A 56,725-nucleotide genomic window follows, 5' to 3' on the forward strand; every position below is an offset into this window, starting at 1 on the left:
TCTGCGCGTATTCCGGTTCCACGCGCCGCAACCTCGGAGCCGGATGGGATCTGACCACGAGGGTGAGCATGTCCAGGTCGTGTCCCGCACCCATCGTGCGGCCACCCGTCACGGCGTACGGGCGAACCAGGGGGCCCGCCTGATCGTCGAACCAGGGTTGACCGAAGCGACTCATGACAATCGGTGCTCCACCTGCGCTGCCAGACCGCGCCGCGGATCGGTGGACAGATAGCTGCCCACCCGCTGCACGGTCAGGTTCATCTCGTAGGCAACCATACCGAGGTTCGCGCTTTCGCTGGCCTGCAACGCGATACACGCGTTGTCGCCCGCCGCGGTCACGAACAGCACCGCGCGATCGAGTTCGATCACCGCCTGGCGCACGCCGCCACCGTCGAAGCGGCTGCCCGCGCTGCGGGCCAACCCGTACAGGGTCGCCGACATCGCGCCGAAATGCTCGGCGTCCTCCCGGCTCATCGTGGTGGACCGGCCCAGCAGCAGCCCGTCGGTCGAGTGCACCACCGCGTAGCGCACGCCCGCGAGGCGATCGACCAGATCGTCGAGTAGCCAGTTGAGATCACCTGCGTTGGAAGAGGTCACCTTCGCCTTCCTGTTCTTCCGAAGTGGCGGCGTTACGGGGGTCGGACTGCGCCCGTCGCCCCTGCCGGGTGCCATTCTCGATGGCGGACATCAGGTCTCGCGCCTGTTCGGCCGAACGGGGCCGCTGCGGCGCCGATTCGGGGATCTGCTGGGCGTTGTCGTGGGCCAGCTCCGGGGCCAGGCTCGCCTGACGCCGACGCCGGGGCAGCGGCGGGCGAGTGTCGCCGCCGGTGTAGGTTGGCCGCTGATCGGCGGCGCGGTGCCGCGGCTCGGGGGTCCGGGACTGAGGATCGCGGAGGTCGGGGGAACGGTATTCGGAATCCCGGCGGTCGGCGGAACGGTTTTCGAGATCCCGAAAATCGGGTGAACGGTATTCAGGATCCCGGGGATTGGGGGAACGCGACTCGGTATCGCGGAGATCGGGAGCGCGGAACTCGGTGTCCCGGGGATCGGCAGCGCGGAACTCGGTGTCGCGGGGATCGGGAGAACGGAACTCGGGACTCCTGAGATCGGGAGCCCGGAACTCGGGATCCCTGAGATCGGGAGCCCGAAGCTCGGAAGTATGGGGTTCGGAGGCACGGGACTCGGGGAAGCGAGGCTCGGGTGTGCGCACCTCCGGAATGTAGCGCGGCGCTTCGGGTTCCGGCGGCAGCGGCTCCGGATCGGGCTCGCGCGGCGGCAGCGTCGCCAATGCCGTTGGCGCCGAGAGCGATTCGTAGGCCGGGGTCGCGGGGATCTGCCCGGTGGCGGGCGGCTCCGGGCGGCGGCCCGGGGTGCGCTCGGGCAGATGGTCGGCCACCGGCGCGTCATTGGTGATGAGCGAACTCGGCACCAGCACGATGGCGCGGATCCCGCCGTAGTCGGATTCGGCCAGCCGCACCGAGATGCCGTGGCGGGTGCTCAGCCGCGCGACCACGAACAGGCCCAGGCGCGAATCGGCCGACAGCGTCGCGACACCGAAATCCGGTGGGTTGCGCAGCATTTCGTTGGCGCGCTCCAGTTCGGCGGTGGGCATGCCCATGCCCTGGTCGCTGATCTCCACGACCACGCCCTTGCCGACGATGTTGCCGGTCACCTCCACCCGCGACTGCGGCGGGGAGAACGCGGTGGCGTTGTCGACCAGTTCGGCGAGCAGGTGGATGAGGTCGGCCACGACCCCGCCCGCCACGTACACCTGCGGCATCCGGGCGGTGCGCACCCGCGCGTAGTCGAGGGTCTCCGCGACCGCGCTGCGGACCAGCTCGACCAGCGGGACCGGCCGCCGCCACTGCCGACCAGGCTGACCGCCGCCGAGGATGATCAGGTTCTCGGCGTTGCGGCGTTCGCGGGTGGCCAGGTGGTCGAGCTTGAAGAAGGTCTCGAGCAGCTTGGGGTCCTCCTGCCGCTGCTCGGCCTCGTCGAGGATCTCGAGCTGGCGGTGCACCACCATCTGGCTGCGGTGGGCGATGTTGAGGAACACCGCGCGCACGCCCTCGCGGGTGCGGGCCTCGGTGACCGCCGCGCCGACGGCCGCGGTGTGGGCCTGGTTGAACGCCTTGGCGACCGAACCGATCTCGTCGTGCCCGAAGTCCAGGTGGGCGGCCTCGGCCTCGGGATCGACGTCCTCGCCCGCCTCGAGCTTGCGCATGGTCTCGGGCAGCCGGACCTCCGCCAGGGCCAGGGTCTCGGTGCGCAGCCGCTTGAGGCGGCCGATGAGCCGGTTGGCCAGCCACAGCGAGGCGGCGAAGGCGAGCACCGCGAGCGCGAGGATGCCCGCGCCCGCCCACAGCGCGTTGGTGGCCTGGCGCTGGCCGTCGACGACGGCGACGTGGTTGGCGTGGTCGTTCTGGAACTGCCACACCGCGAGCAACTGGTTGTTGACGTCGTCGGCCGCGGCCCGCCATTCGGCCGTCCCGATCGGCGGGGCCGCGGGACCGGAGCGACCCGGCGCGGGCGGATGGATGATGAAGTCCTCCATCTGCCCGAGCTGTTCCCAGGCCGAGGAGTCGATCACGGTCTTGACCCGCTCGCCCTGCTGACCGCCGAGATCGGCTGCCAGCAAAGGCAATTCGGTGCGGTAGTAGCCGACCTTGTCGCGGTACTCCTGCTGCAGCGGGGCGGGCAGCCCGGCGGGGCTGAGCGCGGCGGCGGTCAGCGCGGCCACCCGCGCGTTGGCGTCCATCGCGCGCAGCAGGCGCAGCGAATGCGCGAGCTGGTTGGCCACCCCGGCGTTGGGCGCGGTCGCGGCGGTGATGTCGGTGCCGATCTCGACGCCCTCGAGGATCTTCGAGTACGCGCTGTAGGTGTCGGGGATCGGGATGAGTCCGGCGTCGACGGCGCCGCGCAGCTGCGGCAGCTGCTGTTGCAGGGTCTGGAACCCGCCGATGTCGCCGGACATGGTGTTGGACCGCGAGGAGGTCATCGCGTCCTGGACGCTCTGCATATCCTTCATCGCCTTGTCGAACCGCTGGCGGGCGGCGGCCAGGCCGACGGGATCCGGGGCGCCGGACAGCGCCTGCAACGACTGGAGGCGTTCCTGCTCGACCGAGGCGATCAGTTCCCGGGTGTGCTTGTTGGCGCCCTCGAGGACCGACGCGAAGTGTTTGGCGTCGCCTCCCTCTCGAACCACGTAACCCGCCGCGCCCACACCGATCACGAGCAGCGCCAGGCTCGGAACGAGTGCGATTGCGAGAATTCGGGCCCTGATACCCAGCCGCGCTCTCAGCATCGGCACAAAATAACCTTTTCGGGTGTGACTCGCCACTCGGTCTCATTGGGCGGGACCGGATTTGACAACGCTCGCCCGAATATGCGCCGGCGCAGATTCTCATCGCCGACTTCTGGACTGGGGCGATGCGCGAATTCACGGTGAGTACCCCGGTCGCGCCCGGCGCAATCGTGCCACGGCCCGATTCGGACCGAAAGGAATCCTTCGCGGGGGTAGATTGTCTGTATCCCACGGTTACTCACAAGTAGGAGGCGACATGCCGGTGCCCGAAGCCACGGTGTTCGAGCGTCTGCGGGGCTACGCGACGGTCGACGGCGCCCGCGAGCACGCGAGCCGCACGATCAACGAGGTCTTCACCGGGCGGGCGCTCGGCGAGGTGCCGGTCGGCACGGCCGAGGACGTGACGGCCGCGTTCACCAAGGCCCGTGCGGCACAGGCGGATTGGGCCGCCCGCGCGCCCAAGGAGCGGGCCGCGGTGCTGGAGCGCTACCGGGCGCTGGTCGTCGCCGAGCGCGAGTACCTCATGGACGTCATCCAGGCCGAGACCGGTAAGGCGCGGTGGGCGGCCCAGGAAGAGGTCATGGGCCTGATCTTCGCCGCCCGCTACTTCGCCCGGGTGACGCCGAAACTGCTCGCTCCGCAGCACGTGGCGGGCGCGTTCCCGGTGCTCAACCGGACCGCGGTGTATCACCAGCCCAAGGGTGTGGTCGGCGTCATCGCGCCGTGGAATTATCCGATGCTGCTCTCGATCGGCGATTCGCTGCCCGCGCTCGCGGCGGGCAACGCGGTGATCGTGAAGCCGGACAGCCAGACCCCCTACTCGTCGCTGGCCAATGTCGACCTGCTGCGCCGAGCCGGGCTGCCGGAGGGGCTGTTGCAGGTGGTGCCCGGGCCCGGCGGGGTGGTCGGCACGGCCATCGTCGAGGCGTGCGACTACCTGATGTTCACCGGCTCCTCGGCGACCGGCCGCACGCTGGCCGAGCAGTGCGGGCGGCGGCTGATCGGCTTCTCCGCCGAACTGGGCGGTAAGAACCCGATGATCGTGACCCGCGGCGCGAATCTGGACAAGGCCGCCAAAGCCGCTGTGCGGGCGTGTTTCTCGAACGCCGGGCAGCTGTGCATCTCGATCGAGCGGCTGTACGTGGAACGCGAGGTGGCCGCCGCGTTCACCGACAAGTTCGTGGCCGCGGTGCGGGCGGCGAAACTCGGTGCGGCCTACGACTATTCGGCCGATATCGGCAGCCTGATCTCCGAGGCCCAGCTCGAGACCGTCGCCAAACACGTCGCCGACGCCACCTCCAAGGGCGCCAAGGTGCTCGCGGGCGGCAACGCCCGGCCCGATCTCGGCCCGCTGTTCTTCGAGCCGACCGTGCTGTCGGAGGTGACCGACGAGATGGAGTGCGGCCGCGAGGAGACTTTCGGCCCGCTGGTGTCGATCTACCCCGTCGCCGACGTCGAGGAGGCGATCACCCGCGCCAACGACACCGCCTACGGCCTCAACGCCAGCGTGTGGGCGGGGTCCAAGGCCGAGGGCGAGCGCATCGCCGAACGCCTGCACGCCGGAACCGTCTGCGTCGACGAGGGCTACGCCCCCGCCTGGGGCAGCACCGGCGCCCCGATGGGCGGCATGGGCATCTCCGGCGTCGGCCGCCGCCACGGCCCCGACGGCCTGCTGAAGTTCACCGAACCCCAGTCCATCGTCGTCACCCGCTTCCTGAATCTCGATGCGCCCTACGGCATCCCGCAGAGCCGCTGGCAGCCGTTCCTGATGACGGTGGCCCGGGCGATCCGGTTCCTGCCGGGGCGGTGAGCCGGGTCAGCGGGCGTAGGTCGCCGTGATGCGGCCCTGCGCGGTCGCGGTCTGCTCGACGGCGATCCGGGCCTGATCCGAATTCGTCTGCGGCGCAAGCGACAACGGGTGGGGCAGGGCGTAGACGGTGAAGCGATAGTGGTGTGGGCCGGTGCCCGGGGGTGGGCAGGGGGCGGCGTAGTCGGGGCGGTCGGTGCTGTTGGGCAGGACCGTGCCGGTGGTCAGCGGGTGGTCCGGGCCCACGGCGGTGGTCGTGATCGGCAGGTCGGTCACGACCCAGTGGGTGAACACGCCGTCGGGGGCATCGGGATCGTCGACGATGAGGGCGAATGTCGCGGTGTCGGGCGGGACCGTCCAATCCAGCGGCGGCACTTCGGATTTCCCGGCGCAGGTGTACTCGTCGGGCAGCCGCGCGCCCTCGGTGAACGCCGTGCTGGTCACCGAGATCCGGCGGCCCGGGGGGATGGTCGCCTCCACCCGGGCCGCCGTGCTCGTGGTCTCCGATCCGCGCGAGTGCGAGTCGGCGCACGACACCGCGAAAAGCGTTGCCGCACCGACGGCGAGGACCAGAGGGATCGTTGTACCGCTCATGGACCGACCGTAGAACCCCCGACCTGGTCACCGGTAGGGGGTGGATCGGCGGCCAGCCGCTCGACCTCCGCGTCGGTGAGCAGCCGCGACCGGATCAGGAACCGCATCCCCTCGGGCGCCTCGAGGGAGAACCCGCTGCCGCGTCCGCGCACCACGTCCACGGTCAGATGCGTGTGCCGCCAGTACTCGAACTGATCGGCGCTCATCCAGAACGGCGTATCCCCGGGGAGATTCCCGAGCAGCACATCCGCCGCGCCCACCCGGAATTCGCCGCGCGGATAGCACATCGGCGCACTGCCGTCGCAGCAGCCGCCCGATTGATGGAACATGACCGGGCCGTGCCGGGCGATGAGGTCCGCCAGGAGGTGAGCCGCCTCCCGCGTGATATCGATGCGGTGGGTGGGAGCGGACGTCATCAGAAGAACCCGAGCTTGGTCGGTGAATAACTGACCAGCAGATTCTTGGTCTGCTGGTAATGGTCGAGCATCATGGCGTGGTTCTCGCGGCCGATGCCGGACTTCTTGTAGCCGCCGAAGGCCGCGTGCGCGGGGTAGGCGTGGTAGCAGTTGGTCCACACCCGGCCCGCCTTGATCGCGCGGCCGAGCCGGTAGGCGGTGTTCATATCGCGGGTCCACACGCCCGCGCCGAGTCCGTAGAGGGTGTCGTTGGCGATCTTCACCGCCTCGTCCACGCTGTCGAACCGCGTCACCGAGACCACCGGCCCGAAGATCTCCTCCTGGAAGATGCGCATGTCGTTGCGGCCCTCGAAGATCGTCGGCTCGATGTAGTAGCCGTTCGGGAACGCGTCGACCTTGCGCGTTTCGCCGCCGGTGAGGATCTTCGCCCCCTCCTTGCGGCCGATATCGATGTAGGACAGGATCTTCTCGTACTGGTCGTTGGACGCCTGCGCGCCGATCATCGTCGCGTCGTCGAGCGGATTGCCGCCGGTGATGGCGCGGGTGCGGGCGATGCAGCGGGCGAGGAACTCGTCGTAGATCGACGAATGCACCAGCGCGCGTGAGGGACACGTGCACACCTCGCCCTGATTCAGCGCGAACATCACGAAACCCTCGACGGCCTTGTCCAGGAATTCGTCGTCGGCGGCCGCCACGTCGGGCAGGAAGATGTTGGGGCTCTTGCCGCCCAGTTCGAGGGTGACGGGCACGATGTTCTCGCTGGCGTACTGCATGATCAACCGGCCCGTGGTGGTCTCCCCGGTGAAGGCGACCTTCGCCACCCGCGGGCTCGACGCCAGCGGCTTCCCGGCCTCCACGCCGAAACCGTTGACCACGTTGAGAACTCCCGGCGGCAGCAGATCCGCGATCAGCTCGACAACCAGCAGCAGCGAGGCCGGGGTCTGCTCGGCGGGCTTGATGACCACGCAGTTGCCCGCCGCCAACGCGGGCGCGAGCTTCCAGGTGGCCATGAGGATCGGGAAGTTCCACGGGATGATCTGCCCGACCACGCCGAGCGGTTCGTGGAAGTGGTAGGCGACGGTGTCGGCGTCGATCTGGGAGATCGCGCCCTCCTGCGCCCGCAGCGCGCCCGCGAAATAGCGGAAGTGGTCCACCGCCAACGGAATATCCGCGGCCAGGGTCTCCCGGACCGGCTTGCCGTTCTCCCAGGTCTCGGCGACCGCGAGCCGTTCCAGATTCGCCTCGATCCGGTCGGCGATCTTGTTGAGCAGATTGGCGCGTTCGGCGGGCGCGGTGGCGCCCCAGGAGTCGGCGGCGGCGTGCGCGGCGTCGAGGGCGACATCGATGTCGGCTCCGGTGGAACGCGCGACCTCGCAGAAGGTTTCGCCGTCGACGGGGGAGGGGTTCTCGAAGTAGCGGCCCTCGACGGGCGCCTTCCAGTCGCCGCCGATGAAATTGTCGTAGCGCCGGGCGAATTCGACGATGCTGCCGTCGGTGCCGGGTTTGGCGTAGATCATGTGCGGGCTCCCGTTCGTTCCGTGGTGACGGGCGTCACTGTGGACCGGCGGGGTTGGCGAACGGTTGGCGGCTCAGCGCAGCGCGGTATGCAGCCGCGCGGCCACCAGCGCCCGGCGCGGATCCCCCGCGGGCAGCAGGCGCAGCGCGCGCTGATGGATCTCCGCGTCGTCGGGGCAGCGAGCGCCGAATTCGACCAGCTGCGCGGCGGATCCGCCGGTGAGCACCGCGGTGCGCAGCGCGACCAGCAGGTACTCGCGCCATTCGACGATGCCGGGCGTATCCGATTGCGGCAGCAGCGGTCCCGCGTACAACCGCAGCGCGGTCGCGAGGTCCCCGACGTCGAGGGCGGCGATCATCTCGACCGCGTCGCAGGCGAGGGGGCGGGTCAGTAGGTAGCGGCGGCTGGTGATGTCACCGCCGGTGGCGCGGCGCAGATGGGAGACGTCGGCCTTGAGGGTGGCGCTGGAGACGGGCCGGTCGCCGTAGACGGCGGCCCGCAAGCGCTGCGGGGTGTAACCGTCGGGTTCGAGGGCCAGCAGGGTCAGGATCTCGATCTGCCTGGGGCGCAAATGAATCGGCGCGCCCGCGCGGGTGAGGGTCGCGGTGCCGAGGCATTCCAGGCGCAGGGTCGACGCGGCCTCGGGCGCGTCGGCGGGTAATCGGGATTCGATCGCCGAGACCAGGGCTCGCACGGTGGACATGGCGAGGGGATGCGAGCGGTCCCAGGTGGTCGACAGGTCCAGCACGCCCAGGCGGGTGCCGTCCGGGGCGTGGATCGGGGCGCAGTAGCAGACCCAGCCGTGCAGCGCGGCCACGAGATGTTCGGCGGAGAACACCGTGCTCGGCCGCCCGGTCCGCAGCGCGAGCGACAGCGCGTTGGTGCCCATGTTCGTCTCGTCCCAGCGGCCGCCCGGCGCGAAGTTCACCGCCTCCGCGCGCCGCCGCATGACCCGGCCCCCGCACGACCACAGGATCGTCCCGCGCTCATCGGTCACCGCCGCGACGAACCCGGAATCGCTTGCGATGGACCGCAATTCCCCCGACAGCTCGGCGATCGGCGCGTGCAGCGGCGACCGCGCCCACCGCGCCCCGAGCTCGACGTCGTCCGCGGGCGCGGCCGGCCGCTCCGGATCCACGGTCGGCAACGACCGCCGCCACGACTGCACGACCTCGCTGCGCAACAGGGTGTCGCCGGGCACGGCCCGATTGGCCGCCCAACGGATCCATTCCTGTTCCAGCGCGGCCCGCCGCTGGGACAGGGAGCTGATCTGTGCCATCGCGAACTACCTCGACGTCGACGTTGTCCCTGCGTGCTTCCATCATTGCCCAATGATGGGGAGTGTGGGGTGGATTGCCGGTGCCCTTGCGCTGTGCTGAGGTGCGGATCGCTGGACGCTGAGGGTGTGTTCGTGTGCACGGGGGATATCGGTGGGCGCGGCGGTCGATCTTTGCTAGACAGAGGGCATGAGCGATGGGTTTCGTTTCGGGGTAAACATGGTGGCGTCCGAGTCGCGGGCGGAGTGGATCGGCAAGTGCCGCAAGGCCGAGGCGCTCGGATACGACGTGGTGGGGGTGGCCGATCATCTAGGGCTGCCCGCCCCGGTGCCCGCCATGCTGCTCGCGGCCGAGGCCACCGAGCGGGTGCGGCTGAACACCTTCGTGCTCAACGCGCCCTTCTACAATCCTGTTCTGCTGGCGCGGGATGTGGCGACGGTGGATCAGCTCAGCGACGGCCGGGTCGAGCTCGGGCTGGGTGCGGGTTACGTACGGGCCGAATTCGAGGCGGCGGGCATCCCGTTCCCGAGCCCGGGGCAGCGGGTCGACGCGGTCGCCGCGACCGTGACCACGCTGAAGCGGCTGTTCGCCGATCCCGAGTACCGGCCTCGTCCGGCGCAGGCGGGCGGGCCAACCCTGCTCATCGCGGGCGCGGGCAACCGGTTGCTGCGGGTGGCGGCCGAGCACGCCGATGTCATCGCGTTCACCGGCGGCGGCACCACCGACTCCGGCAAGGTCGTGCTGGCCGGGCCGAAGGCGTTCGCCGAACGCATCGACTACGTGCGCGGGCTGCTCGAGAACCGTTCGGACACACCGGAATTCAACATCCTCATCCAGGCGGTCGAGCCCGCGTCGGCGCGCGCGGAGCTGGCCGAGAGCATCGCCTCGAATCTCGCCGAGGACAACACCGAACCCCTCGAGGAGTTCCCCACCCTGCTCATCGGCAGCCCCGCCGAGATGGCCGAAAGCCTGCGGGAACGCCGTGAGCGGTACGGGATCGGCTATATCACCGTGCTGGAACACAATATGGACAAGTTCGCGCCGGTCATCGAGCTGTTGAAGAGTTGACGCCTCCGGCGGGGATCACTTGTTGAAGAAGATCCCCGCCACGTCCGCGTTCTTGATCGGTGTGTCCACGTTCCGCTGCGTGCCGCACAGGAAGTCGACCGCCACCAATGTCGCGTCGACCGTCGTGCCCGGCGGCTCGTGGTCGTCCTTCGTCTGCTGCTTGACGAATTTGGTGACCGTCATCCGCTTGGTGTCCTGATCCTGCTTCACGTACTCACTGCACGGCGTATCCCCACCCTTGTTGAGCGCCTGCTTCACATCCGTGCACCCGCCGAGCAACCCCGCCCCGACGGCCAGAGCGGCAACGGTCACAGCGGGCCAGCGGCCGATCCTCATCGAACGGTCTCCTCGCACATCCTCGGCCGGGCCGATCCCGGCATATCGTGCGGTTAGCCTACGGTTTCCGTGGGGGAACCGGGTAACGCGCGCGGGGTGGCTCGAGGGTTTGCGTGCGGGCACCAGGTAACGCGCGACGCTCGCGCGGGCGCTCCAAACGAGTTCATCTATCAGATGAGGAAATCGAGCGTGCCCGAGCAGCCAGGGAAACCGGGACCGGGGTGACGTGCGCCAGGTGGCTCGAGGTTTCCGTGCGGGAACGGGGTGACGCGTGCCGGATGGCTCGAGGTTCCCGTACCGGGACCGGGTAACGCGCGCCGGTTGGCTCGAACGTGCCCGAGCGGCCCGGGAAACCGAGATCGGATCGTGCCGCCCGGCCCGTTAAGGTCGTGGGCATGCAGTACGCAACGCTGGGTAACACCGGGCTCGTCGTGTCGCGACTCGCGTTCGGGGCCATGACGTTCACCGCGGGGAACAAGGACATCGGGGCGGTGTACAAGGTGGGGGCGGAGTTGGCGAGCGAGCTGGTGGAGCGCTCGCTCGCGGCGGGGGTGAACTTCTTCGACACCGCGGACGGGTACGCGGGCGGGGAGTCGGAAACCCTACTGGGGCAGGCACTTCGGCCGCACCGCGACGACGTGGTGATCGCGACGAAGGTCGGTTTCCGCACCGGCGACCCCATCACCCGCTCGGGTTTGTCGCGGCGGCACATCCTCTGGTCGATCGACGCCAGCCTGCGGCGGCTGGGCACCGACTGGGTCGACGTGTACATCGTCCACCGCGAGGATCCGTTCACCCCGCTGGAGGAGACCCTCGCGGCGCTGGACGAGGTGGTCCGCTCGGGACGCGCACGCTACCTGGGATTCTCGAACTGGTCGGCGTGGAAGGTGGCCGCCGCCATGGAGATTCAGCGCGCCAACGGCTGGGCCCCGTTCACCCACGGCCAGATGAACTACTCCCTCGTCGGCCGCGACATCGAACGCGACGTGCTCCCGATGATGGCCCGCTATGGCCTCGGCCTGACCGTCTGGAGCCCGCTGGCCAGCGGCTTCCTCTCCGGCAAGTACACCCGCGAGGCCCTGCGCGACCCGGACAACCGCCTGGCGGGCTTCGACATCCTGCAATTCGACAGGGAACAGGGCTTCGCCCTCGTCGACCGCATGCGCGCGATCGCCGACAACCACGCGGCGACGGTCGCCCAGGTGGCCATCGCCTGGCTGCTCGCCAAGGACGCGGTCACCAGCGTCCTGCTGGGCGCCACCAAACTGCCGCAACTCGACGACACCCTCGGCGCGGCCGAGCTGACCCTGACCGCCGACGAGATCGCCGACCTCGACGCCGCGATGCCGCCCGCCCCGGTCTACCCGAACTGGTACATCGAGAACTTCCAGGACCAGGACACCACGACCGCCCTGACGCGGAAATGACTGCGGCGCAAACGGTTTCGTCGGTGACCGACAAACTGACCCTGGTCTCGCCGCAGCCGCCGCCGTGGGTGATCCTCGCGACGGCCGCGGCCGCGCTCGTCGCGGTGGGCTTCCCGCCGGTGTGGCGGGTGCTGCGCACGGCGGTGACGATCGCGCACGAGCTCGGGCACGCGGTGGTCGCGGTGGCGACGGGCCGCACCCTGAGCAGTATCCGCCTGCACTCCGACACCTCCGGCGTGACGATCTCGCGCGGAAAGCCCTACGGCCTCGGCATGATCCTGACGACCATGGCCGGGTATCCCGCGCCCTCGGCCCTGGGCCTGGGCTGCGCGGCGCTGCTGGCCGCGGGCCGCCTGACACTCATGCTGTGGCTGGTGACGGCGGCGCTGATCGTGCTGTTGCTGTTGGTGCGCAACCTGTTCGGGCTGCTGGCCGTATTGTGTTCGGGCGCAATCGTCTTCGCCGTGTCGTGGTACGGCGACGAGGTGTGGCAGGGCGTGTTCGGCTACGCGGTCGCCTGGTTCCTGCTGTTCGGCGGGCTGCGCACGATCGTCGAACTCCAGCGGATGCACATGCGCGGCGACGGGTCCGACGCCGATCAGCTGGCCTACCTCACCAAACTGCCCGGCGTGCTGTGGGTGCTGGTGTTCGCGGCGGCGTCGCTGGCGGCGGTGGTGCTCGGCGGCAGGCTGATGCTGGGCTGGCCGCCGGACCTCACCGTGTCCTGACCGGCGTAGGCGCGCCACGCCTGCGCCTCGCTCCAATTGCCTTGGCGCACCAGCACTTCCGCGAGTCCGGCCATGGCGCGCACGTCCCCGCTGTCGGCGGCGGCGCGCCACCAGCGTTCGGCCTCGAACAGGTCGCCGCGGCGGAAGCTGACCACCCCGAGGTCGTAGGCCGCGCCCGGATGCCCGAAATCCGCGGCCTGGGTCCACAGCACGCACGCCTGCTCGAGGTCGCCGCGCCCGTGCAGGGCCACCCCGAGGTCGTAGAGCGCGCCGCGGTAGCGGGTCTCGTCGGTCGGGGCCGCGGCGGTGGCGACCTCCACGACCAGTTCGGCGAAGTCCGGCGCGCCCACCCCGGAACTGCATCGCAGCACCGGCCTGCCCCGCGGGGTGTGGTCGACGAGCATGCCGTAGTTGCCGGTCCAGGATTCGGTGACGCCCCCGGCGTCCATCCACACCGGTGTCAGGGTGAACGCGGCGTCGGGTCCGGCGGGATGCAGCGCGAGGTCGATGCCCGAGGCCATGGCGTCGGACCACACGTCGACCCCGCGCAGCCGCCGATCCCCCAGGGCGACATGCCCACCCAGCACCGACAGCCCGATGCCGAGCCCCAGCAGTCCGGCCGGTGGGGCCGAAGCGCGCAGGCGCAGGGTCACGACGACCGGGTCCGGCCCCAGCGGCTCGCTGTAGAGCGGATACACCGAGTGGTCGCGCCATCGGATCGGACCCGCGTCGGCGTACCGCTCGGCGAGCGGCATCCACGCGTCGTCCTGCTCGCCGTACGGGGACGGCCCGGTCATTCGTGCCCGCCTTTCGCCGCAGCTGTCGGGGAAGGATTTCGGCCATACGGTAGTACTCGGGACGCGGAAAAATCACCGAACCACCGGGTATTTACCAGCGGGCACGGAACATAAACGCGCGGTTCCGGTTTCGCCGACCGATTTGCACCCGATGCCGGATTGCAGTCGCTGTCGCGGGCATACCAGCGCGGCGCAAGATATGTGCAAGGCGTGTGCAACCGGCGATCGGCACGGTCGGGACATGACCGAGAATTTCGATGTGGTGGTGGCCGGGGCCGGGCCGGTGGGCCTGATGCTGGCGTGCGAACTGCGGTTGGCCGGGGCGCGCGTGCTGGTGGTCGAGCGGTTGGCCGAACCGGATCCGACCCTCAAGGCCGGGGCGATCAATGTGCCGACGGCGCAGGCGTTCTATCGGCGCGGTCTGCTGCCGCGGCTCGAGCATTTCCATCGGACGGCCGTCGAGCGGATCGCCGCCGCGGTCCGGGCCGTGCCCGCCCCGCTCGTCCGGGGAAACAAGGGACCCGCCGGACATTTCGCCGGAATCTTCCTCGATATGACTCTCTTTCCCGACGACGAGGAGGAATTCGACACAGCCGGTCCGATCGGCGAGGCGTGGTTCGTGAATCAGCAGGGAATCGAGACCATTCTCGGCGAATGGGCCGAGGAATTGGGGGTGCCGGTCCGGCGCGGGGTCGAGCTGACCGGATTCACCGATGACAGCGACTGCGTGACGATCTGGCTGGGGGACACGGTGATTCGCGCGGGCTGGCTCGTGGGGTGCGACGGCGGACGCAGCACCGTGCGCAAGCTCGCGGGGTTCGAGTTCCCCGGGTGGATCCGCTCATCACCGGGCATCAGGCCGTCGTCGAGATGACGGGGGCGGAGGAGTTGCCGCTCGGCTGGCACAGTACGGACAAGGGGATCTTCGCGTACGGGCCGACGCCGGGAAGGTTCCTGACGGTCGAGGTGGACGGCCCGCCCGCCGATCGGAACGCGCCGATCACCGCCGCGGAGTTGCAGGCGAGTCTGCGCAAGGTGTCCGGGGTGCCGGTGCGGATCACGGCGGTGCATTCGGCGACGCGGTTCACCGACAATACGCGCCAGGCGACGAATTATCGGCGCGGGCGGGTGCTGCTGGCCGGGGACGCGGCGCACGTGCATTCGCCGTTCGGCGGGCAGGGGTTGAATCTGGGGATCGGGGACGCGGTGAACCTGGGGTGGAAGCTGGGCGCGGTCGTGGGCGGGTGGGCGCCGCCGGATCTGTTGGATTCGTATACGGCCGAACGGCATCCGATCGGGGAGTGGGTATTGGAATGGACCCGTGCCCAGGTCGCGATCATGCGGCCCGATCCGCACAGCCGGGCCATGCGGCGGGTGACGGAGGAGTTGCTCGCGACGCCGGACGGTGCGTCGCTGGTGCGGAAGAAGGTCGCCGGGGTACTGCATCGGTACGACTTCGGTGCGGGAGATGTGTTGCTCGGGAGGCCGGTTCCGGATGTGGGGCTCGCGGATGGCAGCCGGACGAATGAGCACTTCGTGGACGGGCGGGGGGTTTTGTTCGATTTCGGCGACTCCGAGGCTGTCCGTGAGGCGGCGGCTCCTTGGTCGGATCGTGTCCGTGTCTTGAGCGTCAAACCTGCTCAGTCGCATCGTCTTTCGGGCATTTTGGCGCGGCCTGACGGGATCGTGGCGTGGGCCACCGAAGCTTCGGATCCCTCAGGTCTCGTTCCTGCCTTGCGACGGTGGTTCGGGCGGGAGATGTAGTCCTCGGATGAAGTGTTGATCGCTGCCTTCGAGGTGTGCGGCAACCCAGCCGCACCCTTTATTTGGATTCGCACCCGTTGTAAGGCCCTGCAAGCGGTGCGGATCCGAAGAAAGGGTGCGGCTGGGCTGGTGCGATACAAGATCGGGATAATGGCGGTGTGGATGCTCGTGCGCACGCTGATGCCTGGTTGGCGGCTTGGAACGCTCATGATCTCGACGCGATCATGGGGTGTTATGCCGATGATGTGGACTTCAGTGCGTCCACGGTGGTGCAGCGGTGGGGGAAGCCGGATGGGCGGCTGCGGGGAAAGGCCGAGTTGCGCAAGCACTTCGAGTTGGGGTTGCGGCTGGCGCCGGAGTTGGCGTTCGTGGAGGAGGCGCTGCTGACCAATCCGGGCGGGTACGCGCTGCTCTATCGGCGCGAGAACGGGAACCGGGTGCTCGATGTCGTGGAGCTGGACGGGGACGGTCGCGCCGCTCGCGTCCGGGCGTTCTACGAGCAGCAGCAGCGGTAGTCCAGGCGGCGGGAAGCGGCTGGCGGAAAGATTTTTCGCGGGAGCGATGAGTTCTCGCGGGGACCGCCGTCGTATCAGGTGAGCGCGCTACCGACCAGCGCGACCGACCTGAAGGAAAGAACAATGACCGCCATCGCCGCCACCGCCACTTCCGCCCCCGTCCGCCCGGGCAAGGTCCGCAACCGCGTCCTGTGGGGACTCCAGATCGTCCTGGGCCTCTTCTTCGTCTTCGCCTCGGGAATGCCGAAGGTGCTCAACATGGTTCCCGAGGAGAACTTGGCCGCCATGCGCGAGGCCGGTATCGGCTCGGTGTGGTTCCTGTACTTCGTGGGCATCTGCGAGATCGCGGGCGGCATCGGCCTGCTCGTGCCGCGGCTGACCGGAGCGGCCGCCGTCGGCCTGTCCGTCCTGACCTTCCTGGCGGCGGTCTTCAACGTCTTCCTGCTGGACACGCCCGCCTACGCGCCCTTCCCGCTGGTGCTGTCGGTGGTGTTCGCCTGGATCGCCTACCAGCGTCGCGACAGCATCGTCGCGCTGCGGTCGCTGGTCAGCCGGTGACGACACGGTAGATCCGAGACGATCGGCAGGCTTCGGCCCGCCGATCGTTTTCGGCGTTGTGCGGCAAGGGTGTTCAGGTCGGTTCGCCCTTGCGTCTGCTACACGGTGTCTTCGGACACTGCCAAAAGCAGTGTCCGGGAATCGCTTTCGTTCAAGGCGGTGCGCTTCAGCTCGGCGATCGTCTCTTTGTAGCAGGCGACCTCCTCGGAGCGTTCGAGATAGAGGTTCCCGACGTGTTCCTCGATGTAGACGATCGGCGGTTCGGTGAGTCGGGTTTGGGTGAGGAGTGGGAATTCGAGTAGGGAGAATGAGCCGACCAGTGCGCCGATGCGGCTACCGGAGTTGAAGGGCATCACGCGGATCGAGACGTTCGGGCGCTGGCCGATCTCGGCGAGGTACTTGCGCTGTTCGGCCATGACCGTCGGGCCGCCCCACTCCTCGCGAATTGCCGCTTCCGAGAGGAAGATTTCGATGGAGAAGCCCGGGTCATCAAGGCGGCGTTGCCGTTTGGTGGTCTCCTCGATGTAGTTCTCGATCCGGTCGCCGGGCAGGTTGGGGAATCTCGTCCACGCCATGGCGCGTACGTAGTCGGGGGTTCGGACGATCGCGGGGAGGAGGATGACCGACCATGCGGTGAGTCGCGTTGCGGCGGCGTCCAATACGGTCCGGGGGTCGAGATCGTCGGGGCCGCGGTCGAGGTGGGGGCGCCACCAGCCGCCGCCGTATCTCGCGACGGTGCGGGCTTCGCGGGCGAGGGCGAGGATCGTGCGGCGGTTCTCGTCGGAGACGCCGTAGCGGTCGCAGAGGGTGTTCATGTAGAGGTCGCTGGCGGAGCGGACGGAGACGCCCTCCTCCAGGCGGCTCATGGTCTGGGGTGAGATGCCCAGTACGCTGGCGGCGCGGGCTTGGCTGATCTCGGCCTTCTTTCGGAACTCGGTCAACCGGCGACCCAGGGTTCGTCGGGCGAGTGTCGAACCTACGGTGCGCATAATTGTCTCCTAGCTTTCGGGTCAATAGTGTTGTGTCTCGCTCTATTTGGGCTCTTGGTGTTCCTGCGGACGAGCCTTCGCGAAGACGATCATCGGTGTTCGTGCAGGGTCAGGAGAATGACGGCTCCGGGCAGCTCATTGGTGCCCTCCCGGCGAGCTTTCGTGCGGCTCGACCAGGCAGCCCTCGATCCGTCCCATTGTTTCGACGATTGCCTGCGAGTGACTGTTGAACAGCAATTGCTCGTGTGGAATGTTCAGCCGGTGCAGGACACGGTGAACGTATTTGTCGCACAGTAGGCGAAAGCGGAGGTCGGTGTCGCGGGGCTTGGTTTCGCCCAGGGGCACAGTTGGATCGAGTACGGTGCGGAGGATCAGGTCGTAGTGCTGCACGTGGTCACTGACGAGCTGGTCGAGATACTCGAGGCGACGCTGGTCCGGACGCAGTTCCCGGTATGCGAGGGCGGCCTCGTAGTAGCCGAGCGCGTCAGGGATGCCACGGTCGATGAGAACGACATCCGCTTTCGTCCATGCCTCGAGTTCGAGGCTGATACCGCGGGTGATGACCCACAAGGTCGAGGCCCAAGTGTGGTTGTACAGAATCGGCAGTCCCGCATCTTGGGCTTGTCGACCGAGGTCGTTGACGATCGCGACGTCGATCTGCCTGCCGCGCAGTTGTTCTGCGAGCGTATTGATGAATGTCGTCTTTCCGGTGGAGTGAGAACCAACCAGTGCGATACTGACGGGCCGTTGCACCTCTGACGTCTCACTCGAGGTCACCACAATCCGCCTTCCGGTTCGGGCGCTGGCGCGTAGTCCGGTGTCGCGGCGGCGGCGACCAAGTCGGGCCACGCAAAGCCGCTGTCGGTGGTGAGCCTTGCCAGCAGTTGCCATGCAGCCCAGGCGTCGTAGGCGGCGCGGTGGTAGCCCTGCGTCTGAATAGCGGTGATGTCGAGCTTGGCAGACTCGATGAGCTTGTCGAGGCTGTAACCGCTCAACCCGGGCCAGACCTTCTTGGCCAGGCGAAGCGTGTCCAAGACCAGCGGGGGAGCCCAGCCGGGCAGATGACGTCCTATGACGCTGCTCTCGACTTTCGCGTTGTGCGCCACCAGGATTCGGCCCTCGAGGGCCGACCGGATTTCCGGAGCCACCTGTTCCCAGGTGGGGGAGTCGGCGACGTCGCTGTTGGTGATGCCGTGCACCTTGCGCGTGACGATCGAGGAGATCGGGTTCTGCGGGCGGATCAGCCAAGCTCGCATGTTGGCGGGATCCGTGAGGTCGGTGATCGGCAGGACAGCGATCTCGATGATTTCCGGTGGGTTGTGCCCGTTGCCTTCGACGTCGACGACGGCGAGTTGCTGACCGTGCAGGGCGGCGGGGACATCGACAGATGCGGTCACTGCGTCTCCTCGGATGAGGGCCAGCCGATCTCGGCGCGGCCGTGTCGGTGCAGGTGATGGGGTTTGGTCACATCGTGGACCTGGTAGCCCAGGCTGTGTTGCATCAGGTATCGCGGCTGTTCGTCCAGGCCGGTGGTGACGATGGCTCGGTCGTTGATCTCCACCAGTTCCCCGCCCAGCTGAGCGGCCATGCGCCCGACCTCGACGGTGTCGGGACGTTGCCAGGCGGCGGCACAGCGTCGCAGCTGCGCCGTCGGGCAGATGTCGCACAGCTCCCGGATACCGTAGTGGCCGTTGTAATCGGCGACGCCGTGCGCGTAGGTGACCGCGCATGAGGTCTTACGGAACAACGGCGGTCTGTTAGCGTACTGTGCTGCCGCCGTGAGGATCCGGCGTTCGAGAGCTTCCGGAAAGACCTTGCGTCGCGCCCCTTCCAGGTAGGGCTCGGGCAGGCCATTGGCACGGTAGTAGTCACGAATCTGGTCTTTGAAAAACAAGCCGGTGAACACTGTCGCATGGGCATGCTGGCTCAGCTCGAACGCGCGGGCGAAGTGCGCATCGCTGTCGTTGAGACCCGGAACGATCGGCCGCCAGTACAGGACCACCCGGTAGCGATCCGCGCGGTCATACGCGACGCGTAGGGACGTGGCTGCGATAGTGGAGTCGACGGGTTCGATTCGCTCGTCATCGATGCCGGAGTGGGTGATGAGCACAGTGAGACGAATGTTGCTGAAGGAATTGAGGATCGTGCAATCCTCCGACTGGATGCGCCATCGAGTGATGACGAGCACGTGATTTCTGAGGCCCCGCGCGTCGAGCATTCCCAGCATGGCGAACAGGTGCGGTTTCACCCGCGGCAGCATCGGGTCCGTAGCCCGGTTCAGCAGCTGAATCGGAGTCACGTGCGGCTGAAAATAGTGGTGTTCCAGCAGCATTCGCGCGGCCTCGCGGTCCGTGGTCAAGGCGCGCGGTGCCTTCATTTCGAAGTTGTCGAACAGGTGGCGGACGCAGTAGCCGCAATCCAGGGGGCAACCGACGATCCAGTTCATCGACAGTCCGCTCTTGCGGTACTCGATCACCTCCTTCAGCTCCGATCGCAATGTCGCGCGCTGCCCCACGCTCAGCTGGGGTAGCTGTCGATGATTACTGTTCGGATCAAGCTCACTGGACATGGTGTCTCCCAACGGTTTCGGTCCATTTGTGCAAGCCGGGTCTTCACGGAAATGCCCACAGCCGCTCGCAGGGGAGCCGCGGGCACGTTCGATCAGGTGGTTCGAACGAAACAGCGTCCTAGGGGTGGTGAACGACCCAACAGTCAGCGAATCGGCGGGCGGCCGACTCGCAGGCGACAAACCTCAGTTCTTGCTCGCGCAGAAGACTGATGTGGACGCGGATCAGGACATCTGGTTCGTGCGGGAGAGGTGAAACGGGTTGAGCTGCAGAAGGTTCCGCGAAGCTCACCGCAGCCCTCCTATTTCGTTTTTATGTTCGTGCCCGGAGCCAAGCCGGCCGTGCCGAGGTTCAGGTGCCGCCTCGTGGCATAGTCGTGGGTCCGAATGTTCGCGAGACCGCCCAGCGCATCGAGCGAAGTGCGAACCGTTGCGCCATCCGATAGCCGGATCTCGTCGTTCGTACGCGGCCGGAAGCGGATTCCCCGCGCCGCGGCCCGATCGCGCTGGGTGTCAGCCGGAGGCACGATCTTCCCGGCTCTGACCAGGGCGCTGTAGGCGCTGGCCTTCGTGGCGCATTCGAGCGTGCTGCATTTGATGTGTTGTTGCATCGCCCGTTGCGCGGCCAGAACGGTCGGCGTCTTCTCCGGATGTGCGTGAGCCTGGTCGGCGATGGTCGGCATCGACGCTGCCCATGTCTCCGGTGGGATCACTGTTTCGAGGTCGAACAATTCACAGACCCTGCTGGGCGTGTGGTCGACCGTTGCCAAGTCGTAGATCACCAACGCGGCGGCATCGAAACCGGACGCCAGTCCGAGCGCGTAGCCGATCGGATCGGGATCGTCCTTGCCGGGATGGGCGGTGTACATGTAGCGGTATCCCGAGCGTGCTGCGTGTTGCAGAATCATCTCCGCGTGTCGCTGGTAGTCGGGTCCGGATACATCGGTCCGCACCAACCCGACTGCTATGGGTATCTCGAAATTCCATTCCCCGAAATTCATGCCCTGTCCTCTCAACTCGTCGAAGAAGGAGGTCCGCCGCCGGGGCGGTTCATCGACCGGGCGTCACAGATCGGGTGGTCGACAAACGCTGTGGCACTTCCTGGACCGACGACGATCCGATGTCAGGGTGAGCGCTGGGAGCGCCCGCGCTGTCCCACAGCGGGACAATGCCGTTAGCATGGGGTTTTGGAGATCGTCCAGGGAGCGCGCATGTCCGAAGTTGAGCCCGACGAAGGCCGCTACATCGGCGGCCGCGTGCGGGTGATTCGTGCCCGGCGCGGCATCTCCCAGCAGGTCCTCGCGGACCGGGTGGGGTTGAGCCGGGGTGCGATCGCCAAGTACGAGAATGGCGAGCGGCCTGTCGATTCACGGCGCGTGCTGTACGCACTTGCGCAGGCGCTCGGGGTCGCGGTCGGGGACCTCACCGGCCATGAGCAGGATCGGCTCGATCCGTCAGCCGCCGGGTTCCATATGTCCGTGCCTGACATCGAGACCGCCTTGTGGACGGAGGGCAACACCACTCCGACCGGGCCGCCGCGCACACTCGATGAATTGGCGGCGGCGACGAAACGGGCGGCGAACCTGCGAATCGCGTGCGACTACGCCACGCTGGGGCCGATGCTGGCTCCATTGCTGAATGACACGTATCGCTGCCTGCGTGATGCCCGAGGTGCTGACCGTGACCGCGCTTGGGACATCATGGCGACGCTCGCGCACACGACGGCAGCGGCGCTGAAGGCTCGCGGCTATCCGGCGCTCTCGTGGACCGCCGCACAGCAAGCCGAGCGAGCTGCCGAAAACATCGGCGGCACAGCGGCTCTCGCGTCCACCGCCTTCGCGCGAAGTCAGGTGTTGTTGGCGCGGCCCGGCTCGCTCGTGTCGGCCCTGGATCACGCGGAGGGCATGGCCGAGCGGATCGGAAATGACGCTCGTACGATCGGCGAGGTCGAGACCTTGGGAATGCTGCATCTTCAAGCGTCGCTTGTGACTGCGGCGCTGGGTGGAGATCCGGAGCCCCATCTCGCAGAGGCCACCGCCCAAGCGAAGAGGTTGCCGAAGGCGGAGATCGGTACCTCCATCCTGCGGAATCCGACGTTCGGTTCGGCCAACGTCACACTCTGGCGGATGTCCGCGGCGATGGAGCGGCGAGAGCCGGGGCAGGTACTCGAACTCGCACCCACACTGTCGCCCGACCAGTTGCCCGCGGAGGGACGGCGCGCGCAATACTTCGTCGAGATCGGGCGAGCGTATGCGATGCAGCGCAAATACCGGGACTCGTTGTACGCGCTGCTTCGGGCCGAGCACGCGGCTCCTCAGCATGTGAGACAGATGACGCACGTGCGTGAGCTGGTGGGTCACATGATGCGTTCGGCGCGGCGAGATCTCACGACGGGCGAGCTGGGTAGGCTTGCTCAGCGTGTCGGAGTGGTCCCTGTCTGAGTCGGGTTGGTACTTTGCTCAGGATGAGCGTTGTGCGCCAAGACATTTCGCGGTAGCGATGGTTTTGAGGCCGTCATCTGGTATCGGGCGGCGGTCCACGACGGCACCGTGACCGAGGAGATCAGATTTCGGGGGGCCGCGCGTCCTGGTTTCGGGTTCCTCGGTGTGCGTGCATCCTGGGACCATGCACATCGGCACCCTCATCCGGGAATTGCGGTCGGCTCGGGGATGGTCGCGGGGTCGGCTCGGCGATGAGCTTTCAAAGCAGGCGGGGCGGGAATGCGTTGTGGGGCAGTGGGAGTCGGGCGACGTGACGCCCTCGCCCTTCTGGCTGCGGCATCTGGTGGCTGTCCTGGAGGTGCCGCTGGTTGCGCGGGAGGTCGGTTTGGACCACGGGCGGCTTCTCTCTCATTCGGCGGCGATCGCGCCGTTGGTGTCCTCCGATCTGCTCGGCGGAGGCTTCGCGGGGCGTCTTCGAGGGCCATCGGTGGATCAGTGGGCGGATACGCTGAGTGCGTACGGGGCCGCCTACATGGTGCTCAGCGCTGCTGACATTCGGCGGCGAATCGCCTTGGAACTGGCCGTGATTCAGCAGCAGTGCGACGAACCTCGCATGTGGGCACATGCGGCGCGGCTGATGACGTTGTACGCCAAGACATTTCCCGGTAACGACGGTTCCAAGGCCGTCACCTGGTACCGGATGGCGGCCGAGGCGGCGGACCGGTCCGAGGATCTGGGGACTCGGGTGTGGGTTCGGGGGCGGGCCGCGATCGCGCTCGGTTACGAAGGCGCCTCGTTGCCGATCGCGCGAATGTTCGCGGAGCAGGCGCTGGCACTTGATGATTCGCCCTCGCTCGGGCGAGTGAACGCGATCTACGGCAAGGCGCACGCGGCGGCAATCATGGGGGACGCCGACACGGCGCGGGCGCTCGATCTCGAGGGGCGGCGGGTGTTCGACGTGGCTGGGTCCGGGGATTCGGAGGCGTCCGACTACGCGGTGCCGTATTGGCGGCTGGGGGTGTTCAGGTCGTTGCTGCGGGCTCGGCTCGGGGACGAAGCGGTGGCGGTGGAAGCCCAGGACGAGGCGCGGCGGTGGTTGCCGCCGACATTGCCTCGGTTCGCGACGCATCTCGAGATGCATCGGGGGTTGATGCTGGTTCGGGCGGGGGATCGCAGTGGGGGTATCGCCTATGCGCAGTCGGCGCTCGACGCGCTGCCGCCGGAGAAGCATTCGCTCACGCTGCGGATGCTCATGGACGAGATCTCTGGTTGATGGTCCTTCGGATCTGTTGGGCGGGCGTCAGTTTCACCACAATCCCGCTTTCGGATCGGGCGCTGGCTTGAATTCCGGTGTCGCTGGGCCGGTGAACAACGCGGTCCAATCGACTCCGCTATCGGTGAGGAGCCGTACCAGCAATTGCCAGGCGGCCAGACGCAGGATGTTCAGGGCCAGTGGGGAGACCAGTCCGGCAGATGGCTACCGAGGACGCTGTGTTCGGCTTTCGCGTTGTGGTCCACCATGATTCGACAGTCCAGTGCGAGTTGGATCTCCGATGCAATCTGGTCTCAGGGGGACGAGCCGCTGACCGTGCAAGGGTGTGGACGCGTCGACGGGTGCGGTCATCACGTCTCCTCGGTGGGCCCGACGGTTTGTCACATCGTGGACCCGGTAGCCCAGGCGGTGTAACTACTCGCGGTCCCGCGACGAGTTTGCCCCGCCAACGACGTCTACCTCACCAACACCCCCCCACAAGGAGCCCCCCGATGCCGCACCCACAAACCAAAATCCACCGCATGTTCGAGCTCATCGAGCCGATCGCCACGGTCACCTTCTCCCAAGTCGTGGACGACGCGTTCCTCGCCGTCGGCATGCGCGACTACTGGGACGGATACTTCGCGGGCCGCGCCGCGCCGCTCGGGGCGGCACCGGCAGAGGTGGTGCACGCGGTCTTCTACAACTTCGCCGAAGGCGAAGTGGCGCGGCACATTCCGTGGGTGTGGGGCAAGATCAGCCAGCGGGAGGCGATCGCGGTGCGGGAGCGGGCCAGTGCCGACGCGTTGCGGCAGAGGATGGGGGAGCTGGCCGAGTCGTCCGATCTGGTGAGGGTGGCCGATCTTGCCACCCGCGCGGCGGTGAGTGCGCCGACCGAGGGGCGGGCGTTGTATGCGGGGCTTCGGGCACTCGATGTGCCCGAGGAGCCGGTGGCCAGGCTGTGGCATGCGGCGACGTTGCTGCGGGAGCATCGGGGGGACGGGCACAATGCCGTGCTCACCGTGTATGGCATCGGGGGTACCGAGGCTCATGTGCTCATGGCGCTCGCGCTGGGGATGCGGGCGGAAAAATTCGGACGAGTCCAGCATCTGCCCGAGGCGCGGCTGGCCGCTGTCGTGGACGGGCTGCGCGGACGTGGTCTCGTGGACGACGCGGGCGGATTCACCGAGGCCGGTCGGCGGTTCAAACAGCGGATCGAGGAGCTCACCGACGAGGCGGCGGCGCCGGCCTACGACGTGCTCGACGCGGAGGAACTCGACGAACTGATCGCGGGGCTCGAACCGATCGCCGCCGCGGTGGAGACCGCCGGACACTGAATACCCCGAACCCGTTGGGCCGCAACAAATTCGAACCTACCGCGTGCGAGTCGCCGCTCGATGCCGCCGAACCGCGTCCCGGTTGGCGCAAGGGTGCGTGCAATACCGTTGTGTCCCAGGCCGACTGAAGTCGACGAAGGCGTTGGCGCAGTCCTCGGCCGCGCAGCGGTGGAGGCGGTGCATGCCGCGGTCGGTGAGGTATTGGGCCGCGGCGGCGCTGGTGGCTCCGGCGAGGGTGGCGCCGAAACCGGCGTCGGGGTCGCGGTAGTGCAGGTGCCAGCCGCTGCCGTCGTGGTCGGTGATGGACGGGCCGACGGTGAAACGGGTGAGCATCGCGTTGAGGATGTCGACGCGCTCGGTTTCGGTGGTGGCGTCGACGGCTCGGCGTAAGCCGTCCAGGAAGTGGTCGACCTCGCGCAGGTCGGCGGCGGTGGTCGGGTGCTGCGCGGGCAGCCCGTGGGCGGTCCAGCGGACCTCCAGCTCGGCGGGCGTGGACACCGGCCGGTTGAGCAGGTCGATGGCGTTGCGCAACAGCGGCTCGATGTAAGGGTTTACGCGCACAAGCTGATTACATCAGCGTGGAAGTATGTTGCCAAGTCCTTCCGCCGCACCGGCATACGAATCGGCCCCGCCGCGCGCCGCCGTCCGGGGTCCGCTGATCGCCTGTAGCCTGGCGACCTTCCTGCTGCTCGTCTACACCAGCATCGTGACGGTCAGCGTCCCGGTCATCGTCGCCGATCTGGGCGCGAATTTCGCTGTGTCGCAATGGATCATCGACGTCTACACGCTGATGCTGGCCGCTCTGGTCCTGGGCCTCGGGACGCTGGGGGACCGCTGGGGGCATCGGCGGTTGTTCCTCGTCGGGCTGGGGGTCTTCGCGGCGGCGTCGGTGGCGTGCGCCGCGGCCCCGTCCGGTGGGCTGCTCGTCGCCGCGCGTGCGGTGCAGGGGCTGGGCGGGGCCGCGATCTTCGCCACCGCGGTGCCGCTGCTGACGCGCTGCTACAGCGGCCGGGCCCGCGCGACCGCGTTCGCGGTGTGGGGCGCGGTCGCCGGGGTGGGTAGCACCGCGGGCACCATCGCGGGCGGGGCGGTGACCGAATTCGTCAGTTGGCGTTGGCTTTTCGTCGGGGCGTTGCCGTTCTGTCTGATCGCCCTCGTCGTCGGCGCGGTGTCGCTGCCTCGGACCTCGACCGGCGGAGCGCCCGTGGACTGGTGGGGTACGGCGCTGATCACGACCGCTATGACCGGTCTGACGTTCGGGGCGATCAATGCCGGAGAGGCGGGGTGGTCCTCGCCCGGCACGGTGCTCGGTGTCGTGATGAGCGTGGTGGCGGTGGGTCTGTTCGTGCCCGTGCAACGCCGGGTCGCGCATCCGATACTGCCCGCGAGCCTGTTCGCCACGCGGGGGTTCGCGGCCGTGTTGATCACCGGATTCTGTTACTACTTCGGGGCTTTCGCCGCGTTGCCCGTCTTGTCGCGGTGGCTGCAGGGCGGTCAGGGTATGCGGCCGTTGCAGGCGGCGCTCGTGCTCACCGTGCAGTTGCTCGCGTTCATCGTGGTGTCGTTGCTGTTCAGTGCGCGATTGCACAAGGTCTCGCGGGGGTGGGTGCTGGGCGGGGGGACGGTGTTGATCGGGCTGGCGTGTCTCAGTGGTGTCGCGCTCGAGCTGTGGCCCACCTGGATCGCCCTGATCGTCGCTCTGGTCGGCACGGGTGTCGGGGCGGGGGTCGTGTCTCCGGTTCTGCCTGCGATCGCCGCGACGTCCGCGCCGGTCAGTCGTGCGGGGACGGCGGCCGCGGCCGCCAATGCGATTCGTCAGCTCGGGCTCACGATCGGTATCGCAGTCTGCGGTGCAGTCGCCCAAAAGCCTTCGGGGGTAGGGGATTCCGGCGGCGGTGTGGTGGCGGCCCTGCTCGTATGTGGCTGTGTCGCGTTGTTCGGCGGGATGCTCGGGGGTCGCCTGCTGCGTGGCGGGGCGCACCAGGGTCGCTGACCGTCCGGCGGGGCGGGTCGGCTTCGACGCCCCGCTTGGGCGTGCCCGAATTCGTTGTGCCGCTTGCTGTTCAGTTCTTCTGTCGTGCCGCTCCCTGTGCCCCTTGCTGTTCCAGTACTTCTGTCGTGCCGCTCCCCGGGGGCGTCTCCTTCATCGAGTCGCGCGGACCCCCAGGGCCGGGGGCTGGGCGCGGTCGTCGTGTGCGGATGTGGGTGCCCTGGTGTCTGCCCGACGGTCAGTCGTCGGATGCCGTGCGTCCGGCGACGAAGCGGGCCAGTGCCGGGTCGTCGGAGACGATCCGGTCCACCTCCTCGCCTCCCGTGCACTGATACAGCCCGATGGTGAGGGTGCCGCCGCGGCTGCCGAGGACTCGCCAGATCGCGCCGCTGTCCTCCCAGCGTCGCAGTGCCGCCACGGCCGTCGAATCGGGATCGGTCACAGGAACTCCTCGGGCGAAACTGGACAAATCGTGCGGTCTGCTTTTTCTCGTCATGATTTTATCCAACCTCCGACCGGGCCGTGAAAAGTGGCGTTCACATTCGCTTCACATTGCCGAAAGATGTTTCCGGCCGGAAGTACTGTGACGGCGAACACGCTGGTAACCGGGTTTACGCTGTCGTACAGTGAACCCGACGCTACCGGGTTCTCGAGGTTGCCAGGCTCTCCTTCTCGAAACCGCGTCCGCACCACCGGTCACCGCTGATCCCACTCCCCGACACCATATTTCAGCGTTAATCCTCGCGCGTTCGAATTCTCGTGCGCGCAGGCATGTCCGATGAGGGAAAATGGAATACACGATCCTTTCGCATTTCGACATCCGACCCGGAGCGCTCACGCTGTGGCGCGCGGTTCGCGCGCCCGGCACCGAGTGGACGACCGACGCGCGGCCGCTGACGTGCGCGCACGAGCGGTACCACCGACATTTCGACGCCACCGATCCGCGGCCGGGACGCGGGCGGTGGATCGGCACGATCTTCGAGATGGACGCGCCGTTCGACGCCCGCGCGGTCCGCGATCTGGTGTGGGCGTGGCACGCGCGGCACGAGGGCCTGCGCACGACCGTCGCGCCCGGCCCCGAGCCGAGCCGGTTGACCTGCGAGGCATTGGATGTGGACGTCGTGCACGAGCGGGTGCCGGGCGTCGAATCGTCGACCGCGCTCAACGACTACCTGTGCGACGCGCTCGAGCAGCGCCTGTCGCCGCTGGTGTGGCCGCACGTGCTGATCGCCACGGTCGAACACCGCGCGAGCGGGGATTTCACCATGCTCGTCGCCGCCGATCATTCGGTCATGGACGCCTACAGTCAGGTGCTCATCGTCACCGAGCTGCGCACCCTCTACCGCGCGCTGCTCGACGGGACGGGGTTGCCGCACGCAGACACCTTCGCCAGCCCCGCCGACTATGCCGCGGTCGAGCGGCAGGCCGCGGCAGCGCTGACCGAACAATGCGCGGCGACCGAGGTGTGGCGGGCGTTCCTGTCGTCGGCCGAGGGCCGGTTTCCGCGCTTCGCGTCGTCGGTCGCGGCGGTCGATGCCGCGGAAGGCCAAGCGCAGACCAGTGTTTCGCGGTGGTTGCTGACCGATGCCGAGAGCGCGGCGGCCGAGCGGGCGGCGGCGGAACTGGGCCATCGGGCCACGACGACGATCTTCGCGGCGCTGGCCCTGGCGTCGTGCAGACTGACCGGCGCGCCCGAATTCCGCACGATCATGCCGGTGGCCACGCGCCCGCACCGGCGGTGGGCCGAGTCGATGGGGTGGTTCGTCAATATCGTGCCGCTGGCGATTCCGATCAGCGCCGACGCCACGTATCCGGACGCACTCGCCGCCGCGGACGCCGCGCTGCGGTCGGCGAAGGCGGCCACCCTGGCACCCGCCGAACGCATCCTCGACCTGCTCGGCGTGGACGATCGCCCGCGATTCGCGGTGTCCTACGTGGACATTCGGCGGCTGCCCGACCACGAGCTCATCACCGGTCTGCGCGGGCGCGCGCTGCGGGCGGACTCGTATTCGGGGGACGAGGTCTATTTCTGGGTGGTGCGGGCGGCGGAGGGGCTGAATGTCTCCGCGCGGTTCCCGGCCGCCTACCCGGCGGCGGTGGTGCAGCGGTTCATCGACGAATTCACCGCGATATTGCGGGAATTCGGCGCGGCGACCACGCCGGAGCCGACGCTACGGGTGATGTCCGGACAAGGTGCGGCGTGATGCGCACCGGAGGTCTGGACGAGTCGCTGCGGGTGTGCGCGCGGCCGATCGTGGTGCGGCCCACGGCGGGTCGAGCGGTCGCCTCGCCGGTGCCGCCGTCGTTTCTGCAACTCGATCATCTGCGGGCCGCGGCGGACGGCGATGCGCCGTATCTCGGTGTGGTGAGCCATGTTTCGGGGTCGTTGGATACCGCTGCGCTGGTCGAGGCGGTGACCGGATTCGTGCGGGCGCACGACGGTCTGCGGACGCGGTTCGAGCCGTCCGGGGACGGGTTCACCCGGCAGGTCGTCGATCCGCAGACGGTCGAGTTCGGCGCCGACGCACTGGACGGCGCGAGTACGGAGGCGCTACGGGAGTGGTTCGAGGCGGCGGTGTCGCCGTTCGCGTGGCCGGTGGCCTTCGCGGCGGTGCCGGTCGACGCGGGCTTCGACCTGGTGTTCGTCGCCGATCACGCGGTGAGCGACGGGATGTCGCAGGCGCTGGCGGCCCGCGAGTTGACCGAGCGGTACCGGGCGGCGGTGGCGGGACGCGAACCGGTCTGGCCCGCACCGGTCGGATCCAATGCCGACTACGCGGCGTGCGAGCACGATCGGGCCACCGACGCGCTGGCCGACGAGCTGTTCCCGTACTGGGATCGGGCGTTGGCCGAGACGGGCTATCGGCTGCCGGTGTCGGCGGTGGATCCGGGCCTCGCGCCGGGGGAGCGGTATCGGCGGCGGGTCCGCAGCCGGACCTTGCTCGACGGGGACGCGGCGCGGAATTTCGATGCGGCGCTTGCCGATTCGGGGACGTCGCTGTCGGCGGCGTTGTTCGGTGCGCTCGCGCTCACCGACTACGAGCTGACCGGACGGGACCGGTACTGGGCCCTCGATGTGGTGTCCACCCGGTTCGGGGAGCGGTTCGCGACCGGACAGGGCTGGTACTGCAACTTCGTGCCCGTGTCGTTCGGGTTGGGGGAGTCGCCGGACTTCGTGAGCGTGGCGCCCGCGGCCCGCGCCGCGTTGGATCGGGCGCGGCTCATGGCGCGGCTGCCCGTGCACGGGGCGCTCGCCCGGGTGATGGCGGCGGGGAAGGGCGGCGAATTGGTCACGCGGGAGCCGAGTTTCGTGACGCTGCTGGATTTGCGGCGGGCCTCGGCCGGGGAGGAGCCGGGCGCCGATACGCGGATCTTCACCGCCGACGGGACCACGGCCACGGTGTCGATCTGGTTGGGCCGCAACGACTCCGAGTACTTCGTCAGCATCGGTGCGCCCGATGTTCCGGCGGTGTGGGAGCGGCTCACCGGATACGCCGAGCGGCTGGCCGCCACGCTGGGCAAGATCGCGGCGACGGGCAATTATCGACCGGTCCGGGTGCACGGCGTGGAAGGGAGGGCGAGCGTATGAAGGCGCTGCTGGCCTTCGGAGGAAGTCGTGGGGACGCTCAGCCGGGAGTGTTGCTGGCGCGCGAACTCGCCGGGCGGGGGCACGAGGTGATCTTGGCGGTATCGCCGAATCTGGTGTCGTTCGCGGGTGAATTCGGTGTTGCCGCAGTGCCTTTCGGGTTGGATACCGATGAGCTGCTGCGCGCCCAGTTGGGGCGGCGCGGCGGTGGGCTGCGGGCGTTGCGGGAGGTGAATCGGCAGGGCTTCGCCGAGGCGGCGAGGGATCTGCTGCCGCTCGCGGCGGGGGTCGATGTGGTGGTCGGTGCCATGGCCAATGAGGAGGTCGCGGCGGGGGTGGCGGCTCGCGTGGGGGCTCGGTTCGCGGCCGTGCATTACTTCCCGATTCGGGCCAGTCGGTCGGTGCCGATTGTGCCCGCCGGGTGGGGGGAGCGGGTTCCTGGGGTGGTGAATCTGCTCGGGTGGCGGGCACTGGCTCGGGCTCGGGCGTGGGCGGTCGGGCCTGATGTGCGGGAGTTGCGGGCTGGTGGCCGAACTCGGGCGCGGGCGGTCGCGCCCGATGCGGGCGAGTTGCGGGCTGGAGGGGGCGCTCGGGCGGGGGCGGTCGCCCCCGGTGTGCGGGAGCTGCGGGCTGGTGAGGGCGCTCGGCCGTGGACGGACTCGTCCGATGTGCCGGAATTGCGGGCCGGAGGGGACGTTCGGGAGTGGGCGGTCGCGCCCGGTGGGCGGGAATTGCGGGTTGGCAGTTGCCAATCGGGGGACGCTGGCATCGAGGGGGGTGAATCGAATCAGGGAATCGCTCTGGGGCGAGGCGCAGCTGTCCCCGCGTCGGGATTTCGCCCCGCTGAGGAACCTCGCCGCGATGAGGAACCTCGCGGCGCTGAGGGGCCTGGCCGCGCTGAGGGAGGAAACGTGAGCGGGAGCGGGCCATTGGTCGGGCGGGCGTGGACGGGCGGGGGAATCGCCCGAGTGAGCGCGATCGGTCGGTGGTCGCGGATAGGCGATCCGGCAGAGGAAGCGGGTAGCCGGTTGGCCGAAAGTGCCTGGGCGGGAAACGGTTACGTGTCCGAGGGTGCACGGATCGCCATCCAGGCGTACGACGAGCGACTGTTCGGCGGATTGAGCGTGGAGTGGGGAGAGGACCGGCCGTTCGTCGGGTTTATGGTCCCGAAAGCCGTTGCTGGGCAGGTTGATACGGAGTTGCCGGCGTGGCTCGCGGCCGGGGACGCGCCGGTGTACGGCGGGTTCGGGTCCATGCCGGTCGGGGAGGCGGACGCGACGCTCGAGCTGATGCGGAATGCATGCCGTCGGGTGGGGCGGAGGTTGTTGTACGTGAGTGGGTCGCGCGGGGTGGAACCTCGTTTGACCGAGGAGTTGGCGGTGGTGCGTGGTGTCGACCACGCCGCCATGTTGCCGCGCTGTGCCGTCGCGATCCATCACGGTGGCGCGGGGACGACTGCCGCGGCGCTGCGGGCGGGGATTCCGTCGGTGGTGTGCTCGTTCCTGGCCGATCAGCCGTATTGGGGGCAGCGGGTGCGGGCGTTGGGAGTCGGTGTGGCGCTGCCGTTTTCGCGGTTGACGGAGGCGCGGCTGGTTCGAATGCTGGACCTGGCGCTGAGTGAGTCCGTGACGCGCCGGGCGGCGACCTTCGCGGCGGGATTTCGCGCGGATGGCGTCGAGCGGGCCGCCGATGCGGTGGAGTCGCTGGAATCCGGTCGGTCCCGAGCGGTGCGGTTCGATGTGGAGGCGGGGTGGCGGGCGTGACCGAAACGGCCATCGAGGCAAGGGGTTTGGGCAAGACGTTCGGGTCGTTCACCGCTGTCGACGGGATCGATCTGCGGGTGCCGAGCGGTTCGGTGTTCGCCCTGCTCGGACCCAACGGCGCGGGGAAGACGACGACCGTGCGGATGCTGGCGACGCTGTCGCGGCCCAGCCGGGGCGCGGCGCGGGTGTTCGGATACGACGTGGTCCGCGACGCGACGGCGGTGCGGTCGATGATCGGGTTGACCGGGCAGTACGCGTCGGTCGACGAGAATCTGTCGGCCGAGGAGAATCTGCGGATCTTCGGGCGGCTGCTGGGATTGTCGCGCCGGGCGGCGTTCCGGCGCGGCGCGGAGTTGCTCGAGCGATTCGAGCTGACCGCCGCCGCGCGACGACCCGCGGGGGCGTTGTCGGGCGGGATGCGGCGGCGGCTCGATCTCGCCGCGACGCTGATCACGGTGCCGCCCTTGATCTTTCTGGACGAGCCCACGACCGGACTCGACCCGCACACCCGCCGCCAGATGTGGGACATGGTGCGCTCACTCGTCGCGGACGGTGTCACGATCCTGCTCACCACCCAATACCTCGAGGAGGCCGATGTGCTGGCCGACCGGATCGCGGTCGTCGATCGCGGGACCATTGTCGCGGAGGGCAGCGCCGACGAGTTGAAGGCGTCGGTGGGGGAGGAGGTGCTGCGCCTCGAACTCGCCGATGCCGACCGGTTGGCCGTCGCCGTCGCCATCGCGGAACGGGTGAGCGGCGGGGTGGCGCGCGTCGCGCCCGAGGGTGCGGCGTTGTCGGTGCCGTTGCGCGATATCGACAGCGGCACAAGGGTTCTCGTGGAGTTGCGGCGCGCGGGTGTGCGGCTGCGCGGGTTCGGGGTGGAGCGGCCCGATCTCGACGAGGTGTTCCTCGCGCTCACCGGGCACGTGCGGGCGGTGGCGTGATGACTGCTCTCACGCTCGCGCCGCCCCGTGTCGATCGCCGTCCCCGGGTCACTCGAGTCGGCCCGCGCGCGGCCGTGCGGCAGTCGCTGATCATGGCGTTGCGGGGCGTGCTGACGTTCCGGCGCAGTCCGCAGCTGCTCTACGACGCGGCGCTGCTGCCGATCGTCGGGCCGGTGCTGTTCGGCAATATCTTCGGCACCGCCATCGCGGGCAGCGTGCACGCCTACCTGCCGACGCTCATCCCGGGCGTGCTGGTGCAGATCGTGCTGACCGCGTCCGTCGCCACCGGCGTGCAGCTGTGCGAGGACGTGCGCTCCGGGGTCCGGGATCGGTTCGCGGCCATGCCGATGGCGCGGGTGGCCCCGATCATCGGCGCGCTCACCGCGGGGATCACCCGGTACGCCATCGCGGCCACCACGGTGGTGATCGTCGGCTTCGCCATGGGGTATCGGCCCGCGCACCCGCTCGGGCTGATCGCCGCCGCGGTGCTGGTCGTGCTCGTGACGACCGCGTTGAGCTGGATCTTCGCGGCGGTGGGCGTCACTATGTCGAAACCGACCGCCGTGCAAGGCGTTTCGGCGCTGATACTGATGTTGTTCACCTTCGCCTCCAACGCTCTCGTGCCGACCGCCGCCATGCCGGACTGGCTGCGGCGCGTCTCCGACGTCAATCCGGTCTCCCATCTGGTATCGGCGGTGCGCACGCTCGCCGACCAGGGACGGTTCGGGGCCGACGCCGCGTGGTCGGTGCTGGGCGCGGTGGTGGTGCTGCTGGTGTTCGCGCCGATCACCGTGCGGGCGCTGCGGCCTCGCTGATCTTCTCGGAAAGGGTTCCGCCGCAATGACTCTCAATCGGCTCACCGCCGACGACGATCTGTTCTGGAAGGTGCACCGGCTGTTCGGGTCGGTGCTCGTGAATCAGCTCGCCTGGCGTTTCGATCGGCCCGTGGCACGCCACGACGTGCGGGCGCTGCACGCGCACTTGGCGCACGGTTTCCTCGCCCGGCGGGTGGTGCCGAGCCGGATACCCTTCGCGCGGCCGTGCTGGGCACCCGCGCTCGACGCGATTCCGCTCGACTGGCAGGACGAGGAGGTGCCCGCCGACGCGGTGGTGGATTGGCTGTCCGCGCAGACCGGGCCCGATTTCGATCCGGCGACCGGGCGGTTGTGGCGGCTGTCGGCGGCGCCGAGTGCGGGTGGGACGCTGGTGTCGCTGGTCACCTCGCATGTGGGGGCGGACGGGGGTGCGGTGATCTTCGCGGTGCGCGACGCGCTGACCCGGCTCGCGGCGTCGGCTCCGATCGACCGGTCCGACAGCAGCGGGCGGCTCGTCGGCGCGGTGCCCGCGCGGGGGAAGTGGCGCGCGGATCTCGCCGACGCGGTGGCGTTGCTGCGGGAGATCGGCTCCGGTGTCGGCAAGGCGTATCGGGCTCGGGGCGTCACCGAACCGGCGCGGCTGCCGCGGCCCGCCGAGCCTCGGCTCGAGCTGCCGGAGCGGTTCCAGCCTGCCGAGTTGATTCTGAATGTGACCGCCGCGCAATGGGATTCGGTGGCGGCGGCGCACTCGGGCACGGCGAACGGGTTGCTGCTGGGCGCGGCCGTGGGTGTGCTCGGCCGGTGCGGGCGGGTCGAGGACGGGCAGGAGGTGCGGGTCGACATACCCCGCTCGTTGCGCGGGCCGGACGATCCGCGCGGGAACGCCACCACCGGCGTTCCGATCGCGGTGCCCTACCGCAAGGGGGAGCGCGCCGACCTCGCGCAAATCCGCGCGGCCACGAAGCGGGCCATCACGGCCTACGGCGATCCGGCCACCACGCCCGCGGTGCAGCATCTCCAGCCGGTGCAGTCCGTGATCCCCGATGCGTTGGCGCGGCGGCTGGTGCGTACGTCCAAGGCGCCGATCTGCCTGTGCACCAACCTCGGTGCGACCGCGCGATCGGTGGCGACCCTGGCGGGGAACACCGCGGCGGCGGTGGTCATGCGGCCCGTCATCCGGCCCGCGGCGACCGAGTTCTTCCGGAGCACCGAGGTCGGGCTGAACATGTCGTGGTCCAGCGACGGTGACACCGTGACGCTGGCGGTCACCGCCGCCGACCCCGACCGCTTCCCGACCCGGGCGGCGTTGCGCGTTCTCCTCGAGGAGGAGTTCGCCGCGTGGGGGCTCACCCCGGTGTTCTGGTAGTCAGCGCAGCGCGCCGATCACCTCGCGTTCGAACAGCTCGATACCCGAAGTGTCGTAAGCGGATTCGGGGAAATTCAGGATCGCGTAGCGCAGGCCCAGATCGCGCAGCCGGGTCAGATTCTCGATGATCCGCTCGGGCGTGCCCGCCGCCTGCGAGGGACGGAAATTGCGCTCGACCCAGTCGGTGGCCTGCTCGGCGCCGATCGCGGGCGTGATGCGGTCGCGCAGGGCCGTCAAACGGTCCTCCACCTCGGCCTCGGTCGCGCCGATGACGACATTGAAATTCGAGCTGCGCACGATCGCGTCGAAATCGGTACCGACATCGGCGCAATGGCCGCGCAGGACCTCCGATTTGTGGGCGAACTCCTCAGGGGAGCCGCCGAAATTCGAGTACCGCGCGTACTTCGCCGCGATGCGCAGCGTCTTCTTCTCCCCGCCGCCCGCGATCCAGATCGGAATTCCGCCGGGCTGCAACGGAAGTGGGCGCACGATCGCCTTGTCGACCTGATAGTACCGGCCGTCCAGGGTGGCCTCGCCCTCGGTCCACGCCTGCCGGAAGATCCGCACGCCCTCCTCCAGGCGGCCCAAACGCTCACCGGCCGTGGGGAATCCGTAGCCGTAGGCCCGCCACTCCTGCTCGTACCAGCCGCCGCCGATGCCCATCTCCACGCGGCCGCCGGAGATGATGTCGGTGGTGGCCGCGACCTTCGCGAGGTAGGCCGGATTGCGGTACGACATCGCGGTGCACATCTGCCCGAGGCGCACCCGGGACGTGGCCGCCGCGAACGCCGCCATCAACGTCCACGCCTCGTGCGTGGCCTCCGTCGTCGGCGCGGGCACGGTGTGGAAGTGGTCGTAGACCCACAGCGACTCCCACGCCTCGTCCGCGTCCGCGCGCTGGGCGAGATTTCGCATCACCTCCCAGTGCGCGGCGGGATCGATGCCGATCAGATCGAGCCGCCAACCCTGGGGGATGAAAATGCCGAAGCGCACCTCGAGTCTCCTTCTGCGTCAAGTGGTACCCCGACCCACTGTCGCGCCCGATCGCCCGGTCGGCAACCGTTCGGCACACCGCGATCCGTACTCGGCGGGGTCGGAGAGTCCGGCAAATCGCCCGCATACCCGGCGAGGTTCGCGGCCCTCAACCCGCCGACCTCGAATTTCTTCGCGGTGTGTCGTGCCGGAACCCGCGCTTTCGTGATGTTCAATCGGTGCCGTTGAGGTTCCAGCGAACGAGTGAAAGGTTGTAGACATGGCACTTCCCACCATGACCGCCGAGCAACGCTCCGAGGCGCTGGCGAAAGCGGCCGCGGTCCGCAAGGCCCGTTCGGAACTGATCGAACAGGTCCGCAAGGGCAAGGTCTCCATGGCTGAAGTGCTCAAGCGCGCCGACAACGAGGACCTGGTCAAGAAGACGAAGGTCGCCGCCGTCATCAAGGCGCTCCCCGGCATCGGTCCGGTCAAGGCCAAGAAGCTCATGGACGAGGCCGACATCCCCGAGGAGCGTCGCATCGGCGGCCTCGGCTCCCGGCAGCGCGCCGCGCTGCTCGACGCCCTCAAGGACTGACGCTGGCGGCGCTCAGCAAATCCCCCTCGCGACCTGCGGAAACCCCCGTGATTTGGACCTCGCGAGCGGATCCGATAACCTTGCTGAGCACCACCGGTCCGGGTGGCGGAATGGCAGACGCGCTAGCTTGAGGTGCTAGTGCCCGATTAAGGGCGTGGGGGTTCAAGTCCCCCTCCGGACACCAGTGCTAAACACACGGGGATCTGCCGTGACTGTGGCTACTTGGCGGCGATGGTCGTATCTGATTTGGACGTTCATCGCCGCGTACAGGGCCTGCTTATCTTCGGGTCTTCCGGCATCGAGAACGGCTCGGACGTCGCCGAGGGCGTCGATCATCTTCTCGATCTGGCTGGCCGTGAGTTTGATCGGTTTCGGGATCTGGTCCAATTCTGTTGTGGCGATGGCCTTTTCGGCTTGTGCCGCGTTCATGGCGTCGACGAGAGCGATGGGGTCGACGCCTGCTTCGATGGCTCGGCGGTGGCGGTCGAGTTTGGTGTCGGCGTCGCGGATGCGGGCTTGGAGTCCTTGTCGGCGGAGGTCGCTGTCGTCGGTGTCTTGGGCGGCGACCAGGGCCGCGATCGTGTCGGTGCGGTGCCGGCGGTCGAAAAGGGTTGCCAGCCAGGTGTTCAGGGGGCCGAGGAGGTGTGCCTCGCGGAGGTTCACTGTTTTCGGATGGTCGGCTGCCGCTGGGCTTCCCGGTGCGAGAGTTCGTGCGAGACAGCGGTAATAGACCGTGTCGTGCAGCATTTCGGCTTGCATCTTGCGTTCGCAGCAGTCGTGGCGGATGAGGCCGCGGAGTTGGTAGGGGCGGGGCAGGTTGGGGTGGCGTTGTCGTTCGAGTCGGGCTCGGGCACGGTTGTCGGCGCCGCCGCGGCTGCGGCGGAGGAGGTGGGCCTCGGTGAAGGTTTCCACCGACACGATCTTGGGGTGTGCGGGTTTGCGGGAGCGGATGATCCGGTCGGCGCTGGAGCGGCGGAAACGGACGATGTGGCCCGCGGCGACGTCGTCGGGGTCGATCAGCTCTTCCTTTTTGGTCCATCGGCCGAAGACGGCGTAGCCGGTGTAGCGGGGGTTTTGCAGGATCGCGCCGACGGTGGGGGCTTTCCTCGTCGAGTTCGCGAATTGCCTTGGCGCTCGTCCTCATCGGAGGCTCGCCCGCGGCGATGTAGAACCGCCACAGCATCTCGATCAACGGAGCATACTTCTCAGGTACGTCGGTCGGCTTGGCCAGACGCGCCGGCATGACGCCTCCTCTTCGTCGGACCGCTCAACGACTCAGCGCGCGAACACTATTCATTTCCTGCGGGTTAAGCGTCCGGTTTCCTACGTGCGGCCTCTTTCTCGGGCTGCTTCTACGGGGTGTGAGCTCGAGTCGTGTCTGATGTCGCTGTTCCCACCAGTTTCTTGTAGCAGGTCAGTACCGCAGCGAGGGTGAGGAAGACGAGGAAGTGTGTGGCCTTGCGGTGGTAGCGATGCCGCCCAGGTGGGGGACAGGTCCGGGAAGCGGGTGGTGGCGGCCCGAACGGTGTCGATCACCGCATGGGCTTCGGCGCGGGTGTCGAGGTAGTGGTGCGGTGCGGAAGAGCGAGGCGGGTGCCACGAAGCCGGCTCCGCCCGCGGCGAGGACCGTCATGGTCGTCGCTGCGGCCACGGTGCTGACTCGCCGTCTGCGCGTGCCGCGCGACAATGGTTGCCGGACTGCCATTGAGATTTCTTTTCGAGACGGCCGCGACGTTCGTGATCGACGGCCACAGGATGGCGTCACCTCGACATTTCGGGGTCGCCGTATTCGGCCAGCCGCTGCGCGATCGCCGCCAGCTGGGCATTCAGTCCCGCCAGGTCGATACCGACCAGCGCGTCGCGTAGGCGCGCCGAGGCGTCGAGGACATCGGGCAGGGCGGCGGCCAGCACCTGCTCACCCGCCGCGGTCAACCCGACCAGCACACGTCGCCGACTCGCCCGGTCGGTTTCGCGGACGACCAGACCGCGGTTTTCCATCCGGACGACCCGATTGGTCACCGAGCCGGGCGTGATCAGCAGCAGCGTTCCCAGCTCGCTCATCGTCACCGGCATCGAGCGGTGCCGCCACAAGGTGGACAGCACATCCCACTCCCATATCTGTAAGTCGTGGGCCGCCAGGACGGCCGCACTGTGCGCATCGAGCGTTCGGCGCAGCGAGATCAGTCGCCCGTTGAACTCCAGACCGCTCAGGTCCGCATCGGGGTGCTCGCGCCGCCACTGCTCAGTAGCCGAGCCCACCGGATCCACATCGTCTGCCATTCCGACCTCCACCGCAGACACTTCTATGCCAAAGTTTTTATGTCAAATTGATCTGGTGCGCGGGAAACGCACCACAAGCGTTGCGCCTGGGCCGCGGCTCAGCGGCGATGCCGTGGCATTACCAACGCAGGAGTCGAACGTGTTCGAGCGACGGACCGTTGCCGTCCCCACCCATGCGCGTCAGTGGAATCGCAGGGTACGGGTGGGAAGTCCACCGGTCCCGTAGCGCGCGAAATCAGCCCATGTGCGGCGCACCTGGGCGGCGAGGGGAGCGGGGACGCGGTGGCCGGCGAGCATGGGGGCGTCGCTCCAGTCGCCGTTGAACAGCAGGGGGAGGTCCATGCAGTGACAGGCACCGAAGGGGGCGCCCTCGGGTTGCCAGTCGAATCGGAAGGTTGCCACGTGCCCGCCGAAGCTTGTCCACAGCTTGGCGAGTTCGGCGGCCGAGTCGCCGAAGAGGCCGGCGGTGGCGCGTTTGGCGATGATGCGTTCGACCAGCCGCCCGACCAAGCCCAGCTTGGCCAGTTTGGCCGCTCGTGGGTCCATGGCGACGAAGGGCACGGCGTCGTCCTTGGTGTAGCCGATCATCAGCTCGATGTGAGGTGCCGCCTCGGCGAGCGCGTCGTACAGTGAGACCGGAAGGGGGTCGATGCCGTAGATCGGCCCGAAGGGCAGACCGCTGACGACCTTGAAGCTCTGCGCGGCGGTGACCGCGTGCCGCTGGGCGGCGAGGATTTCCCCGACGCTGGCGGTGAGGGGGTCGGCGTCGAGGTGGCGATCGAATGCCTCGCGCATTGCCTGGGTCATCGCGGTCCGTTCGGTACGCGCGCCGGTGGGTGCGGACTGGGCGATGGCGCGGCGGAAGAGCCCGCGGGCCGTGGGCGCGGCGATCAGGGCGAGGACGGAGTCGGCGCCGGCGGATTGCCCGAACACGGTGACGGAGGCGGGGTCACCGCCGAAGGCGGCGATGTTGTCGCGGACCCAGTGCAGGGCGGCGATCTGGTCGAGCAGGCCGAGGTTGTCGACGCCGGTGCCGGTGGGGGTGAGGTAACCCAGCACGCCGAGGCGGTAGGTGACGTTGACGACGACGACCCCTTCGCGCGCGAGGTCATCCGGGTCGTACTTGGGTGCCTCGCCGCCGCCGGACATGTACGCGCCGCCGTGAAACCACACCATCACCGGCAGCCCGGCAGCATCGTCGGGTGCTGTCACCGACAGCACCAGGCAATCCTCGCTCTGCTGGAGCTCATCGACGATCGGCCCGTTCACGTTGTCCAGGCGCGAGGGGTCCTGCGGGCAGGCGGGGCCGCGAGTGGTCGCGTCGAGGACGGCTGGCGAACGCGGGAGCGGCTGCGGAGCGCCGAAGCGTTGCGCGCTCGCGTAGCGCACCCCGCGCGCGTGAGTGAGGCCGCCGACCCGATGCACCCGCACAGAGCCCGCCGTGGTGTCGATCGTGGTCACTTCTCTACTCCCTTCGACATCAAAGTTTTGACGTCAAATATACACGGGGCCGAGCGGGACAAAAGGTCACAGATCGCGTTCGGGGAGTCGCCCATAGGAGCGGCCTGGCTTTGGGGACCCAACCGGCTCTGTTCATCGGGCAGTCACGCTGGTGGTCAGGATGGCACGGTTGGTCGAAAGTGAATGGAATACTGGGTCTGTAGCTGTGACGCTGCAGGTCAATAAGTGTGCTCCCGCACGCGCGGGGATGAGCCCTTCGAGAGGGTGACGCGGGGGCCGTCGATGATGTGCTCCCTGCACGCGCGGGGATGAGCCTTCTGGTGAGCCGCAAGGTTCATGCGTAGAGCGCGTCGATGTCGGCCGCGTGTCGTTTCAGCACGGCGGGGCGTTTGAGGGAGAGCTTCGGGGTGAGTTCGCCTGTCTCCTGGGACCATTCGGCGTCGAGGATGCGAATCTTCTTGATCTGCTCGGCCTTGGAGACCCTCGCATTGACCTGGGCGACCGCGGCGTTGATCTCGGCTGTCAGGTCGGGATGCGAGATCAGATCCGCCACGCTCGTTCCCGCGTCGAGTCCGTGCCGCTCGCGCCAGCCGGGCAGCGCGTCGCGGTCCAGGGTGATCAGGGCCGCGATGAACGGCCGGGCGTCGCCGATCACCATGCACTGGCCGATCAGCGGATGCGCACGCAATCCGTCTTCGAGCGGAGCCGGCGACACGTTCTTGCCGGCGGCGGTGACGAGGATCTCCTTCTTGCGGCCGGTGATGGTGACGTAGCCGTCGGCGTCGATGGCGGCCAGGTCGCCGGTGTGGAACCAGCCGTCGGTGAAGGACTCCGCGGTCGCCTGCGGGTTTCGCCAATAACCTTGGAACACAACGGGTCCGCGCACGAGGAGTTCACCGTCCTCGGCCAGCCGCACGGTGTGGCCGTCGAACGGGCGACCGACGCTGCCCAGCCGCTGGCTGCGCGGGTGGTTGCCATTGAGCGTGATGGCCGCCGTGGTTTCGGTAAGTCCGTAGCCCTCGGCGATATTGACGCCGACGCCCCGGTAGAAGTGCGCCAGCCGCGCACCCAAGGGCGCGCCGCCGGAAATGGCGTGCGTGCATCGGCCGCCGAGCGCCGCCCGCAGCTTCCCGTAGACGAGCTTGTCGAACAGCCGATGTTGCAACCGCAGCAGCAGGCCCGGACCGCCGGTGTCGAGGGACCGGCTCCAGGCGATGGCGACCTCGGAGGCCCGGTCGAAGATCGCGCCCCTACCGCTGTCGTGCGCCTTCTGCTCGGCCCCGTTGTAGACCTTCTCGAAAACCCGCGGCACCGCGACGAGTCCGGTGGGCCGCAGCGCGGCGAACTTGGCGGGCAGGTCGGTCCAATCACTGGTGTGGGCCACGGTGAAACGGTGTTCCACGGCCGCCAGCGAGGTGGCGTGCGCGAGGATGTGGGCCAGCGGCAGGAACAGCAGCGTGCGACCGTTCGGACGCAGCAGTTCGGGCACGCGGGCGGGCGCGCACGCGGCCATGGCGGCCAGATTGCCGTGGGTCAGCGGCACGCCCTTGGGCTTGCCGGTGGTGCCGGAGGTGTAGATGACCAGTGCGTTCGATTTCGCGCCGAGTCGGGCACGGCGGGTGGCCAATTCGTCGTCGGGCACCTCCGCGCCGCGATTGATCAGTTCGGTGATCGCGCCGCCGTCGATGTGCAGGGTCTCCCGCACGGGCAGGCCCGCGATGGCCTGCTCGGCGATCGCCAGGTGTGCGCCGGTTTCCGCGACGAGCAGCTCCGATCCGGAGTCCTCGACCACCCAGCGCACCTGATCGGCCGCCGAGGAGGCGTAGATGGCCACGGTCACGCCGCCGGCGAACCAGATGGCGTAGTCGAGCAGAATCCACTCGTATCGGGTGTCGCTCATCAGCGAAACCCGGTCGCCCACTTCGAGTCCGGCCGCGATCAAGCCCTTCGCGACGGCCCGCACCTGGCGGGCGAATTCGGCGGCGGTCAGCTCCGACCAGCCGCCATCGGCGGTCGGGATCAGGAACAGCACGGCGTCGGGGTGGTCGCGTTCGTTGCGCAGCACGGGATCGCCCATGAAATGGTCGTCGGCGATGGAGTACGTGGCGGGGACACTGTATTCACGCATGGTGGTGAACCTTCTCGAAGTCGTTGTGCAGCAGTGATATTCCGGCGCGACGCAGTGCCGACAGGGCGGCGTTGTGGCCTGCCGTGCCGTGTGCGCCCGCACCGGGCGGCGCGGCGGCCGAGGCGATGAACATGCCCGGCACACCGGTGTAATAGGGGTCGAGGGCGACGCGCGGCCGGGTGAGCAGCTGGAAAGGCGTTGCCGCGCCACCGATGACATCGCCGCCGACGAAATTCGGGTTGGCGGCGATCAGATCCGCGGTCGTGGTCACCGAGTGTGCGACGATGCGATCCCGGAAGCCGGGCGCGAACCGTTCGATCTGGCGCAGGATGGCTTCGGTGGCATCACCGGTGAATCCGTGTGGCACGTGGGCGTAGGCGTAGATCGGGTGCAGATCACCTCGGGACCGGCCCGGGTCCGCCAGGTACTGCTGGCCCACGATGACGAACGGCCGCTCGGGCATGCGCCCGGCATTGGTCTCGCGCTCGGCGACGACCATCTCCGCGAAAGATCCCGCGACATGGACGGTTCCGGCTTGACCACATCGCTTGTCGGTCCACGGAATGCCGCCCTGTACCGCCAGATCCACTTTGAACGCGCCGGGTCCGTAGCGGTAGCGCCGGTAGGCGCGCCGAACACGGTGCGGCATCCGGTCTTCGAGCAGGTCGGCGACAGCGTGCGGGCCCAGATTGAACAACACCATATCGGCGGGCGGCAGCTGCGACGTGGCGGTGACGCGCACCCCTGTCTCGATCTTCCCGCCGAGCGATTTCAGCAGTGCCACAAGGGCTTCGGCGATGGACCGCGATCCTCCCGCGGCCACCGGCCAGCCATAGCGCTGGTTCACCGCGAGGAACATGACGCCCAGAGCCGCCGAGGTGGGCGCTGTCAAGGGCCGGAACGAATGCGCGCACGCGCCGCCGAACAGTGCTTTCGCCTCCTCGGTGCGCCACAGCCGTGCCAGGAGCGACGCCGACGCCAGTGCGGGGAAACCCAAGCGCGCCAAGCTGATCGGATGCCGTGGTAGGTGCGCGGGCGGCCGGAACGTCTCGTCGATGAGATCGTCGATGCGCTCCGACAGCGGCCGATAGAACCGACGCCAGCGGTGAGCGTCGACGCCCAGCCCGAGGGCGGTGTCTTCCACCGACCGTACGAGCACACCCGCGCGCCCCTCGTCGAGCGGGTGCGCCAGATCCACGGGCGCATAAAGCCAACGGAGCCCGAACCTTTCGAGCTCGAGCGATCGCAGCAACGGTGAGGCCGCAGCGAAGGGATGGACCGCCGAGCAGTGGTCGTGCAGCAGCCCCGGCAGCGTGTACTCGCCGCTGGCGGTGCCGCCGCCGAGGGTGTCGGTGGCCTCGAGCACGGTCACCTCGACACCGTGGCGCGCCAGCGTGACGCCCGCGGCGAGCCCGTTGGGTCCCGACCCCACGACAATGGCGGTGGTCATGCCGCACCCTCGGCAGCGGTGTGCACATGCACCGGAATCGTTCCGTCCCAGGGTTGTCCGGTGAGCATGTCCGGCACTTCCACATAACCGATCTCGAAGGTGCCGGTGGCGGCGTCGATCAGGCGGTATTCCTGCCGCTGCCGGTGCATGGGCTGCGATTCCAGCACGATCACCCGCAGTTCACCCGGCTCGAACCGGCAGCGCCGCTGCACGGCGGTGACGAGCTGTTCGTTGTGCAGGTGCCCGTCGCCGAAGTTCCATCCGATCGCCGACCCCGCCACGATTTCGCCCTCGACCACCCGGTAACGCTCGTGGTCGGTTCCCCCGGCGCGGGGGATGAGGCCGTAGAGAGCGCGGCCGTGCGTGTGCATCGAGCGAAAAGCGTATTGCCGGTGGTCGAAGTATTCCGCCGCGGTCTCGTCATACAGGCGCGTGAGCTGCTGCGTGGGGAACTGTGCGGACTTGACCAGGCCGCTGTCCCACTTCTGCAACGCGCTCGGGGCGAACAGCCACAGGCTGGTCGGCCAGTTGCCCGCGTAGTAGCGCATGGACATCAGGAACGAGGTGTGCTTCGGCACGAAGTTGCCGTAGGCGACCAAGGCCACCAGCGCGGCGATGAACAGCAGCGCCCACGGCCCCGTCAAGTCGCCGAGACGCAGGGAACCATGGTCCACGAACAGGATCCACGTACCCATGATCATGAAGACGTTCCACTCCAGCGGCACCCCGATGGGCAGGCTGGTCAGGATGTTCAGATGGAAGACGGTGAACAGGATCGCCGCCGCGATCGCGAGCTTGCCGCCGTGCGCGAGGTAGATCACCGCGGGCATGACGATCTCGAAGGCGGTGCCTGTTCCGTGCGCGAGGAACGCCGAAACCTTCGACGGCCGTAGGTCGTTCGGGTAGTCGCGGAACAGCTTTCGCTTGAGAGTGGTGCTGCGGAGGATCGGATTGTTGCTCATCATCACCGCCACCACGTACGGGAAGTGATGATTGAACTTCGACACGGCCGCACCCCACCAAATGGCCAGCATCACAAGTTTCGCGCCCACCAGCCCGTCCGCGCCCGGGAGCATCAACATCACGAGGAAGCTGCCGTACACCTCGGTGCGCGCGGCCAGGAAGATCGCCTTGTCGCGCAATCCGATCAACGCCAGCAGCACCAGGATGGGCAGCAGGCGCGCCGGGGCCAACGCGGGCGCGTCGCCGTGGGCGGTGGGTTCGGTGGCGGGGGAGGTCAGGGCGAAGACCGCGGCCGCCAGCACGCCGACATACAGCGCGACATCCAGCGGTGTGCGGGTGCTGCCTCGTGTGCCGGGTACCCGCTCCGGCCATGGGGGCAGCCGGATGGTGCCGGGTCGAAGCCAGTACAGCGGCCCGCCGATCGGCGGCAGGAAACGCAGTGTCAACGGCCCGAACCCGCAGCCGAGGCCGAGCACCTCGAACAGCAGCGTCCACACCACCAGCTTCTGGAAGAACAGCGGTTCGTCCCACCAGTCGAAGAACCGCGTGGGTGAGCCGAGACCTGGTGTGGCCCAGCCGATTCCGATCGCCACCGCGACATAGAGGACGATCTTCACCACGTACCCGAGCAGGACCGCGTCCGGGGAGCCGACCCCGGCGGAGGCCCAGTCCAGCACGATCGGCCGCAGCCGCTGCATCCGGGTGCCGCGCCGCCAGCTTTCGTAGTCGAGATCGGGCAGGCGCGGGGACAGGAAACCCATGAGAGTGTAAATCCTTCGAGGAGAACGGAATCGGCGCTATCGCGGTCGGCGGGACATGCGAACCTTCCTGGGCAACAGGGGCGGTGGCCACATGACACCACGCGATATGCGGGGCCGACCAGCGGCCGGTCGGAGATCTGTGCGCCGCGCACAAAGGATGACGCGCGATTCATCCGCCGCGCCCAACGCCGGGTGCGTCAGCCGGGCGGCAGGAGGGCCACGGTGCCGTGCCACCGGCAGATGCCCAGCGCGTACCGCAGTTCGAAGGTGTCGCCGGTGAGGTCCAGCCCGTATCTGCGGGTGATCTGCTGGATTCGGTACTGCACCGTATTGCGGTGCATCAGCAGTCTTTTCGCGGTGCGGGCGTAACTGCCGTTTTCGGCGAGGAACACCTCCAGGGTCTCGCGCAGCACCGCGGTCTTCGCGTCGTCGCGGGCCAATGGACCGAGTACGCGGGTGGCGAACGCCGCCAACTCCCGGGGCTCGTCGACGAGCAGGGCGAAGGGGGCGATCTCCTCGAAGGCCACCGCGGCGGCGGCGTTCGAACCGGCCGACTGTGCGAGGGTCTTGCCGCGGGCGGCGGTGCGCGCGCTGCGGCGGAAGCCGCGCAGACCGGAATCGGCCGCGCCCAACGCCATTCGTACCGGTAGCCGCGCCTGCGTCAGATTCTGCCGCAGGTCGGACAGGTCGGGGAACTCGCGCCGGACCGGGAGCCACAGGCGCAGTTCACGATCACCGGCGGGCAGGGCGAGCACCGGGTCGATCGCCTCGACCGCCCGGGTGAGCAATTGGGCCGCCTGCTCCAAGGCCCGCGTCGTCTCGGCGACGGTGCACGGCGGTGTGGTCCACAACTCGACGGCCAGGTGGCGTCGGTCGAGCCGATATCCCAGTGCCGCTTCGGCGGCCGCGACATCCGGGTCGGCCTCCTCGAGCAGCCGCCGCACCCATTCCCGCCGGGCCGCGTGGCGGCTGTTGAGCCAGCGGTCGCGTTCGGCCTCATAGACCGCGCCCACCTCTTCGGTCACATGGTCGAGGTAGGCGGCCCCGAAGTTCATGATGTCGGCGATCTGCGTCATCCGATCGGGTCCGCCCGCCTCGAGGATGCGGCCGATGCTGACCTCCAGCAGTCTGGATTGACCGAACCCGTACGCGCGCAGCAGGTCCGTGAGCGGCACCCCGCCGCGAGCCAGCCGGCGCGCGTACACGATCGCCGTGGACGGCGGATTGACGGTCGCGGGATCGATGGCGTTGGCCAGGACGTGCACGACCGTGACAACGTTCTCGGTGATGCTCGCGGCCAGCAGATCGGCGAGTTCGGGGTCGGTGTCGAGACCGTCGACGGTGAGCTTGGTCTGGCGGATCAGTTCGGCGGCGACGACCTCGCGATGCGGCTGCAGCGCCCGCCCCAGCCATGTCAGGGATTCGAATGCCACGGCGCACCGCCTTTTCATTGTCCGACCTCGCCGAATTCGGGCTGCGAGTACAACGCCTACGGGCATCGGCGGCGCGCGGCGATCGACCGGACTCGCTGTGGCACTTGGTATTACGTCACCGTTGAGCGCTGGGTGTAGCTGCGCACGATCAACGCGGAGCGTAGTCGCCACAGGCCGGCCGCGGTGCAGGGATCACAGCCGGTGATCTGATGGATGCGTTTGAGCCGGTAGTCGAGGGTGTTGGTGTGTACGTTCAGCTCGGAGGCGGTGCGCCGACGGTTGGTGTCGTTGGCCAAATGGGTAATCAAGGTGTGCGCCAGCTCCGGATAATCTTCCAGCGGCGACAGCAGAGCGCTGAGGGCATCTCGAGCCGGGCCCGGACGGGTGAGCTGGTAGTACAGACTCAGCTCGCTCGAACGGTACAGGCGGGGCTCGACCCGCGTCGCGATGGCGACATCGAGGAAATCATGTGCTTGGCGGCCCGCGTCCGCGATATCGGAGGTGGCGGCGGTCACGGCGACCGCGACCACGGCGCGCCCGATACTGGTCTCCAGGTCCCGGATCAGTTCGCCGAGATCGTCCTCGGCGACCAAGTCCTCGGGAATCAGCACGGTGCCGCCCTCGACACCGAGCAGCGAAAGAGCCGGCGGTCCGCACCGCCGGATCAGCGCGGCCTCGAGACGGGAGGCGATCGCCGCGGACCGGCCCTTCACCGGCCCTGGTATCTCCAGCGCGATCAGGTGATACCGGGTGCTGATCGCGACACCGCTATAACGCGCGAGCGGCTCGGCGTGCTCACCGCGCAGCAGGGCGACGGCAAGGGTACGAGTCGCGGCGTGGATATGGCTGGTGGTTGTGGGCAGTTGGTGGGAGTAGGCGCGGGTGAGGCGCACATGCACCGATTCCAGAAGGTCCAGCTGGTCGCGCAGTGCCGCGACCGCCTCGGACGGGGTGTGCGCGAGTTGTGTGAGCCGCTCGGCCCCGCGTCGGAATCCGGTGTGGATCGCCTGCTGGAGACGATCCAGGTCCAGCCCGAGTGTCGCCCAGTGACGTGCCGCGAGTTCGAGTTCGTGCAAAGCGGGGGCGAGGTCCTGTCCCCGGAACCCGTCCACGGCGAGGTCGGTGCATACCCGCACCACCTCGGCGCGCAGAGCTTCGAACTCGGTCCGGGCCGCACCTGCGGCCGCGCGTGGGGAGGGACCCGGCCAGGCCTCGGTCCTCGAGGGTCTCTCGCGCTCGCGTGCGCCGCTGACCTCGACCGGGCGGGTGATGGTCGGGGGCTGTTCGACCGAACTGCTCACGAGTCCGCACTCCCTTGTTCTGACCGTGGGCACTCGCGTGGGCGCGCCCCGGGTTCGGCTGTGGTTGATCGGTTCCCGAACGTCCGTGCGCTCCGAACGCTCGCAGGCGGTGAGGTCGTCGCGCCCGCAAATCTCGTGTTCTGACCTGGCTTCGGCCCCGATGCTATTGCTTTCTTGACTGTCGTTCAAGAAGATGTCTACTGTAATCCCGAGTACTTCTTGGGTGGTATCCAAGAAGTGGTGAAGCGGGAGGACGCGAGTCATGGAAATCAGCGAGTCGGCCGATCGGCGTGAGGCGGTAGCGGTGCGGCGGCGTGACGTCACGTTCCCCTCCGGGCAGGACGAGTGCGCGGCCTGGTTGTACACCGCACCCGACCTGGACGGCCCGCGCCCGATGGTGATCATGGGACACGGGCTGGGGGCTGTGCGGGAGATGCGCCTGGATGCCTACGCGCAGCGCTTCGCCGAGGCGGGATGGTCGGTGCTGGTGTTCGACTATCGCCACCTCGGGGCCAGCGGCGGAATGCCGCGCCAGATTCTCGATATCGGCCGCCAACGCGCCGATTGGCATGCCGCCCTTGCCTTCGCGCGTACGCTGCCGGACGTCGACCTCGACCGGATCGCGTTGTGGGGCAGCTCGTTCGGCGGCGGACATGTCCTTCAGGTCACCTCCGAAGACAGCGGTATCGCCGCGGTTGTGGTCCAGTGCCCCTTCACCGACGGACCGGCGTCGTTGCGCTCGCGTCTGCGGACCGGCCCGCTGAGTGTGGTGGTGCTGACCGTGGCCGCCATCCTCGACACGGTCGGTTCCTGGTTCGGCGCGAAGCCGATCCTCGTGCCGATGGTGGGGACGCCCTGGATGCCCGCGTTCCTGGCGTCGCCCGACGCCCTCGCCGCTGCTTCCGCGCTCGTGCCCCCGGGGACCCGCCTCTCGCGACGTACCAGCGCGGTACTGAAACGGCTGCCCTCGGTGCGGGCTCAGGTGTCGAAGAACATCGAGCTGACCGAGAACGACGGTGGGGAAGAACCCGCGACCGGTGTCGGTCGCGACAGCATATGGGGTGTATTGCGCGGCCCGGACGGCGAATTCGATGCCGCCAACGCCCTGGCCGCACGGCTGGTGCTGCGCCTTCCACTCGATCGGCCCGGTCGCGCGCTGGCGCGCTTCAGCACTCCGACGCTGCTGTGTGTCTGCGACAACGACGTCGCCGCGCCCGCGAAGACCACCAAACGGCACGCGCGGGGCCTGGCCCACGTGCACGTCCAGAGCTACCCGTGCGACCACTTCGGCATCTACGTCGGCGAGCCCTTCGAACAGGCCGTGCGTAATCAACTCGCTTTCCTGGCAACACAATTCGATTACACCGCAGCGAACACCCAGTAGGCCGGCCCGGTCTCGTCGTCGTGCCCAGGCCGGTGTATTCAGCCGGCGGCGGCGAGACCGCGTGCACTGTTGAGCAACGTCTCGATCACCGCGCGCCGCTGGGCAGGCTCCGCAGGGTGGGTCAGCAAGCCCTCGACAACGAACGCGCCCATCGTGACCAGCGGATCCAGCTCGTGGTCCGGTACCCCGAGCTCGATCAGCTCGGCCCGGAACAACCCCTCGGCCAGCGCGTGGAACTGCTCGTGCCATTCCCGGATGGCCGGGGACTGTTCGGCGCGCGTGTGCACCGTGCTCACCAACCGGCCCAGCTGCTCCAATTCCTCGACCAGCCACAACAGCCGATCAGTCAGGCTCGAGTCCAAGATGTCGGTGTAGGAGGCCATCGAGTCGGCCAGGACCGCCTCCAGGACCGCGATCAAGACCGCGTCCTTGTCCTGGAAGTACCAGTACAGCGTGTTCGAGACCACTCCGGCGTCGCGGGCGATCCGCGCCATCGACGCCGCGTCGTATCCCTCCTCGACGAACAACCGCCGAGCGGCCATCACGATCTCGGCACGCTTCTCTTCCCGATCCTGCGGACGTCTGTTGCGAGGCATCTCCAGTCCTGACTCATCATCTCGTGGTGCCTCAACCTTATCTTGATCAGTCCCCAAGATATCGGCGCCACCCGATGCCCTGAAACGTTTTGTACACCCCCACGCGTATCTGCCCTTCGGCGGCGGTCCGCGCGCGTGCGTGGGCTCTAAGCCGCCCGCCTGCACCCCCGGGCGCCTGCCACGCGCCACCAGCACGAGGATCACACCATGCGCTGATCTCCCTCGAGTAAGCGAATGCCCCTGTGCGAGAGCATGTTCGGTCACAATCCCGGCGGACCCCTGCTTCCGCGCGCCGCGTCTATCCGGCGATCGTCGTCGGGAGGTATATGGCGACGAGACCAGCGTCACCATCGATGTCGGCAAGGCCGCCCTGCGCCGACCGGAGACAGGATGCCGCCGCGCGAACGAAACTGGTTGCCGCACAGCCACAGTGAGGTGGGCATCCACGCGCCCTCATTAGCCGTCCACAGGGGGACCTATTCGGGCAGCACGCAGCGGAACCCGAGATGACACGTGGCCGTGTCCTCGGTCTGCCCCTGCCGGGCCGCGGGTCGATACCTCAGGCAATAATTCGGCGCGCACAGGTACGAGCCGCCCTTGATCACCCGCCGCGCGAACCGCTCCCCGGGATTCACGGCCGGGGCCGCGTCGCCGCTCGGCGCGCAGCACGATTCCGGCCGATCACGATGATCGGCGGTGAAGTAGTCGCTGGTCCATTCCCAGACGTTGCCGACCATGTCGAACAGCCCGTACCCGTTCGGCGGATAGGTGCCCACTTTGGTGGTGCCCGGCTGCTCCGCCTGACCTCTACCCGGTTCGAACTCCCACGGAAACCGACCCGCCCAGGTATTGGCCATCCGCCGTCCCCGGGGCGCGAACTCGTCCCCCCACGGGTACGTCGCCGCCTCCAGCCCGCCCCGCGCGGCGAATTCCCACTGCGCCTCGCTCGGCAATATCTTGCCCGCCCAATCGGCGTAGGCCACCGCGTCGGCATACGCGACCTGGGTCACCGGATGCAGTCTGCGCCCGTCCGAACTCATGCCCTCACCACCGGGGCGACGCCAGTTCGCACCGGGCACATACGACCACCAGTTACGCCAATCATCCAGCGGGACAGGACCGTTCGTACGCTGGAACACCAGCGCGCCCGGTACCAGATCTCGCACATCGGCGCCGGGGAAATCGGCGGGATCGAGCGCGCGTTCGGCCACGGTCACATAGTCCGTCGCCCGGACGAACCGGTGGAACTCCGCATGGGTCACCGGATGAGCGTCCATCCAGAACGGCTCCACCGATCGCACCCGCACCGGACGCTCCTCCGGAAAGAACGCCTCCGACCCCATGGCGAACTCGCCACCAGGCACGCGCACCATCCCTTTTCGCGCCGCCACCGCACTCTCCGACACCGCCACCCACCCTCGTCGCCGATTGCCCCGGACCATCGATCATGCCGAACACCGACTCGAACCCTTGCTCACACACGCCGAGCCGATCTCACCCGTCTCGAATGAGGGCCACGGCATATGGCGTCGTAGTGTGCGATCGGGCGCGCCGAACGTGCTCTACATCGTGTGCGACAACATGGGTTTCGGATCGTGGGTATCGCCGACCGCGGGATCCGGTTCACTCAATTCCCTACGGCCGCATTGTGTTCGCCGACCCGGTCGAGCGTTGACCGGTCGCGGTCCGGGGTCGAACGGAATGTCGATGATCGGGGAGTTCGCCGACGGCTTCCTCAACAGCTCGTGTGTGATCCCCCGGGAGAACGGCTTCATTTTCGAGGTACTGCGGGTGCACGGCTACAACACGATGGCGGTAGCGGACACACCTCTGCCGCTGGGCCGGACGTTGGTCGTAGGGGTTGGCGTTTGTCCCCGACTTGTGCCCCCCGTCGCCCCAGGGGGACTAGACCAGGGTTTCAGTCCGAGGTCCTCGGCCATGGGTGGTTGTGTAGTGACGGAGGAAACGGCCGGAATGGGGATGGGCGGTCATGGTGTGGTTCGGCGTCGGTGGTGGTCGATGGCGCGGTGGGTGAAGGTCGGGGAGGTGCCGGGGTTGAGCAGTGCGCCGGTCAGCTCGCTGGAGGGGAAGAATTGCAGGAAGCGTGAATCTTGTTGGGAGACATCGACGATGGTCTTCTCGATGACGAGGGAGTTGTACTGCTCGTAGGTGGTTTCGATGGTGTTGGCGTTGAGGATGACCTCGTGGCCCCAGGAGCGTGCCGCGCGGGACAGGCCCGGGATGCGGGAGTGTTCGGGGGTGAGGCACTCGGCGGCGATCGCGTTCTCGCTGATCGCCCAGATGCCGGTGTCGGTGTTGAGGACCAGCGACTGGTTGCCTCGGGCGTGGCCGGGTGTGGCGAGGAGTGCGACGCCGGGGCCGAGCAGGACGCTGCCGTCGAGCGGGGTGATCTTCTCCGGCGGGATGTCGACGAAGGTGGCGGGCTGGTACCAGGGGCGTTGGAACGGGTGCAGGTCGGCCATGGCGTCGAGTTCGTCGCGTTGGGCGAGCAGCGTCGCGCGGGGGAAGGCCGCGGGCACCGGGGCGTGGGGGCTGATGTCGGGTTGTGGCCGGAGGGTGCCCAGCCAGCGGCGCACGTCCTGGGTGTGCAGATGGTCGAAGGCCAGGTAGTCGACCTCGGCCGGGTCGATTCCGGCGTCGCGGCAGGCGGTGAGCACGTCGGTGTGTTCGTGGACGAACAGGTTGCGCAGCGGGCCGGGCGCGTAGCGGGTGAGTTCGGCGAAATAGGGTGTGTAGGAGTCGAGTTCGTGGTCGCTGGGTTCGAACAGCAGGGTGCGGCGGGTGCCGTCGGTGTCGGTCCAGCGCACGACGAGCATGCGGTTGACGATGGTGACGAACGGCGCCGGGCTGATCGCGGCCCGGAACAGCCCGTAGGTCGTCGGGTAGGGCAGCGAGATGAGCTCGTGGGTGCTCACCGAGTCCGGCATCCCGGTGGTCGCGAACTCGCGGCGGAAATCCAGTGCGGCCGCGCGGGACGCGCGCAGGCGCGGGCCGAAGCCGCCGGGGGCGGCGAGCGCCTTGTCGAAGGTGTCGATGCGGGCGAAGAGCGCGGTGGTGGCCGGTCGCGGGATGGCGAGTGGTTCGGTGGCGAGACGTTCGGCGATGCTCATGGGAGCCTCCTGGGGGCCGGGCCGGTCACAGGACGCGGGGGCGGGTTCGGGTCATGGTGAACAGCGGTGTCAGGGGCCGCAGCGGGAGAGGTGGCACCCACCCGCCGTACAGGTCGACGCGGTGCAGGCGAGCCTCGATCACGCTGCCGATGCCCATGTGGTCGATCGGATCCCGTTCGGAGCCGCGCAATTCCAGGGTGAAATCTTCGACCTCGCGTACTTCGATCACTTTCTCCCGCGGGGTGAAGCCGATCATCCAGGAGGGGAGCAGACCGGTCGTTCCGGTGACGTTGCGGTGCGGGCGAGCCAAGATCGGCGGTGGGTCGGGGATGATCGCGCCGAGCCGTCCGCTCATGGCGAGCAGTTTGTGTCCGCGGCGGCCGGCGGTGGCGTGAATGTCGGAACCGGCCAGCGTCCAGTCGATATCGCCGAGTTTCTTCGGGTATCCGAGCATTTCCCGGCCGAGGATCAGGGCGACGTCATCGTCGAGAATCATCCAGGGGCAATGGATTCCGATGCCTTGCACGGTCTTGATGTGCACGAACAGCCCGGCTTCGTGGTAGACCGATCCGTAGTTGCAGTCCGGGAACCAGGCGGTGAACAGGTCGGCGCGGGCGGGCTCGCTGAGCCGTACCCCGGTCGGCAGCCACTGTTTCATGCGGGCGGGATCGATGTCGACGGTGACGGTGAAGTAATGGGCGTCGCGGTAGAGGCTGCTACGCGGATCGGCCAGTGTCAGCGCGCGACGCAGGTCCGATCCGAACGAACGTCCCTCGGTGCGGAGGGCGGGCTCCCAGTTCATCTCAGGTGACCTTTCGGTAGACGGTGCGCAGGATCGGGCCGACCAGTCCGCGCGGGGTGTACTGCCCGCTCACGGTCTGCACCTTGGCGAACAGGCCCGGTACGACGCGGCGGCGACCGGCGGCCATGCCCGAGATCGCTTGTGCCGCAGCGTGTTCGGCACTGATCCACAGCGGTGCCGGGACGAGGCGGTCCAGGTTCGAGACACCCGCTGCCTCGGCGTATTCGGTGCGCACCGGACCGGGGGCCAGCAGCGTGCACTGCACACCGGTCCCGGTGAGTTCGCCGTGCAGGGATTCGGCCAGGGTGTTGGCGAACGCCTTGGAGGCGGCGTAGGTGGCGTTGTGGGGGCCGGGCTGGTTGCCCGCGGTGGATCCGGTGATGAGGATCGCGCCCGCGCGGCGCTCCAGCATGCCGGGCAGGACCGCGAGCGTGAGGTCGTGCACGGCAACGGCATTCAGCTCGACCTGCTGGCGCTCCCGGGCCGGATTCGCGGCGGCGAGTTCGCCGTAGGTGGCGAAACCGGCGTTGTTGCACAGGACGGCGATGTCGCGGGCGGCCAGTTCGTCACCCAGCGTGCCGCGGGCACCACGATCGGACAGGTCGAGGGCACGGATCTCGGCCTCGACGCCGTAGCGGGTGGTCACCCGGTCGGCCAGCTCGCGCAGCCGGTCTTCGCGGCGGGCGACCAGGATCAGGGAATAGCCGCGCCGGGCAAGGCATTCGGCGAGGGCGGCGCCGATTCCGGAGGAGGCTCCGGTGACGACGGCTCGGGTCGCGGGGGTAGGGGCGGGCAGGCTCATGGACGCTCCTCGGCGATCAGAACTGGGTGAGGGCACGGACGGTCATGGTGGCCCCGGCGGCGGCCAGGGTGCGCACGGCGCCGGGTCCGCGGAGCCGCTTCCCGCCCGCCGCGATGCGCCGGAAATTCGCTGCGTGCCAAGCGAGTTGGAGATAGGAATTGACGGGGTCCACGCCGGGGCCGGGGATTCGGGGCGCCGACGGCAAGTCCTGCGGTTCGTGCGTGCCCGCCAGCAGTTGGGCGGCGATATCCGGGCGGACGGCGAACGGGCGGCCCAACCCGATGACGTCCACCGCCCCCTGGGCGAGTACCTCGTTCATGAACCCGAGGGTCCGGATGCCGCCGGTGAGCATCAGCGGCATGGCCGATCGCTCGCGCAGTTGCTGGGCGTAGCGCAGGAAGTACGCCTCGCGTTCCCGGGTGCTGTCCTGCACCACCCCGGTCATGGCCGGGGCTTCGTAGGTGCCGCCGGAGATCTCGAGCAGGTCGATGCCCGCCTGCTCGAGCGCGAGCGCGACCTCGAGCGACTCGCCTTCGGTCAGGCCGTGGCGCTGGAAGTCGGCCGAGTTCAGCTTGACCGACAGGATCGCGGTGGGGCCCACGGCCTTTCGCACGTCGGCGACCACCTCGAGCAGCAATCGGCGGCGGTTCTCCGGGCTGCCGCCGTACCGGTCGTCGCGCTGGTTGGCGAGCGGGGACAGGAACTGCGACAGCAGATACCCGTGCGCGGCGTGCACCTGCACGCCAGCGAACCCGGCGGCGACCGCCAATTCCGCCGTTCGCGCGTAGCGACGACGCAGGTCGGCGATATCGGCGAGCGTGAGCGCCCGTGGCTTGCGCAGGTTGTAGCCGATCACCTGCGGGCGCAGCGCCGACGGGCCGACCGGCCGCCGGTGCAGCGGCCCGACCGCGACGCGGCCGGGATGGTTGATCTGCATGACCATCACCGCGCCGTCACGCGATCCGACGCGCGCCCAGTTTCCGACCATCTCGAGGTGGCGGTCGTCGTCCAGGGTGACGTTGCGCGGTTCGACGTAGGCACGGTGGTCGATCATCACGTTTCCGGTGATCAGCAGGCCCGCACCGCCGCGGCCCCACGCGCTGTAGAGACGGGTGAGCGTCTGGCTCGGGGCGCCGTCGATCTCGCCGAGTTGTTCGCTCATGGCGGCCTTGGCCAGGCGGTTGGGCAGGGTGATGCCGCACGGCAGCGACAGGGGAGTGCCCACGGTGATGCCGGCACTGTGATTTCTGGAGGGCATGAACGAAACTCCTTGCTGGGGGCGCGTTTTCGAGATCAGGCGATTCGGCGTGCGGCGGCCAGGATCGGACGCAGCAGGGCGCTGGAGGGGAGGTCGGGGCCGGTCGTGTCGTCCGCGGCTCCGCCGCGCTGCCTCGCCAGCGCGGACCACAGGACGAACAGCCGGGTCAGCGCACGCACCATCCAGCGGCCGCGCACCACCTCCCAGCGCAACTCCGGTCCGCCGGCCAGGATTCGAGAGGACGGCTGGGAG

General features: G+C 68.4%; 50 protein-coding genes, 1 tRNA gene and 3 pseudogenes (2 of these 54 only partly in view). 22 read left to right on the forward strand and 32 right to left on the reverse strand.

What is annotated here, in order from left to right; genetic code table 11:
- The 3 genes in view from ACWDSJ_RS01210 to ACWDSJ_RS01220 are tightly spaced (each overlapping or abutting the next) and all read right to left on the reverse strand, a layout consistent with a single transcriptional unit that may run on beyond the window.
- On the reverse strand, nt 1-175 hold the beginning of the coding sequence (locus ACWDSJ_RS01210) for a DUF742 domain-containing protein (RefSeq protein ID WP_387357456.1). The gene continues 197 nt to the left of window position 1, outside the view; 175 of the gene's 372 nt are visible here — the first part of the coding sequence; it begins with the start codon at nt 173-175; its stop codon lies off the left edge, out of view.
- Nucleotides 172-597, reverse strand: a complete 426-nt coding sequence (locus ACWDSJ_RS01215; RefSeq protein WP_387357457.1) for a roadblock/LC7 domain-containing protein — start codon at nt 595-597, stop codon at nt 172-174. Before ACWDSJ_RS01215 ends, ACWDSJ_RS01210 begins: the two co-directional genes overlap by 4 nt.
- Complete coding sequence (locus tag ACWDSJ_RS01220) at nt 575-3,304, reverse strand: nitrate- and nitrite sensing domain-containing protein (protein WP_450029012.1); 2,730 nt, start codon at nt 3,302-3,304, stop codon at nt 575-577. Before ACWDSJ_RS01220 ends, ACWDSJ_RS01215 begins: the two co-directional genes overlap by 23 nt.
- A 256-nt stretch (nt 3,305-3,560) precedes the next feature.
- On the opposite strand from ACWDSJ_RS01220, the gene ACWDSJ_RS01225 reads away from it, so the two are divergent.
- Nucleotides 3,561-5,114 carry a succinic semialdehyde dehydrogenase gene (locus ACWDSJ_RS01225; protein ID WP_450028669.1) on the forward strand — a complete coding sequence of 518 codons (1,554 nt, stop codon included), beginning with the start codon at nt 3,561-3,563 and terminating at the stop codon, nt 5,112-5,114.
- A gap of 6 nt (nt 5,115-5,120) precedes the next feature.
- Here ACWDSJ_RS01225 and ACWDSJ_RS01230 read toward each other — a convergent pair whose 3' ends face one another.
- The 4 genes from ACWDSJ_RS01230 to ACWDSJ_RS01245 all read right to left on the reverse strand — a co-directional run bounded on the left by ACWDSJ_RS01230 (nt 5,121) and on the right by ACWDSJ_RS01245 (nt 8,916).
- Nucleotides 5,121-5,705, reverse strand: coding sequence for a YbhB/YbcL family Raf kinase inhibitor-like protein (locus ACWDSJ_RS01230; RefSeq protein ID WP_387357459.1), 585 nt, complete (start codon nt 5,703-5,705; stop codon nt 5,121-5,123).
- A complete protein-coding gene (locus tag ACWDSJ_RS01235) occupies nt 5,702-6,121 on the reverse strand; it encodes a DUF779 domain-containing protein (protein WP_450028670.1) in 420 nt (139 codons plus the stop codon). Before ACWDSJ_RS01235 ends, ACWDSJ_RS01230 begins: the two co-directional genes overlap by 4 nt.
- A complete protein-coding gene (gene exaC / locus ACWDSJ_RS01240) occupies nt 6,121-7,638 on the reverse strand; it encodes an acetaldehyde dehydrogenase ExaC (RefSeq protein WP_450028671.1) in 1,518 nt (505 codons plus the stop codon). The genes ACWDSJ_RS01235 and exaC overlap by 1 nt, the downstream gene beginning before the upstream one ends.
- A 72-nt stretch (nt 7,639-7,710) precedes the next feature.
- The gene (locus ACWDSJ_RS01245; RefSeq protein ID WP_450028672.1) at nt 7,711-8,916 is read right to left on the reverse strand and encodes a transcriptional regulator; all 1,206 of its coding nucleotides are present in this window, start codon (nt 8,914-8,916) and stop codon (nt 7,711-7,713) included.
- A 187-nt stretch (nt 8,917-9,103) separates the two neighbouring features.
- Here ACWDSJ_RS01245 and ACWDSJ_RS01250 point away from each other — a divergent pair, with 187 nt between their 5' ends.
- Nucleotides 9,104-9,982 carry a TIGR03621 family F420-dependent LLM class oxidoreductase gene (locus ACWDSJ_RS01250; RefSeq protein ID WP_450028673.1) on the forward strand — a complete coding sequence of 293 codons (879 nt, stop codon included), beginning with the start codon at nt 9,104-9,106 and terminating at the stop codon, nt 9,980-9,982.
- Nucleotides 9,983-9,997: 15 nt separating this feature from the next.
- Here the strand turns inward: ACWDSJ_RS01250 and ACWDSJ_RS01255 are convergent, their stop codons facing one another.
- The gene (locus ACWDSJ_RS01255; RefSeq protein WP_450028674.1) at nt 9,998-10,318 is read right to left on the reverse strand and encodes a hypothetical protein; all 321 of its coding nucleotides are present in this window, start codon (nt 10,316-10,318) and stop codon (nt 9,998-10,000) included.
- A gap of 395 nt (nt 10,319-10,713) precedes the next feature.
- Here ACWDSJ_RS01255 and ACWDSJ_RS01260 point away from each other — a divergent pair, with 395 nt between their 5' ends.
- Both ACWDSJ_RS01260 and ACWDSJ_RS01265 read left to right on the forward strand, forming a co-directional pair.
- Nucleotides 10,714-11,745 (forward strand): aldo/keto reductase, encoded by a 1,032-nt coding sequence (locus tag ACWDSJ_RS01260; protein WP_450028675.1) that lies wholly within the window; start codon nt 10,714-10,716, stop codon nt 11,743-11,745.
- A gap of 23 nt (nt 11,746-11,768) precedes the next feature.
- Entirely contained in the window at nt 11,769-12,473 is a 705-nt protein-coding gene (locus tag ACWDSJ_RS01265; protein ID WP_450028676.1) for a M50 family metallopeptidase, read from the forward strand.
- 20 nt (nt 12,474-12,493) lie between these two features.
- Here the strand turns inward: ACWDSJ_RS01265 and ACWDSJ_RS01270 are convergent.
- Nucleotides 12,494-13,270, reverse strand: a pseudogene (locus ACWDSJ_RS01270) (tetratricopeptide repeat protein); the annotation flags it as partial.
- A gap of 241 nt (nt 13,271-13,511) precedes the next feature.
- Between ACWDSJ_RS01270 and ACWDSJ_RS01275 the strand changes: the two are divergent.
- The 4 genes from ACWDSJ_RS01275 to ACWDSJ_RS01290 all read left to right on the forward strand — a co-directional run bounded on the left by ACWDSJ_RS01275 (nt 13,512) and on the right by ACWDSJ_RS01290 (nt 16,107).
- Nucleotides 13,512-14,144 carry an FAD-dependent monooxygenase gene (locus ACWDSJ_RS01275; protein WP_450028677.1) on the forward strand — a complete coding sequence of 211 codons (633 nt, stop codon included), beginning with the start codon at nt 13,512-13,514 and terminating at the stop codon, nt 14,142-14,144.
- Nucleotides 14,102-15,034: an FAD-dependent monooxygenase gene (locus tag ACWDSJ_RS01280; RefSeq protein ID WP_450028678.1), complete on the forward strand. Its 933-nt coding sequence runs from the start codon at nt 14,102-14,104 to the stop codon at nt 15,032-15,034. Before ACWDSJ_RS01275 ends, ACWDSJ_RS01280 begins: the two co-directional genes overlap by 43 nt.
- A 158-nt stretch (nt 15,035-15,192) precedes the next feature.
- Entirely contained in the window at nt 15,193-15,549 is a 357-nt protein-coding gene (locus tag ACWDSJ_RS01285; RefSeq protein WP_450028679.1) for a nuclear transport factor 2 family protein, read from the forward strand.
- Nucleotides 15,550-15,672: 123 nt separating this feature from the next.
- Nucleotides 15,673-16,107: a DoxX family protein gene (locus ACWDSJ_RS01290; RefSeq protein ID WP_450028680.1), complete on the forward strand. Its 435-nt coding sequence runs from the start codon at nt 15,673-15,675 to the stop codon at nt 16,105-16,107.
- 98 nt (nt 16,108-16,205) lie between these two features.
- Here the strand turns inward: ACWDSJ_RS01290 and ACWDSJ_RS01295 are convergent, their stop codons facing one another.
- From ACWDSJ_RS01295 to ACWDSJ_RS01315, 5 genes are all read right to left on the reverse strand, one after another.
- Entirely contained in the window at nt 16,206-17,048 is an 843-nt protein-coding gene (locus tag ACWDSJ_RS01295) for a helix-turn-helix domain-containing protein (RefSeq protein ID WP_450028681.1), read from the reverse strand.
- Nucleotides 17,049-17,231: 183 nt separating this feature from the next.
- On the reverse strand, nt 17,232-17,873 hold the full coding sequence (locus ACWDSJ_RS01300) for an AAA family ATPase (RefSeq protein WP_450028682.1): 642 nt from the start codon (nt 17,871-17,873) through the stop codon (nt 17,232-17,234).
- Complete coding sequence (locus tag ACWDSJ_RS01305; RefSeq protein WP_450028683.1) at nt 17,870-18,493, reverse strand: 3'-5' exonuclease; 624 nt, start codon at nt 18,491-18,493, stop codon at nt 17,870-17,872. Before ACWDSJ_RS01305 ends, ACWDSJ_RS01300 begins: the two co-directional genes overlap by 4 nt.
- A complete protein-coding gene (locus ACWDSJ_RS01310; RefSeq protein ID WP_450028684.1) occupies nt 18,490-19,665 on the reverse strand; it encodes a radical SAM protein in 1,176 nt (391 codons plus the stop codon). Before ACWDSJ_RS01310 ends, ACWDSJ_RS01305 begins: the two co-directional genes overlap by 4 nt.
- 299 nt (nt 19,666-19,964) lie before the next feature.
- Nucleotides 19,965-20,663, reverse strand: coding sequence for a hypothetical protein (locus tag ACWDSJ_RS01315; protein ID WP_450028685.1), 699 nt, complete (start codon nt 20,661-20,663; stop codon nt 19,965-19,967).
- A gap of 210 nt (nt 20,664-20,873) precedes the next feature.
- Between ACWDSJ_RS01315 and ACWDSJ_RS01320 the strand changes: the two genes are divergently transcribed.
- The 3 genes from ACWDSJ_RS01320 (at nt 20,874) to ACWDSJ_RS01330 (ending at nt 24,692) form a co-directional block, all read left to right on the forward strand.
- A complete protein-coding gene (locus ACWDSJ_RS01320) occupies nt 20,874-22,103 on the forward strand; it encodes a helix-turn-helix domain-containing protein (RefSeq protein WP_450028686.1) in 1,230 nt (409 codons plus the stop codon).
- A 184-nt stretch (nt 22,104-22,287) separates the two neighbouring features.
- The gene (locus tag ACWDSJ_RS01325; protein WP_450028687.1) at nt 22,288-23,376 is read left to right on the forward strand and encodes a helix-turn-helix domain-containing protein; all 1,089 of its coding nucleotides are present in this window, start codon (nt 22,288-22,290) and stop codon (nt 23,374-23,376) included.
- Between the two features lie 491 nt (nt 23,377-23,867).
- Entirely contained in the window at nt 23,868-24,692 is an 825-nt protein-coding gene (locus ACWDSJ_RS01330) for an SCO6745 family protein (RefSeq protein WP_450028688.1), read from the forward strand.
- Nucleotides 24,693-24,728: 36 nt separating this feature from the next.
- On the opposite strand, the gene ACWDSJ_RS01335 is transcribed toward ACWDSJ_RS01330, so the two are convergent.
- Nucleotides 24,729-25,253 (reverse strand): CGNR zinc finger domain-containing protein, encoded by a 525-nt coding sequence (locus ACWDSJ_RS01335; protein WP_450028689.1) that lies wholly within the window; start codon nt 25,251-25,253, stop codon nt 24,729-24,731.
- A gap of 25 nt (nt 25,254-25,278) precedes the next feature.
- Here ACWDSJ_RS01335 and ACWDSJ_RS01340 point away from each other — a divergent pair, with 25 nt between their 5' ends.
- Nucleotides 25,279-26,685 (forward strand): MFS transporter, encoded by a 1,407-nt coding sequence (locus ACWDSJ_RS01340; protein WP_450028690.1) that lies wholly within the window; start codon nt 25,279-25,281, stop codon nt 26,683-26,685.
- A 235-nt stretch (nt 26,686-26,920) separates the two neighbouring features.
- On the opposite strand, the gene ACWDSJ_RS01345 is transcribed toward ACWDSJ_RS01340, so the two are convergent.
- Complete coding sequence (locus ACWDSJ_RS01345) at nt 26,921-27,124, reverse strand: hypothetical protein (protein ID WP_450028691.1); 204 nt, start codon at nt 27,122-27,124, stop codon at nt 26,921-26,923.
- A gap of 346 nt (nt 27,125-27,470) precedes the next feature.
- On the opposite strand from ACWDSJ_RS01345, the gene ACWDSJ_RS01350 reads away from it, so the two are divergent.
- The 7 genes and pseudogenes from ACWDSJ_RS01350 to ACWDSJ_RS01380 all read left to right on the forward strand — a co-directional run bounded on the left by ACWDSJ_RS01350 (nt 27,471) and on the right by ACWDSJ_RS01380 (nt 35,156).
- Entirely contained in the window at nt 27,471-28,886 is a 1,416-nt protein-coding gene (locus tag ACWDSJ_RS01350; RefSeq protein ID WP_450028692.1) for a condensation domain-containing protein, read from the forward strand.
- On the forward strand, nt 28,886-30,271 hold the full coding sequence (locus ACWDSJ_RS01355; protein ID WP_450028693.1) for a condensation domain-containing protein: 1,386 nt from the start codon (nt 28,886-28,888) through the stop codon (nt 30,269-30,271). The genes ACWDSJ_RS01350 and ACWDSJ_RS01355 overlap by 1 nt, the downstream gene beginning before the upstream one ends.
- Nucleotides 30,268-30,600: pseudogene (locus tag ACWDSJ_RS01360) on the forward strand (glycosyltransferase); the annotation flags it as partial. The gene ACWDSJ_RS01355 and the pseudogene ACWDSJ_RS01360, both read left to right, overlap by 4 nt.
- 729 nt (nt 30,601-31,329) lie before the next feature.
- Nucleotides 31,330-32,031: a glycosyltransferase gene (locus ACWDSJ_RS01365; protein WP_450029013.1), complete on the forward strand. Its 702-nt coding sequence runs from the start codon at nt 31,330-31,332 to the stop codon at nt 32,029-32,031.
- Nucleotides 32,028-32,975 carry an ATP-binding cassette domain-containing protein gene (locus ACWDSJ_RS01370; protein WP_450028694.1) on the forward strand — a complete coding sequence of 316 codons (948 nt, stop codon included), beginning with the start codon at nt 32,028-32,030 and terminating at the stop codon, nt 32,973-32,975. Before ACWDSJ_RS01365 ends, ACWDSJ_RS01370 begins: the two co-directional genes overlap by 4 nt.
- Nucleotides 32,975-33,790: an ABC transporter permease gene (locus ACWDSJ_RS01375; protein WP_450028695.1), complete on the forward strand. Its 816-nt coding sequence runs from the start codon at nt 32,975-32,977 to the stop codon at nt 33,788-33,790. The genes ACWDSJ_RS01370 and ACWDSJ_RS01375 overlap by 1 nt, the downstream gene beginning before the upstream one ends.
- 25 nt (nt 33,791-33,815) lie before the next feature.
- Nucleotides 33,816-35,156 (forward strand): hypothetical protein, encoded by a 1,341-nt coding sequence (locus ACWDSJ_RS01380; RefSeq protein ID WP_450028696.1) that lies wholly within the window; start codon nt 33,816-33,818, stop codon nt 35,154-35,156.
- On the opposite strand, the gene ACWDSJ_RS01385 is transcribed toward ACWDSJ_RS01380, so the two are convergent.
- Entirely contained in the window at nt 35,157-36,149 is a 993-nt protein-coding gene (locus ACWDSJ_RS01385; protein WP_450028697.1) for an LLM class F420-dependent oxidoreductase, read from the reverse strand. It abuts the gene before it with no gap.
- 259 nt (nt 36,150-36,408) lie between these two features.
- On the opposite strand from ACWDSJ_RS01385, the gene mihF reads away from it, so the two are divergent.
- Nucleotides 36,409-36,723 (forward strand): integration host factor, actinobacterial type, encoded by a 315-nt coding sequence (gene mihF, locus ACWDSJ_RS01390; RefSeq protein WP_387357489.1) that lies wholly within the window; start codon nt 36,409-36,411, stop codon nt 36,721-36,723.
- Nucleotides 36,724-36,819: 96 nt separating this feature from the next.
- Nucleotides 36,820-36,907, forward strand: a tRNA-Leu gene (locus ACWDSJ_RS01395).
- On the opposite strand, the pseudogene ACWDSJ_RS01400 reads toward ACWDSJ_RS01395, so the two are convergent.
- The 8 genes and pseudogenes from ACWDSJ_RS01400 to ACWDSJ_RS01435 all read right to left on the reverse strand — a co-directional run.
- Nucleotides 36,886-37,809 (reverse strand): annotated as a pseudogene (locus ACWDSJ_RS01400) (recombinase family protein); the annotation flags it as partial. The gene ACWDSJ_RS01395 and the pseudogene ACWDSJ_RS01400 overlap by 22 nt on opposite strands.
- A gap of 675 nt (nt 37,810-38,484) precedes the next feature.
- Nucleotides 38,485-39,003 carry a MarR family winged helix-turn-helix transcriptional regulator gene (locus ACWDSJ_RS01405; protein WP_450028698.1) on the reverse strand — a complete coding sequence of 173 codons (519 nt, stop codon included), beginning with the start codon at nt 39,001-39,003 and terminating at the stop codon, nt 38,485-38,487.
- A gap of 180 nt (nt 39,004-39,183) precedes the next feature.
- Entirely contained in the window at nt 39,184-40,464 is a 1,281-nt protein-coding gene (locus tag ACWDSJ_RS01410) for a carboxylesterase family protein (protein WP_450028699.1), read from the reverse strand.
- A 334-nt stretch (nt 40,465-40,798) separates the two neighbouring features.
- Nucleotides 40,799-42,592: an AMP-dependent synthetase/ligase gene (locus ACWDSJ_RS01415; protein ID WP_450028700.1), complete on the reverse strand. Its 1,794-nt coding sequence runs from the start codon at nt 42,590-42,592 to the stop codon at nt 40,799-40,801.
- Nucleotides 42,585-44,042 carry a phytoene desaturase family protein gene (locus tag ACWDSJ_RS01420; protein WP_450028701.1) on the reverse strand — a complete coding sequence of 486 codons (1,458 nt, stop codon included), beginning with the start codon at nt 44,040-44,042 and terminating at the stop codon, nt 42,585-42,587. The genes ACWDSJ_RS01415 and ACWDSJ_RS01420 overlap by 8 nt, the downstream gene beginning before the upstream one ends.
- On the reverse strand, nt 44,039-45,766 hold the full coding sequence (locus ACWDSJ_RS01425; protein ID WP_450028702.1) for a DUF3556 domain-containing protein: 1,728 nt from the start codon (nt 45,764-45,766) through the stop codon (nt 44,039-44,041). Before ACWDSJ_RS01425 ends, ACWDSJ_RS01420 begins: the two co-directional genes overlap by 4 nt.
- A gap of 197 nt (nt 45,767-45,963) precedes the next feature.
- Nucleotides 45,964-47,199, reverse strand: coding sequence for a PucR family transcriptional regulator (locus ACWDSJ_RS01430; RefSeq protein WP_450028703.1), 1,236 nt, complete (start codon nt 47,197-47,199; stop codon nt 45,964-45,966).
- A gap of 110 nt (nt 47,200-47,309) precedes the next feature.
- Nucleotides 47,310-48,500: a PucR family transcriptional regulator gene (locus ACWDSJ_RS01435; protein WP_450028704.1), complete on the reverse strand. Its 1,191-nt coding sequence runs from the start codon at nt 48,498-48,500 to the stop codon at nt 47,310-47,312.
- 262 nt (nt 48,501-48,762) lie between these two features.
- On the opposite strand from ACWDSJ_RS01435, the gene ACWDSJ_RS01440 reads away from it, so the two are divergent.
- Nucleotides 48,763-49,884, forward strand: coding sequence for an alpha/beta hydrolase (locus ACWDSJ_RS01440; protein WP_450028705.1), 1,122 nt, complete (start codon nt 48,763-48,765; stop codon nt 49,882-49,884).
- Nucleotides 49,885-49,922: 38 nt separating this feature from the next.
- Here the strand turns inward: ACWDSJ_RS01440 and ACWDSJ_RS01445 are convergent, their stop codons facing one another.
- The 7 genes from ACWDSJ_RS01445 to ACWDSJ_RS01475 all read right to left on the reverse strand — a co-directional run.
- Nucleotides 49,923-50,480, reverse strand: coding sequence for a TetR/AcrR family transcriptional regulator (locus tag ACWDSJ_RS01445; protein WP_450028706.1), 558 nt, complete (start codon nt 50,478-50,480; stop codon nt 49,923-49,925).
- Nucleotides 50,481-50,956: 476 nt separating this feature from the next.
- Complete coding sequence (locus ACWDSJ_RS01450; RefSeq protein WP_450029014.1) at nt 50,957-51,853, reverse strand: formylglycine-generating enzyme family protein; 897 nt, start codon at nt 51,851-51,853, stop codon at nt 50,957-50,959.
- Between the two features lie 615 nt (nt 51,854-52,468).
- Complete coding sequence (locus ACWDSJ_RS01455; protein ID WP_450028707.1) at nt 52,469-53,611, reverse strand: hypothetical protein; 1,143 nt, start codon at nt 53,609-53,611, stop codon at nt 52,469-52,471.
- A gap of 25 nt (nt 53,612-53,636) precedes the next feature.
- The gene (locus ACWDSJ_RS01460; protein WP_450028708.1) at nt 53,637-54,413 is read right to left on the reverse strand and encodes an acetoacetate decarboxylase family protein; all 777 of its coding nucleotides are present in this window, start codon (nt 54,411-54,413) and stop codon (nt 53,637-53,639) included.
- A 1-nt stretch (nt 54,414) separates the two neighbouring features.
- Nucleotides 54,415-55,215, reverse strand: coding sequence for an SDR family NAD(P)-dependent oxidoreductase (locus tag ACWDSJ_RS01465; protein WP_450028709.1), 801 nt, complete (start codon nt 55,213-55,215; stop codon nt 54,415-54,417).
- Between the two features lie 16 nt (nt 55,216-55,231).
- Nucleotides 55,232-56,473, reverse strand: a complete 1,242-nt coding sequence (locus ACWDSJ_RS01470) for an NADH:flavin oxidoreductase/NADH oxidase family protein (protein WP_450028710.1) — start codon at nt 56,471-56,473, stop codon at nt 55,232-55,234.
- A 35-nt stretch (nt 56,474-56,508) separates the two neighbouring features.
- Nucleotides 56,509-56,725, reverse strand: partial view of a flavin-containing monooxygenase gene (locus ACWDSJ_RS01475; protein ID WP_450028711.1) — the 3' portion only. It continues 1,154 nt past the right edge of the window; the window shows 217 of its 1,371 coding nt (coding positions 1,155-1,371); the start codon falls outside the window, past its right edge; its stop codon occupies nt 56,509-56,511.

It is taken from the genome of Nocardia sp. NPDC003482, assembly GCF_053588115.1.

Coding starts and splice junctions, on each gene's coding strand:
- ACWDSJ_RS01220 (WP_450029012.1), bottom strand. CDS start 3,304: ATGCTGAGAGCGCGGCTGGGTATCAGGGCCCGAATTCTCGCAATCGCA.
- ACWDSJ_RS01225 (WP_450028669.1), top strand. CDS start 3,561: ATGCCGGTGCCCGAAGCCACGGTGTTCGAGCGTCTGCGGGGCTACGCG.
- ACWDSJ_RS01230 (WP_387357459.1), bottom strand. CDS start 5,705: ATGAGCGGTACAACGATCCCTCTGGTCCTCGCCGTCGGTGCGGCAACG.
- ACWDSJ_RS01235 (WP_450028670.1), bottom strand. CDS start 6,121: ATGACGTCCGCTCCCACCCACCGCATCGATATCACGCGGGAGGCGGCT.
- exaC (WP_450028671.1), bottom strand. CDS start 7,638: ATGATCTACGCCAAACCCGGCACCGACGGCAGCATCGTCGAATTCGCC.
- ACWDSJ_RS01245 (WP_450028672.1), bottom strand. CDS start 8,916: ATGGCACAGATCAGCTCCCTGTCCCAGCGGCGGGCCGCGCTGGAACAG.
- ACWDSJ_RS01250 (WP_450028673.1), top strand. CDS start 9,104: ATGAGCGATGGGTTTCGTTTCGGGGTAAACATGGTGGCGTCCGAGTCG.
- ACWDSJ_RS01255 (WP_450028674.1), bottom strand. CDS start 10,318: ATGAGGATCGGCCGCTGGCCCGCTGTGACCGTTGCCGCTCTGGCCGTC.
- ACWDSJ_RS01260 (WP_450028675.1), top strand. CDS start 10,714: ATGCAGTACGCAACGCTGGGTAACACCGGGCTCGTCGTGTCGCGACTC.
- ACWDSJ_RS01275 (WP_450028677.1), top strand. CDS start 13,512: ATGACCGAGAATTTCGATGTGGTGGTGGCCGGGGCCGGGCCGGTGGGC.
- ACWDSJ_RS01290 (WP_450028680.1), top strand. CDS start 15,673: ATGACCGCCATCGCCGCCACCGCCACTTCCGCCCCCGTCCGCCCGGGC.
- ACWDSJ_RS01310 (WP_450028684.1), bottom strand. CDS start 19,665: ATGTCCAGTGAGCTTGATCCGAACAGTAATCATCGACAGCTACCCCAG.
- ACWDSJ_RS01315 (WP_450028685.1), bottom strand. CDS start 20,663: ATGAATTTCGGGGAATGGAATTTCGAGATACCCATAGCAGTCGGGTTG.
- ACWDSJ_RS01320 (WP_450028686.1), top strand. CDS start 20,874: ATGTCCGAAGTTGAGCCCGACGAAGGCCGCTACATCGGCGGCCGCGTG.
- ACWDSJ_RS01325 (WP_450028687.1), top strand. CDS start 22,288: ATGCACATCGGCACCCTCATCCGGGAATTGCGGTCGGCTCGGGGATGG.
- ACWDSJ_RS01330 (WP_450028688.1), top strand. CDS start 23,868: ATGCCGCACCCACAAACCAAAATCCACCGCATGTTCGAGCTCATCGAG.
- ACWDSJ_RS01340 (WP_450028690.1), top strand. CDS start 25,279: ATGTTGCCAAGTCCTTCCGCCGCACCGGCATACGAATCGGCCCCGCCG.
- ACWDSJ_RS01350 (WP_450028692.1), top strand. CDS start 27,471: ATGGAATACACGATCCTTTCGCATTTCGACATCCGACCCGGAGCGCTC.
- ACWDSJ_RS01355 (WP_450028693.1), top strand. CDS start 28,886: ATGCGCACCGGAGGTCTGGACGAGTCGCTGCGGGTGTGCGCGCGGCCG.
- ACWDSJ_RS01375 (WP_450028695.1), top strand. CDS start 32,975: ATGACTGCTCTCACGCTCGCGCCGCCCCGTGTCGATCGCCGTCCCCGG.
- ACWDSJ_RS01380 (WP_450028696.1), top strand. CDS start 33,816: ATGACTCTCAATCGGCTCACCGCCGACGACGATCTGTTCTGGAAGGTG.
- mihF (WP_387357489.1), top strand. CDS start 36,409: ATGGCACTTCCCACCATGACCGCCGAGCAACGCTCCGAGGCGCTGGCG.
- ACWDSJ_RS01405 (WP_450028698.1), bottom strand. CDS start 39,003: ATGGCAGACGATGTGGATCCGGTGGGCTCGGCTACTGAGCAGTGGCGG.
- ACWDSJ_RS01415 (WP_450028700.1), bottom strand. CDS start 42,592: ATGCGTGAATACAGTGTCCCCGCCACGTACTCCATCGCCGACGACCAT.
- ACWDSJ_RS01420 (WP_450028701.1), bottom strand. CDS start 44,042: ATGACCACCGCCATTGTCGTGGGGTCGGGACCCAACGGGCTCGCCGCG.
- ACWDSJ_RS01425 (WP_450028702.1), bottom strand. CDS start 45,766: ATGGGTTTCCTGTCCCCGCGCCTGCCCGATCTCGACTACGAAAGCTGG.
- ACWDSJ_RS01440 (WP_450028705.1), top strand. CDS start 48,763: ATGGAAATCAGCGAGTCGGCCGATCGGCGTGAGGCGGTAGCGGTGCGG.
- ACWDSJ_RS01445 (WP_450028706.1), bottom strand. CDS start 50,480: ATGCCTCGCAACAGACGTCCGCAGGATCGGGAAGAGAAGCGTGCCGAG.
- ACWDSJ_RS01450 (WP_450029014.1), bottom strand. CDS start 51,853: ATGGTGCGCGTGCCTGGTGGCGAGTTCGCCATGGGGTCGGAGGCGTTC.
- ACWDSJ_RS01455 (WP_450028707.1), bottom strand. CDS start 53,611: ATGAGCATCGCCGAACGTCTCGCCACCGAACCACTCGCCATCCCGCGA.
- ACWDSJ_RS01460 (WP_450028708.1), bottom strand. CDS start 54,413: ATGAACTGGGAGCCCGCCCTCCGCACCGAGGGACGTTCGTTCGGATCG.
- ACWDSJ_RS01465 (WP_450028709.1), bottom strand. CDS start 55,215: ATGAGCCTGCCCGCCCCTACCCCCGCGACCCGAGCCGTCGTCACCGGA.
- ACWDSJ_RS01470 (WP_450028710.1), bottom strand. CDS start 56,473: ATGCCCTCCAGAAATCACAGTGCCGGCATCACCGTGGGCACTCCCCTG.